54 protein-coding genes and 1 pseudogene (2 of these 55 only partly in view) are annotated in these 57,260 nt (G+C 71.5%); 41 read left to right on the top strand and 14 right to left on the bottom strand.

All coding sequences use genetic code 11. The features are described 5' to 3' along the window. From murF to QFZ82_RS29040, 12 genes are all read left to right on the top strand, one after another. On the top strand, positions 1-629 hold the final stretch of the coding sequence (gene murF / locus QFZ82_RS28985; RefSeq protein ID WP_307715950.1) for a UDP-N-acetylmuramoyl-tripeptide--D-alanyl-D-alanine ligase. Its footprint begins 799 nt before the window's first position; 629 of the gene's 1,428 nt are visible here — the last part of the coding sequence; its start codon lies beyond the left edge, outside the window; it ends in the stop codon at positions 627-629. Then, positions 626-1,696 carry a phospho-N-acetylmuramoyl-pentapeptide-transferase gene (gene mraY, locus QFZ82_RS28990; protein ID WP_307715951.1) on the top strand — a complete coding sequence of 357 codons (1,071 nt, stop codon included), beginning with the start codon at positions 626-628 and terminating at the stop codon, positions 1,694-1,696. Before murF ends, mraY begins: the two co-directional genes overlap by 4 nt. Continuing rightward, complete coding sequence (gene murD / locus QFZ82_RS28995) at positions 1,678-3,105, top strand: UDP-N-acetylmuramoyl-L-alanine--D-glutamate ligase (RefSeq protein WP_307715952.1); 1,428 nt, start codon at positions 1,678-1,680, stop codon at positions 3,103-3,105. The genes mraY and murD overlap by 19 nt, the downstream gene beginning before the upstream one ends. A 50-nt stretch (positions 3,106-3,155) precedes the next feature. After that, complete coding sequence (ftsW, locus tag QFZ82_RS29000; RefSeq protein WP_373429338.1) at positions 3,156-4,655, top strand: putative lipid II flippase FtsW; 1,500 nt, start codon at positions 3,156-3,158, stop codon at positions 4,653-4,655. Between the two features lie 6 nt (positions 4,656-4,661). After that, a complete protein-coding gene (murG, locus tag QFZ82_RS29005; protein WP_307715953.1) occupies positions 4,662-5,756 on the top strand; it encodes an undecaprenyldiphospho-muramoylpentapeptide beta-N-acetylglucosaminyltransferase in 1,095 nt (364 codons plus the stop codon). Positions 5,757-5,769: 13 nt separating this feature from the next. Next, positions 5,770-6,585: a cell division protein FtsQ/DivIB gene (locus tag QFZ82_RS29010; protein ID WP_307715954.1), complete on the top strand. Its 816-nt coding sequence runs from the start codon at positions 5,770-5,772 to the stop codon at positions 6,583-6,585. Between the two features lie 284 nt (positions 6,586-6,869). Beyond that, positions 6,870-8,072, top strand: coding sequence for a cell division protein FtsZ (gene ftsZ / locus QFZ82_RS29015; RefSeq protein ID WP_307715955.1), 1,203 nt, complete (start codon positions 6,870-6,872; stop codon positions 8,070-8,072). Further along, the gene (pgeF, locus tag QFZ82_RS29020; protein WP_307715956.1) at positions 8,069-8,833 is read left to right on the top strand and encodes a peptidoglycan editing factor PgeF; all 765 of its coding nucleotides are present in this window, start codon (positions 8,069-8,071) and stop codon (positions 8,831-8,833) included. Before ftsZ ends, pgeF begins: the two co-directional genes overlap by 4 nt. Continuing rightward, complete coding sequence (locus QFZ82_RS29025; RefSeq protein ID WP_307715957.1) at positions 8,830-9,549, top strand: YggS family pyridoxal phosphate-dependent enzyme; 720 nt, start codon at positions 8,830-8,832, stop codon at positions 9,547-9,549. The genes pgeF and QFZ82_RS29025 overlap by 4 nt, the downstream gene beginning before the upstream one ends. A gap of 123 nt (positions 9,550-9,672) precedes the next feature. Further along, positions 9,673-10,278, top strand: coding sequence for a cell division protein SepF (locus QFZ82_RS29030; RefSeq protein WP_307715958.1), 606 nt, complete (start codon positions 9,673-9,675; stop codon positions 10,276-10,278). Positions 10,279-10,347: 69 nt separating this feature from the next. Further along, positions 10,348-10,644: a YggT family protein gene (locus tag QFZ82_RS29035; RefSeq protein ID WP_177148724.1), complete on the top strand. Its 297-nt coding sequence runs from the start codon at positions 10,348-10,350 to the stop codon at positions 10,642-10,644. Between the two features lie 49 nt (positions 10,645-10,693). Continuing rightward, positions 10,694-11,776 (top strand): DivIVA domain-containing protein, encoded by a 1,083-nt coding sequence (locus QFZ82_RS29040; RefSeq protein ID WP_307715959.1) that lies wholly within the window; start codon positions 10,694-10,696, stop codon positions 11,774-11,776. 305 nt (positions 11,777-12,081) lie between these two features. Here QFZ82_RS29040 and ileS read toward each other — a convergent pair whose 3' ends face one another. After that, entirely contained in the window at positions 12,082-15,225 is a 3,144-nt protein-coding gene (gene ileS, locus QFZ82_RS29045; protein WP_307715960.1) for an isoleucine--tRNA ligase, read from the bottom strand. 551 nt (positions 15,226-15,776) lie between these two features. Between ileS and QFZ82_RS29050 the strand changes: the two genes are divergently transcribed. The 5 genes from QFZ82_RS29050 to QFZ82_RS29070 all read left to right on the top strand — a co-directional run bounded on the left by QFZ82_RS29050 (position 15,777) and on the right by QFZ82_RS29070 (position 21,300). Further along, positions 15,777-17,549, top strand: a complete 1,773-nt coding sequence (locus QFZ82_RS29050; RefSeq protein ID WP_307715961.1) for a TraR/DksA C4-type zinc finger protein — start codon at positions 15,777-15,779, stop codon at positions 17,547-17,549. 72 nt (positions 17,550-17,621) lie between these two features. Further along, the gene (gene lspA, locus QFZ82_RS29055) at positions 17,622-18,182 is read left to right on the top strand and encodes a signal peptidase II (RefSeq protein WP_307715962.1); all 561 of its coding nucleotides are present in this window, start codon (positions 17,622-17,624) and stop codon (positions 18,180-18,182) included. 17 nt (positions 18,183-18,199) lie between these two features. Then, positions 18,200-19,141, top strand: coding sequence for an RluA family pseudouridine synthase (locus QFZ82_RS29060; protein WP_307715963.1), 942 nt, complete (start codon positions 18,200-18,202; stop codon positions 19,139-19,141). Further along, positions 19,138-19,617 carry a GNAT family N-acetyltransferase gene (locus QFZ82_RS29065; protein ID WP_307715964.1) on the top strand — a complete coding sequence of 160 codons (480 nt, stop codon included), beginning with the start codon at positions 19,138-19,140 and terminating at the stop codon, positions 19,615-19,617. Before QFZ82_RS29060 ends, QFZ82_RS29065 begins: the two co-directional genes overlap by 4 nt. A gap of 96 nt (positions 19,618-19,713) precedes the next feature. Further along, positions 19,714-21,300: a Na+/H+ antiporter gene (locus QFZ82_RS29070; RefSeq protein WP_307715965.1), complete on the top strand. Its 1,587-nt coding sequence runs from the start codon at positions 19,714-19,716 to the stop codon at positions 21,298-21,300. Positions 21,301-21,336: 36 nt separating this feature from the next. Here QFZ82_RS29070 and QFZ82_RS29075 read toward each other — a convergent pair whose 3' ends face one another. Together QFZ82_RS29075 and QFZ82_RS29080 are read right to left on the bottom strand one after the other, a co-directional pair. After that, complete coding sequence (locus QFZ82_RS29075) at positions 21,337-21,855, bottom strand: cyclopropane-fatty-acyl-phospholipid synthase family protein (protein WP_307715966.1); 519 nt, start codon at positions 21,853-21,855, stop codon at positions 21,337-21,339. Positions 21,856-21,922: 67 nt separating this feature from the next. Beyond that, a complete protein-coding gene (locus QFZ82_RS29080) occupies positions 21,923-23,050 on the bottom strand; it encodes a mechanosensitive ion channel family protein (RefSeq protein WP_307715967.1) in 1,128 nt (375 codons plus the stop codon). A gap of 45 nt (positions 23,051-23,095) precedes the next feature. On the opposite strand from QFZ82_RS29080, the gene QFZ82_RS29085 reads away from it, so the two are divergent. Further along, positions 23,096-23,665 (top strand): dienelactone hydrolase family protein, encoded by a 570-nt coding sequence (locus QFZ82_RS29085; protein ID WP_307715968.1) that lies wholly within the window; start codon positions 23,096-23,098, stop codon positions 23,663-23,665. Between the two features lie 75 nt (positions 23,666-23,740). On the opposite strand, the gene QFZ82_RS29090 is transcribed toward QFZ82_RS29085, so the two are convergent. From QFZ82_RS29090 to QFZ82_RS29110, 5 genes and pseudogenes are all read right to left on the bottom strand, one after another. After that, a complete protein-coding gene (locus QFZ82_RS29090; RefSeq protein WP_307715969.1) occupies positions 23,741-24,748 on the bottom strand; it encodes a zinc metalloprotease in 1,008 nt (335 codons plus the stop codon). Positions 24,749-25,044: 296 nt separating this feature from the next. Then, positions 25,045-26,691 (bottom strand): alkaline phosphatase, encoded by a 1,647-nt coding sequence (locus QFZ82_RS29095; protein WP_307715970.1) that lies wholly within the window; start codon positions 26,689-26,691, stop codon positions 25,045-25,047. A gap of 102 nt (positions 26,692-26,793) precedes the next feature. After that, positions 26,794-27,609, bottom strand: a complete 816-nt coding sequence (locus tag QFZ82_RS29100; RefSeq protein ID WP_307715971.1) for a thioredoxin domain-containing protein — start codon at positions 27,607-27,609, stop codon at positions 26,794-26,796. A gap of 65 nt (positions 27,610-27,674) precedes the next feature. Beyond that, a pseudogene (locus QFZ82_RS29105) lies at positions 27,675-28,386 on the bottom strand (hypothetical protein). A gap of 37 nt (positions 28,387-28,423) precedes the next feature. Beyond that, positions 28,424-29,758: a DUF2252 domain-containing protein gene (locus QFZ82_RS29110; RefSeq protein WP_307715972.1), complete on the bottom strand. Its 1,335-nt coding sequence runs from the start codon at positions 29,756-29,758 to the stop codon at positions 28,424-28,426. Positions 29,759-29,936: 178 nt separating this feature from the next. Here QFZ82_RS29110 and dnaE point away from each other — a divergent pair, with 178 nt between their 5' ends. Beyond that, a complete protein-coding gene (gene dnaE / locus QFZ82_RS29115; RefSeq protein ID WP_307715973.1) occupies positions 29,937-33,476 on the top strand; it encodes a DNA polymerase III subunit alpha in 3,540 nt (1,179 codons plus the stop codon). 103 nt (positions 33,477-33,579) lie between these two features. Here the strand turns inward: dnaE and QFZ82_RS29120 are convergent, their stop codons facing one another. Beyond that, entirely contained in the window at positions 33,580-33,750 is a 171-nt protein-coding gene (locus QFZ82_RS29120) for a hypothetical protein (protein ID WP_307715974.1), read from the bottom strand. A gap of 304 nt (positions 33,751-34,054) precedes the next feature. On the opposite strand from QFZ82_RS29120, the gene QFZ82_RS29125 reads away from it, so the two are divergent. Genes QFZ82_RS29125 through QFZ82_RS29140 form a run of 4 tightly spaced genes read left to right on the top strand, consistent with a single transcriptional unit; the run spans position 34,055 to position 37,863 of the window. After that, on the top strand, positions 34,055-35,341 hold the full coding sequence (locus tag QFZ82_RS29125; protein WP_307715975.1) for an NYN domain-containing protein: 1,287 nt from the start codon (positions 34,055-34,057) through the stop codon (positions 35,339-35,341). Between the two features lie 20 nt (positions 35,342-35,361). Then, a complete protein-coding gene (locus QFZ82_RS29130) occupies positions 35,362-36,336 on the top strand; it encodes an ABC transporter ATP-binding protein (RefSeq protein ID WP_307717876.1) in 975 nt (324 codons plus the stop codon). Beyond that, a complete protein-coding gene (locus QFZ82_RS29135) occupies positions 36,333-37,151 on the top strand; it encodes an ABC transporter permease (RefSeq protein WP_373429339.1) in 819 nt (272 codons plus the stop codon). Before QFZ82_RS29130 ends, QFZ82_RS29135 begins: the two co-directional genes overlap by 4 nt. Positions 37,152-37,185: 34 nt before the next feature. Continuing rightward, a complete protein-coding gene (locus QFZ82_RS29140) occupies positions 37,186-37,863 on the top strand; it encodes an ABC transporter permease (RefSeq protein WP_307715976.1) in 678 nt (225 codons plus the stop codon). A gap of 352 nt (positions 37,864-38,215) precedes the next feature. Here QFZ82_RS29140 and ybaK read toward each other — a convergent pair whose 3' ends face one another. From ybaK to QFZ82_RS29160, 4 genes are all read right to left on the bottom strand, one after another. Then, on the bottom strand, positions 38,216-38,722 hold the full coding sequence (gene ybaK, locus QFZ82_RS29145; RefSeq protein ID WP_307715977.1) for a Cys-tRNA(Pro) deacylase: 507 nt from the start codon (positions 38,720-38,722) through the stop codon (positions 38,216-38,218). A gap of 17 nt (positions 38,723-38,739) precedes the next feature. Next, positions 38,740-39,480, bottom strand: a complete 741-nt coding sequence (locus QFZ82_RS29150) for an LON peptidase substrate-binding domain-containing protein (protein ID WP_307715978.1) — start codon at positions 39,478-39,480, stop codon at positions 38,740-38,742. Between the two features lie 5 nt (positions 39,481-39,485). Further along, positions 39,486-40,517, bottom strand: a complete 1,032-nt coding sequence (locus QFZ82_RS29155; protein ID WP_307715979.1) for a hypothetical protein — start codon at positions 40,515-40,517, stop codon at positions 39,486-39,488. A 112-nt stretch (positions 40,518-40,629) separates the two neighbouring features. Beyond that, positions 40,630-42,231, bottom strand: coding sequence for an oxidoreductase (locus tag QFZ82_RS29160; protein ID WP_307715980.1), 1,602 nt, complete (start codon positions 42,229-42,231; stop codon positions 40,630-40,632). A 202-nt stretch (positions 42,232-42,433) separates the two neighbouring features. Between QFZ82_RS29160 and hisD the strand changes: the two genes are divergently transcribed. From hisD to hisF, 8 genes are read left to right on the top strand one after another with little or no spacing between them, the layout of a single operon-like run. Next, positions 42,434-43,756, top strand: a complete 1,323-nt coding sequence (gene hisD, locus QFZ82_RS29165; protein WP_307715981.1) for a histidinol dehydrogenase — start codon at positions 42,434-42,436, stop codon at positions 43,754-43,756. A gap of 14 nt (positions 43,757-43,770) precedes the next feature. After that, the gene (locus QFZ82_RS29170) at positions 43,771-44,877 is read left to right on the top strand and encodes a histidinol-phosphate transaminase (RefSeq protein WP_307717878.1); all 1,107 of its coding nucleotides are present in this window, start codon (positions 43,771-43,773) and stop codon (positions 44,875-44,877) included. Beyond that, complete coding sequence (hisB, locus tag QFZ82_RS29175; RefSeq protein WP_177148749.1) at positions 44,874-45,467, top strand: imidazoleglycerol-phosphate dehydratase HisB; 594 nt, start codon at positions 44,874-44,876, stop codon at positions 45,465-45,467. The genes QFZ82_RS29170 and hisB overlap by 4 nt, the downstream gene beginning before the upstream one ends. Before the next feature lie 4 nt (positions 45,468-45,471). After that, the gene (locus tag QFZ82_RS29180) at positions 45,472-45,639 is read left to right on the top strand and encodes a hypothetical protein (RefSeq protein WP_177148750.1); all 168 of its coding nucleotides are present in this window, start codon (positions 45,472-45,474) and stop codon (positions 45,637-45,639) included. A gap of 4 nt (positions 45,640-45,643) precedes the next feature. Further along, a complete protein-coding gene (hisH, locus tag QFZ82_RS29185; RefSeq protein WP_307715982.1) occupies positions 45,644-46,285 on the top strand; it encodes an imidazole glycerol phosphate synthase subunit HisH in 642 nt (213 codons plus the stop codon). Beyond that, the gene (priA, locus tag QFZ82_RS29190) at positions 46,285-47,019 is read left to right on the top strand and encodes a bifunctional 1-(5-phosphoribosyl)-5-((5-phosphoribosylamino)methylideneamino)imidazole-4-carboxamide isomerase/phosphoribosylanthranilate isomerase PriA (protein ID WP_177148752.1); all 735 of its coding nucleotides are present in this window, start codon (positions 46,285-46,287) and stop codon (positions 47,017-47,019) included. Before hisH ends, priA begins: the two co-directional genes overlap by 1 nt. Further along, the gene (locus tag QFZ82_RS29195; RefSeq protein WP_307715983.1) at positions 47,016-47,429 is read left to right on the top strand and encodes a RidA family protein; all 414 of its coding nucleotides are present in this window, start codon (positions 47,016-47,018) and stop codon (positions 47,427-47,429) included. Before priA ends, QFZ82_RS29195 begins: the two co-directional genes overlap by 4 nt. After that, entirely contained in the window at positions 47,426-48,181 is a 756-nt protein-coding gene (hisF, locus tag QFZ82_RS29200; protein ID WP_177148754.1) for an imidazole glycerol phosphate synthase subunit HisF, read from the top strand. The genes QFZ82_RS29195 and hisF overlap by 4 nt, the downstream gene beginning before the upstream one ends. A 134-nt stretch (positions 48,182-48,315) precedes the next feature. On the opposite strand, the gene QFZ82_RS29205 is transcribed toward hisF, so the two are convergent. Next, on the bottom strand, positions 48,316-48,948 hold the full coding sequence (locus QFZ82_RS29205; RefSeq protein ID WP_307715984.1) for a TIGR03085 family metal-binding protein: 633 nt from the start codon (positions 48,946-48,948) through the stop codon (positions 48,316-48,318). An 83-nt stretch (positions 48,949-49,031) separates the two neighbouring features. Between QFZ82_RS29205 and hisI the strand changes: the two genes are divergently transcribed. From hisI to QFZ82_RS29255, 10 genes are all read left to right on the top strand, one after another. Continuing rightward, complete coding sequence (hisI, locus tag QFZ82_RS29210) at positions 49,032-49,397, top strand: phosphoribosyl-AMP cyclohydrolase (protein ID WP_307715985.1); 366 nt, start codon at positions 49,032-49,034, stop codon at positions 49,395-49,397. Between the two features lie 11 nt (positions 49,398-49,408). Beyond that, the gene (locus tag QFZ82_RS29215; protein WP_307715986.1) at positions 49,409-50,905 is read left to right on the top strand and encodes an anthranilate synthase component I; all 1,497 of its coding nucleotides are present in this window, start codon (positions 49,409-49,411) and stop codon (positions 50,903-50,905) included. A 14-nt stretch (positions 50,906-50,919) separates the two neighbouring features. Beyond that, positions 50,920-51,555 carry a TIGR02234 family membrane protein gene (locus tag QFZ82_RS29220; protein WP_307715987.1) on the top strand — a complete coding sequence of 212 codons (636 nt, stop codon included), beginning with the start codon at positions 50,920-50,922 and terminating at the stop codon, positions 51,553-51,555. A gap of 103 nt (positions 51,556-51,658) precedes the next feature. Further along, positions 51,659-51,913 (top strand): HGxxPAAW family protein, encoded by a 255-nt coding sequence (locus QFZ82_RS29225; RefSeq protein WP_307715988.1) that lies wholly within the window; start codon positions 51,659-51,661, stop codon positions 51,911-51,913. A 402-nt stretch (positions 51,914-52,315) separates the two neighbouring features. Beyond that, entirely contained in the window at positions 52,316-52,840 is a 525-nt protein-coding gene (locus tag QFZ82_RS29230) for a DUF2752 domain-containing protein (protein WP_373429340.1), read from the top strand. Between the two features lie 112 nt (positions 52,841-52,952). Next, complete coding sequence (trpC, locus tag QFZ82_RS29235; RefSeq protein ID WP_307715989.1) at positions 52,953-53,762, top strand: indole-3-glycerol phosphate synthase TrpC; 810 nt, start codon at positions 52,953-52,955, stop codon at positions 53,760-53,762. Positions 53,763-53,769: 7 nt separating this feature from the next. Continuing rightward, a complete protein-coding gene (trpM, locus tag QFZ82_RS29240; protein WP_307715990.1) occupies positions 53,770-54,036 on the top strand; it encodes a tryptophan biosynthesis modulator TrpM in 267 nt (88 codons plus the stop codon). A gap of 263 nt (positions 54,037-54,299) precedes the next feature. Continuing rightward, positions 54,300-55,592 carry a tryptophan synthase subunit beta gene (gene trpB, locus QFZ82_RS29245; RefSeq protein WP_307715991.1) on the top strand — a complete coding sequence of 431 codons (1,293 nt, stop codon included), beginning with the start codon at positions 54,300-54,302 and terminating at the stop codon, positions 55,590-55,592. Next, complete coding sequence (gene trpA, locus QFZ82_RS29250) at positions 55,589-56,404, top strand: tryptophan synthase subunit alpha (protein ID WP_177148762.1); 816 nt, start codon at positions 55,589-55,591, stop codon at positions 56,402-56,404. The genes trpB and trpA overlap by 4 nt, the downstream gene beginning before the upstream one ends. Before the next feature lie 63 nt (positions 56,405-56,467). Beyond that, on the top strand, positions 56,468-57,260 hold the 5' portion of the coding sequence (locus QFZ82_RS29255; protein ID WP_307715992.1) for a thioredoxin domain-containing protein. The gene runs 47 nt beyond the window's last position; the window shows 793 of its 840 coding nt (coding positions 1-793); its start codon is at positions 56,468-56,470; its stop codon lies off the right edge, out of view.

A 57,260-nucleotide genomic window follows, 5' to 3' on the forward strand; every position in this document is an offset into this window, starting at 1 on the left:
CACCCACCGGGTGCAGTGACGTGACCATGCGGCTGTACGGTGAGCACCACGTGTCGAACGCGCTCGCCGCGGCCGCCGTCGCCCATGAGCTGGGCATGCCTGTGGACGAGATCGCCCTCGCGCTCTCCGAGGCGGGCACCCTCTCCCGCTGGCGGATGGAGGTCACCGAGCGTCCGGACGGCGTGACGGTCGTCAACGACGCCTACAACGCGAACCCCGAGTCCATGCGTGCCGCGCTTCGGGCACTGGCCGCCATGGGCGAAGCCGCACGGGCAAAGGGAGGTCGCACGTGGGCGGTGCTCGGGCAGATGGCCGAGCTCGGGGACGAGGCGCTCGCCGAGCACGACGCGGTCGGACGGCTTGCCGTCCGGCTCAATGTCGGCAAGCTCGTCGCGGTCGGGGGCAGGGAAGCGTCCTGGTTGCAACTGGGCGCATACAACGAGGGTTCGTGGGGTGAGGAGTCGGTGCACGTGTCCGACGCGCAGGCGGCGGTCGACCTGTTGCGCAAAGAGTTGCGCCCGGGAGACGTCGTGCTGGTGAAGGCTTCCAGGTCGGTCGGTCTGGAGCGGATCGCACAGGCTCTGCTCGAGGGCTTCGACAGCTCCGAGGGTGAGGGTGCCGTCCGATGAGGCAGATCCTGTTCGCGGGAGCCATCGGTCTCTTCCTGACCCTGATCGGTACCCCGCTGCTGATCAAACTGCTGGCCCGCAAGGGATACGGGCAGTTCATCCGCGACGACGGCCCCCGTACGCACGGCAGCAAGAAGGGCACGCCCACCATGGGCGGCATCTCCTTCATCCTGGCGACGCTCATCGCGTACGCGCTCGCCAAGGTCATCACCGGTGAGGACCCGACCTTCTCGGGTGTCCTGGTCCTCTTCCTGATGGCCGGCATGGGCCTCGTCGGCTTCCTCGACGACTACATCAAGATCGTCAAGCAGCGGTCGCTCGGTCTGCGGGCCAAGGCGAAGATGGCGGGACAGCTGATCGTCGGCATCGCCTTCGCGGTGCTGTCCCTCCAGTTCGCCGACAAGCGCGGCAACACCCCGGCCTCCACCAAGCTGTCGTTCATCACCGACTTCGGGTGGTCCATCGGACCCGTGCTGTTCGTGGTCTGGGCGCTGTTCATGATCCTCGCGATGTCGAACGGCGTGAACCTGACCGACGGCCTCGACGGCCTCGCCACGGGCGCGTCGGTGATGGTCTTCGGCGCGTACACCTTCATCGGCCTGTGGCAGTTCCAGGAGTCCTGCGCCAATGCGGAGACCCTGACCAATCCCAATGCCTGTTTCGAGGTACGAGATCCGCTCGACCTCGCGGTCGTGGCCTCCGCCCTCATGGGAGCCTGCTTCGGCTTCCTGTGGTGGAACACCTCGCCCGCCAAGATCTTCATGGGCGACACCGGGTCGCTCGCGCTCGGCGGCGCGCTCGCGGGTCTGGCGATCTGCTCGCGCACCGAGTTCCTGCTCGCCCTCCTCGGCGGACTGTTCGTCCTCATCACCATGTCCGTGGTGATCCAGGTCGGTTCGTTCCGGATGACCGGCAAGCGGGTCTTCCGGATGGCGCCGCTGCAGCACCACTTCGAACTCAAGGGATGGTCCGAAGTCCTTGTGGTGGTCCGCTTCTGGATCATCCAGGGCATGTGCGTCATCGTGGGTCTGGGCCTCTTCTACGCCGGATGGGCAGCCGACAAGTGAGCGAGTGGCAGGGCAGGAACATCACCGTCGCCGGCCTCGGGGTGAGCGGCATCAGCGCCGCCCGCGCCCTGGCCGGCCTCGGCGCGGCCGTCACCGTCGTGGACGGCGGTGACAGCGACGCGCACCGGGCGCGCGCCGCGGAACTGGCCGAGCTGGGAATCACGGTGCGCCTCGGCGACGCGGAGACGCTGCCCGAGGGCACGGATCTGGTGGTCACCTCGCCCGGCTGGAAACCCTCCAGCCCTCTCTTCGAGGCGGCGGCCGAGGCGGGCGTCGACGTCGTCGGCGACGTCGAGATCGCCTGGCGGCTGCGCGGCCCCGACGCGCCGCCGTGGCTCGCCGTCACCGGCACCAACGGCAAGACGACCACGACGCGGATGCTCGCCTCCATCCTGTCGGCCGCCGGTCTGCGGACCGCCGCCATCGGGAACATCGGCACCCCGATCGTCGACGTCGTGACCGGCGACGAGCAGTACGACGTGCTCGCCGTCGAACTCTCCAGCTACCAGCTCCACTGGGCGCCCTCGCTGCGCGCCCACTCCGCCGCGGTCCTCAACCTCGCGCCGGACCACCTCGACTGGCACGGCTCCATGAAGGCGTACGCCGCCGACAAGGGCCGGATCTACGAGGGCAACACGGTCGCCTGCGTCTACAACGCCGCCGACCCGGCGACCGAGGACCTGGTGCGCGAGGCGGACGTGGAGGAGGGCTGCCGTGCCATCGGCTTCACGCTGGGCACGCCGGGGCCGTCCCAACTCGGCGTCGTCGACGGCATTCTGGTGGACCGCGCGTTCGTCGAGAACCGGCAGAAGCAGGCGCAGGAGCTCGCCGAGGTCTCCGACGTCAACCCGCCCGCGCCGCACAACATCGCCAACGCGCTGGCGGCCGCGGCACTCGCCCGCGCCTTCGGCGTGGCCCCGGCGGCCGTGCGCGACGGTCTGCGCGCCTTCCGCCCCGACGCGCACCGCATCGAGCACGTGGCGGACGTCGCGGGCGTCGCGTACGTCGACGACTCCAAGGCCACCAACACCCATGCCACGGAAGCGTCTTTGGCCGCCTACGAGCCGATCGTGTGGATCGCGGGGGGACTCGCGAAGGGCGCCACGTTCGACGAGCTGGTCGCCAGGTCGGCGGCTCGCCTCCGCGGTGTCGTGCTGATCGGCGCCGACCGTGCCCTGATCCGAGACGCCCTCGCGCGACACGCCCCACAGGTCCCGGTCGTCGACCTCGACCGGACCGACACTGGGGCGATGTCCGCGGCGGTGGCGGAGGCGGCCTCGCTCGCCCGGCCCGGCGACACGGTTCTGCTGGCCCCCGCCTGCGCCTCGATGGACATGTTCACCAACTACAACGAGCGAGGCGAGGCCTTCGCGGAAGCGGTCCGCGCACTCGCCGCCGAGCACGGCTGACAGCCGCCAGGTCCGGCTGCCGCCGGGCACGACTGGAGGGGACAGCGACGATGCCGCCCAGCACCACCGAGTCCGTACCCCCGCGGGGCAGCGCCCCGCGCCCTCCCGGCACCCGTCCCATGGCCGACGGCCGCGTCCGGACCGCGCCGCTGGACCAGGTCCGGCGGCGCATCGCGACGGCGTGGTGGCCGGGCCTCGCGGGGCCCGTCCCCGCCGTCGCCGGCATCGCGCTGCGCAGCCGGGCCGACGCTCCCCGGGCGGGACTGATCCGGCCGGGTGGGGGCTCCCGCATCCCCAAGGCGCCCGGCGGCGGACCCCGCGGTCCATGGCGGCTGTACGAGCAGGCGCGGCGGGCCTGGGACCGACCCCTGACCGCGTACTACCTCATCCTCGGCAGCAGCCTTCTGGTCACGGTGCTCGGCCTCGTCATGGTCTACTCCGCGTCCATGATCCAGGCGCTGGAGTACTCCCTCCCCGCCTCGTACTTCTTCCGCAAGCAGTTCGTCGCCGCCCTCATCGGCGCGGGCCTGCTGTTCCTCGCCTCCCGCATGCCCGTCAAACTGCACCGCGCCCTGTCGTACCCCCTGCTGCTGGCCGCCGTGTTCCTGATGATCCTCGTGCAGGTCCCCGGGATAGGGCATGCGGTCAACGGCAACCAGAACTGGATCTACCTCGGCGGCCCCTTCCAGCTCCAGCCCAGCGAGTTCGGCAAGCTCGCGCTCATCCTGTGGGGCGCCGACCTGCTCGCCCGCAAGCAGGAGAGGCGGCTGCTGACCCAGTGGAAGCACCTGCTCGTCCCGCTCGTCCCCGTCACGTTCCTGCTCCTCGGCCTGATCATGCTCGGTGGCGACATGGGCACGGCGATCATCCTGACCGCCATCCTGTTCGGCCTGCTGTGGCTCGCAGGGGCTCCCACGCGTCTGTTCACGGGCGTGCTCGGCATCGCCGTGTTCGTCGGTCTGCTGTTGATCAGGACCAACGAGAACCGCATGTCACGGCTCGAGTGCATGGGCGCGTCCGACCTCGGACCCAAAGGCGAGTGCTGGCAGGCCGTGCACGGCATCTATGCTCTTGCCTCCGGCGGATGGTTTGGTTCCGGTCTCGGTGCAAGTGTGGAAAAATGGGGCCAACTGCCCGAACCGCATACCGACTTCATCTTCGCCGTCGCCGGGGAGGAACTGGGCCTGGCGGGGACGCTGTCGGTGCTCGCGTTGTTCGCGGCTCTAGGCTATGCGGGTATCCGCGTTGCCGGACGCACGGAGGACCCCTTCGTGAGGTACGCAGCGGGAGGTGTGACCACCTGGATCACGGCCCAGGCCGTGGTCAACATCGGTGCGGTGCTCGGTCTGCTGCCGATCGCCGGCGTTCCGCTCCCGCTGTTCTCCTACGGCGGGTCGGCCCTGCTGCCGACGATGTTCGCCGTCGGGCTCCTGATCGCCTTCGCGCGACAGGATCCCGCCGCGAAAGCGGCCCTGGCCACGCGGAGGCCCGGGGTGAGATGGAAGTCGATGAGACGGCGCGTCAAGAAGCGTCCGTCCGGAGAGCGGTGAATTTCGGTGCATGTCGTACTCGCCGGCGGGGGGACCGCCGGCCACATCGAGCCCGCGCTCGCCCTCGCGGACGCCCTGCGCAGGCAGGACCCGACCGTGGGGATCACAGCCCTCGGCACGGAGCGCGGACTCGAGACCAGGCTCGTCCCCGAGCGGGGTTACGAGTTGGCGCTCATTCCCGCCGTTCCGCTGCCGCGCAAGCCCACCCCCGAGCTGATCACCGTCCCCGGACGGCTGCGCGGCACCATCAAGGCGGCCGAGCAGGTCCTGGAGCGCACCAAGGCCGACTGCGTCGTCGGCTTCGGCGGCTACGTCGCCCTGCCCGGCTACCTCGCGGCCAAGCGCCTCGGCGTGCCGATCGTCGTCCACGAGGCCAACGCCCGTCCCGGCCTCGCCAACAAGATCGGCTCGCGGTACGCCGCGGGGGTCGCCGTCGCGACGCCCGACAGCAAGCTGCGCAACTCCCGCTACATCGGCATCCCGCTGCGCCACTCCATCGCGACCCTCGACCGCGCCCGGGTGCGTCCCGAGGCCCGCGCGGCCTTCGGTCTCGACCCCAACCTGCCGACGCTGCTGGTGTCCGGCGGCTCGCAGGGCGCCCGGCGCCTCAACGAGGTCATCCAGCAGATCGCTCCGGTGCTCCAGCGCTCCGGCATCCAGATCCTCCACGCGGTCGGCCCCAAGAACGAACTGCCGCACGTGGACAACATGCCCGGGATGCCGCCCTATGTGCCGGTACCGTACGTGGACCGGATGGATCTCGCGTACGCCGCGGCCGACATGATGCTCTGCCGCGCGGGCGCGATGACCGTCGCCGAACTCTCCGCCGTGGGCCTGCCCGCCGCATACGTCCCGCTGCCGATCGGCAACGGCGAACAGCGGCTGAACGCCCAGCCGGTGGTGAAGGCGGGCGGTGGACTGCTGGTCGACGACGCCGAGCTGACCCCCGAGTGGGTCCAGGGCAACGTCCTCCCGGTGCTCGCCGATCCGCACCGGCTCTACGAGATGTCGCGCGCGGCCGCCGAGTTCGGCCGCCGGGACGCCGACGACCTCCTCGTCGGCATGGTGTACGAGGCGATTGCTGCACGCCGCCAGGCGTGAGAAGGCAGGGAGCGTGGCCGGACCGACCACCGCCGAACGCGGTGCACGAAACCCCCGTGACGGATCCGCCGGGTCCGAGGGACCGGTCCGCCCGCCCCGCCCGGACGACGGCGCCGGCCGGTCACGCAGGCCCGGCCCGCGCGCTCTCGCCGTCGCCGTCGCCGCCGTCCTCCTCGCCGGCGGGGCGATCTGGCTCCTGTACGGCTCGAAGTGGCTGCGCGCCGAACACGTGTCGACCACCGGTACCCGGGTGCTCACACCCCAGCAGGTGGAGGAGGCGGCGGCGGTGCCTCTCGGCGCCCCGCTGATCGCCGTCGACACGGACGCCATCGAGGCGCGGCTGCTGCGCGAACTGCCCCGCATCGGCGCGGTCGAGGTCGTGCGGTCGTGGCCGCACGGAATCGGTCTGCAGGTGACCGAGCGGCGACCGGTCCTGGTGCTCGAAAAGGGCGGAAAGTTTATCGAAGTGGACGCCGAGAGCGTCCGGTTCGCCACCGTCGAGACGGCCCCGAAGGGGGTCCCGCGACTGGAGTTGACGACGGCCGCATCCCCGAGCCTCAAGCGTTTCGGGGCCGACCGGCTGCTCGCGGAGGCCGTACGGGTCCGGGGCGATCTGCCCCACCGGGTCACCCGCGACCTGACCACCCTCACGGTGCGGTCATACGATCACATCTCCCTTGAGCTCAAGGGAGATCGGACCGTGGTGTGGGGGAGCGCCGAGGACGGCGAGGCGAAGGCTCGCACACTCGTGGCGCTGATGAAAGCAGCGCCCGCCGCACGCCACTTCGACGTGAGCGCCCCCACCGCCCCTGCGGTATCGGGGAGTTGACGCGCATATGTGCAGGCCAGCACCCTGGTTGGTCACGGCTGCGCGTGATCACATAGGGTGAAAAGAAAAACGGGAGGTTCGGCGTGTTCGTTGAACGTGCGCCACTTGTCGACTTAGTGTCCTGTTCGGAAGAGTCAAGGGAACAGACACACTGGTAACCCTAAACTTCACCGTTAGGGTTCGGGTCGGCAGCAAGCTGGTCGGGCCGTCCCCATTCGACATCAGTCGTCGCAGCGCAGCCCCGCGAGGCGGCGACACGTAAATCGAGGCGAGAGGCCTTCGACGTGGCAGCACCGCAGAACTACCTCGCAGTCATCAAGGTCATCGGTGTCGGCGGCGGTGGTGTCAATGCCATCAACCGAATGATCGAGGTCGGTCTCAAGGGCGTCGAGTTCATCGCGATCAATACGGACGCGCAAGCGCTGTTGATGAGCGACGCCGACGTCAAGCTCGACGTGGGCCGTGAACTCACCCGAGGCCTCGGCGCCGGAGCCAACCCGGCAGTCGGTCGCAAGGCGGCAGAGGACCACCGCGAAGAGATCGAGGAGGTCCTCAAGGGGGCCGACATGGTCTTCGTCACCGCGGGCGAGGGCGGCGGCACCGGCACCGGCGGCGCGCCCGTCGTCGCCAACATCGCCCGCTCGCTCGGCGCCCTGACCATCGGCGTCGTCACCCGCCCCTTCACCTTCGAGGGCCGCAGGCGCGCGAACCAGGCGGAGGACGGCATCGCCGAGCTCCGCGAAGAGGTCGACACCCTCATCGTCATCCCCAACGACCGGCTGCTGTCCATCTCGGACCGCCAGGTGAGCGTCCTCGACGCGTTCAAGTCCGCGGACCAGGTGCTGCTGTCGGGTGTCCAGGGCATCACCGACCTCATCACCACCCCGGGTCTGATCAACCTCGACTTCGCCGACGTCAAGTCCGTGATGTCGGAGGCCGGATCGGCGCTCATGGGCATCGGCTCGGCCCGCGGCGACGACCGCGCGGTGGCCGCGGCCGAGATGGCGATCTCCTCGCCGCTGCTGGAGGCGTCCATCGACGGCGCCCGCGGCGTGCTGCTGTCCATCTCCGGCGGCAGCGACCTCGGCCTCTTCGAGATCAACGAGGCCGCCCAGCTGGTGAGCGAGGCCGCCCACCCCGAGGCGAACATCATCTTCGGCGCCGTCATCGACGACGCCCTGGGCGACGAGGTCCGCGTGACCGTCATCGCGGCCGGCTTCGACGGCGGTCAGCCCCCGGCCCGCCGGGAGAACGTGATCGGCTCCGCGTCCGCCAAGCGCGAGGAGCCCGCCGCCCCGCAGCGCACCGAGAGCTCGCGCCCGGCGAGCGGCCTCGGCACCGTGCCCGTACGCGAGGAGCCCCAGGCCCCCGCCGAGCCGGCCCCCGTGGCGCAGGACCTCACGGCGCCGGCCTCGCCGCAGGTGCCCTCGGCCCGTCCGTACGACACCCAGGCCGAAGAGCTGGATGTTCCGGACTTCCTGAAGTGACAGTGCAGCACGACGCGATAGACGAGAGCGGCGCGCACTTCGCCTTCACCGACAGGTGGGGCGGGGTGAGCGCCGTTCCGTACGAGGAGCTCAACCTCGGCGGCGCGGTCGGCGACGACCCCGAGGCCGTGCGGACCAACCGCGCGATCGCCGCGAGGGCACTCGGACTCGACCCGGCCGGGGTCGTCTGGATGAACCAGGTCCACGGCAGGGACGTGGCCCGGGTCGACGCACCGTGGGGGGACGCGGAGATCCCGCCGGTTGACGGTGTGGTCACAGCCCGGCGCGGACTCGCCCTCGCGGTGCTCACCGCCGACTGCACGCCCGTTCTGCTCGCCGACCCGGTCGCGGGCGTCGTGGGCGCGGCGCACGCGGGCCGGCCCGGAACGGTCGCCGGCGTCGTGCCCGCGACCGTCGAGGCGATGGTCTCGCTCGGCGCCGAACCGGAACGGATCATCGCCCGCACCGGACCTGCCGTATGCGGTCGTTGCTACGAAGTACCCGAGCAGATGCGGGCAGAAGTGGCCGAAGCGGAACCCGCCGCCTGGTCCGAGACCAGCTGGGGCACCCCGGCCGTCGACGTCACCGCCGCGGTGCACGCCCAGTTGACCGCACTCGGAGTGAGGGACCTGCGCGGATCGCGGGTCTGCACCCTCGAGTCGCGCGACCACTACTCGTACCGCCGTGACCGGACCACCGGACGGCTCGCCGGATACGTCTGGCTCGAGGGCCGGGAAGAAGAGGACCGGGAACAGGCATGACCGACCGCAGAACCGAACTTGCCGCCAATCTCGCGAAGGTGGAGGAACGGATCGCCGCAGCCTGCGCGGCCGCCGGCCGCGAGCGGGAGGAGGTGACCCTCATCGTGGTCACCAAGACCTACCCGGCCAGTGATGTTCGCCTCCTCCATGAACTGGGGGTGCGTCATGTGGCGGAGAACCGTGACCAGGACGCGGCGCCGAAGGCCGCCGCCTGTGCGGATCTGAACCTGCACTGGCACTTCGTGGGTCAGTTGCAGACCAACAAAGTCCGTTCTGTCGCGAGTTATGCCGATGTCGTGCAGTCTGTCGACCGGCTCAAGCTCGTTTCCGCCCTGTCGGCGGCCGCCGAGCGCGCCGAGCGCGAACTCGGCTGCCTCGTGCAGGTGGCGCTGGACGCCGAGTCGGGGCAGCAGGGCGCCCGGGGCGGCGTCGCGCCGGACGGCGTCGAGGGGGTGGCGGCGGCGATCGCGGACTCACCAGGACTGCGGCTCGACGGACTGATGACCGTCGCGCCGCTCGCCGGACCGTACGCGGGACGGCAACAGGCGGCGTTCGAGCGGCTGATGGAATTGTCATCCGGCCTGCGCGTGGCCCATCCGGCTGCGAACATGGTGTCAGCAGGCATGAGTGCGGACCTTGAACAGGCCGTGGCGGCCGGAGCGACACATGTGCGCGTCGGTACGGCGGTACTCGGAGTCCGACCCAGGCTCGGGTAACGTCGCGAAGCAAGTCGGACCACAGTAGAAAATATGGTCATTTCGCCCATAGCGGACTGACCCAGTGGATCGCGGGCACTTGGTGACGCAAGCCGATCCACCACAGAGCGGAGGACTCAGAGAATGGCCGGCGCGATGCGCAAGATGGCGGTCTACCTCGGCCTCGTGGAGGACGATGGGTACGACGGCCGGGGCTTCGACCCCGATGACGACTTCGAACCCGAGCCGGAGCCGGAGCGGGAGCACCGGCGGCATCAGCCCCCGCACCAGGTCGAGCGGGAGGAACCGGTCCGGGTGACGGCGCCGCCCGCCCAGCGCGAGCCCGCCCCCCTGCCTGTCGAGAGCGGACGCCCGGCGCGTATCGCGCCCGTGGCATCCATCACACCCGAACGTCCGAACCTGGAGAAGAACGCACCGGTGATCATGCCCAAGGTCGTGTCCGAGCGGGAGCCCTACCGCATCACCACGTTGCACCCGCGGACCTACAACGAGGCCCGTACCATCGGGGAACACTTCCGCGAGGGCACGCCTGTGATCATGAATCTGACGGAGATGGACGACACCGACGCGAAGCGACTTGTCGACTTTGCCGCGGGTCTCGTCTTCGGTCTGCATGGCAGCATTGAGAGGGTGACGCAGAAGGTGTTCCTGTTGTCTCCTGCTAACGTCGATGTCACGGCGGAGGACAAGGCCCGCATCGCAGAGGGCGGATTCTTCAACCAGAGCTGAGAACGACACCGGGAACGACCCGGCCGAGAGGCCGGCTGAGATGGGATCCAGGGGAGAGGGAAGCGCGGGATGAGCGTCGCACTACAGGTGGTCTACATCGCGCTGATGTGCTTCCTCGTTGTCCTGATCTTCCGGCTTGTCATGGACTACGTCTTCCAGTTCGCCCGTTCATGGCAACCCGGTAAGGCGATGGTGGTCGTTCTGGAGGCCACCTACACTGTCACCGATCCACCGCTCAAGCTTCTGCGGCGGTTCATCCCGCCGTTGCGTCTCGGGGGCGTGGCACTCGACCTGTCCTTCTTCGTTCTGATGATCATCGTCTACATCCTGATCTCCATCGTTCGTGGAGTGGGGAACTCGATGTGAGCGATACGGTCCTGCCGACTGCCGACGACTACGTAGAGGTGAAGAAGAGATGCCGCTGACCCCCGAGGACGTGCGGAACAAGCAGTTCACGACCGTCCGCCTCCGAGAAGGCTATGACGAGGACGAGGTCGATGCCTTTCTCGACGAGGTCGAGGCCGAACTGACCCGCCTGCTCCGCGAGAACGAGGACCTGCGCGCCAAGCTGGCCGCGGCGACCCGTGCGGCGGCGCAGAACCAGCAGCAGGGGATGCGCAAGCCGCCGGAGCCGCAGGACGGCCGCGGTCCGGGCGCTCCCGTGCCCGCTGCCATATCCGGACCGCCGGTCCAGCAGCAGCCTCCGCAGATGGGTCCGCCCCAGCTGCCCGGTGGTGCTCCTCAGCTGCCGGCCGGTCCCAGCCACGGCGGCCCGCAGGGTCCCGGCGGCCCCATGGGCCCCGGTCCGATGCAGGGCGGTCCCATGGGTGGCCCGATGGGCGGCCCCATGGGCGGTCACGGCGGCCCGCAGGGCGGCCCGATGGGTCAGGGCCCCGGTGGCGACAGCGCCGCGCGCGTGCTCTCGCTGGCCCAGCAGACGGCCGACCAGGCGATCGCCGAGGCCCGTTCCGAGGCCAACAAGATCGTCGGAGAGGCGCGTTCGCGTGCCGAGGGTCTCGAGCGTGACGCCCGGGCCAAGGCCGACGCCCTCGAGCGGGACGCCCAGGAGAAGCACCGCGTCGCGATGGGCTCGCTGGAGTCCGCGCGCGCCACGCTGGAGCGCAAGGTCGAGGACCTGCGGGGCTTCGAGCGCGAGTACCGCACGCGTCTGAAGTCGTACCTGGAGAGCCAGCTGCGTCAGCTGGAGACCCAGGCCGACGACTCGCTGGCACCGCCGCGCACCCCGGCGACCGCGTCGCTGCCGCCGTCCCCGGCGCCCTCCATGGCTCCGGCCGGTGCGAGCGCGCCGTCCTACGGCAGCAACCAGACGATGGGCGGCCACGGCCCGTCGCCGTCGGGCCCGTCGTACGGCGGTCAGCAGCAGATGTCGCCGGCGATGACCCAGCCGATGGCACCGGTGCGGCCGCAGGCGCCGCAGCCGATGCAGCAGGCGCCGTCGCCGATGCGGGGCTTCCTGATCGACGAGGACGACAACTGACGGGGCTGCGCGCGCAGCGCGCGTAGCCGTCGGCAGACTGCGGGGCCGGGCCCGGAGTGCGTATGCGCTCCGGGCCCGGCCCTTTGCGTGTGCGCTGTGCAGCCCGTCCGGCAGGGAGGACACCGCGGAGCGCGGTACGAAGATGGGGGCACCACCCACGGCCGCCAGGCCGTAGGGGAGGGCGGGCAGGGGAAGCCCCGGGCTCCGACCTTGCCCCAGGCACGGAGCCGCCGGAAACGAAGGGGCCCGGCAGCTTGCGCGACGCTAGCGTCGCTTGCGCTGCCGGGCCCCTCGCGCGCCGCGCGCTACGCCTTCCGCAGGCGGAACGTCAGCGACAGGCCCTCGTCCTCGAAGGGCGAGCCGTACGACGTATCCGCCTCACCCTCCGCGAAGTCCGTCGCCAGCACCTCGTCCGCGATCAGCGACGCATGGTCCGCCAGCGCCGACGACACCTCGGCGTCCGTCGAGCTCCACCGCAGCGCGATCCGGTCCGCGACGTCCAGGCCGCTGTTCTTGCGCGCCTCCTGGATCAGGCGGATCGCGTCACGCGCCAGGCCCGCCCGGCGCAGCTCCGGCGTGATCTCCAGGTCGAGGGCGACCGTCGCGCCCGAGTCGGACGCCACCGACCAGCCCTCGCGGGGGGTCTCCGTGATGATGACCTCCTCCGGGGACAGGGTGATCGTCTCGCCGTCGACCTCCAGCGCGGCCTCGCCCGAGCGCAGTGCCAGGGACAGCGCCGCCGCGTCCGCCGCGGCGACCGCCTTGGCCACGTCCTGCACGCCCTTGCCGAAGCGCTTGCCGAGGGCGCGGAAGTTCGCCTTCGCCGTCGTGTCGACCAGCGAGCCGCCGACCTCCGACAGCGACGCCAGCGAGGAGACGTTCAGCTCCTCGGTGATCTGCGCGTGCAGGTCGGGGGAGAGGGACTCGAAACCGGCCGCCGCCACCAGGGCGCGGGACAGGGGCTGGCGGGTCTTCACACCGGACTCGGCCCGCGTCGCGCGGCCCAGCTCGACCAGCCGGCGCACCAGCGCCATCTGGGACGACAGCGTCGGGTCGATCGCGTCCAGGTCGGCGGCCGGCCACGAGGACAGGTGCACCGACTCGGGGGCGTCCGGCGTCACCGGGACGATCAGGTCCTGCCACACCCGCTCGGTGATGAACGGGGTCAGCGGCGCCATCAGCCGGGTGACGGTCTCGACCACGTCGTGCAGCGTGCGCAGCGCGGCCTTGTCGCCCTGCCAGAAGCGGCGGCGCGACCGGCGCACGTACCAGTTCGACAGGTCGTCGACGAACGCGGACAGCAGCTTGCCGGCGCGCTGGGTGTCGTACGCCTCCATGGCCTGTGTGACCTGGTCCACCAGCGCGTGCAGCTCGGACAGCAGCCAGCGGTCCAGGACCGTGCGCTCGGCCGGGGCCGGATCCGCCGCCGACGGCGCCCAGTTCGACGTACGGGCGTACAGGGCCTGGAAGGCGACCGTGTTCCAGTACGTGAGGAGGGTCTTCCGCACCACCTCCTGGATCGTGCCGTGGCCGACGCGGCGAGCCGCCCAGGGGGAGCCGCCGGCTGCCATGAACCAGCGGACCGCGTCTGCGCCGTGCTGGTCCATCAGCGGGATCGGCTGCAGGATGTTGCCCAGGTGCTTGGACATCTTGCGGCCGTCCTCGGCGAGGATGTGGCCGAGGCACACCACGTTCTCGTACGACGACTTGTCGAAGACCAGGGTGCCGACGGCCATCAGCGTGTAGAACCACCCACGCGTCTGGTCGATCGCCTCCGAGATGAACTGCGCCGGGTAGCGCTTCTCGAAGATCTCCTTGTTCTTGTAGGGGTAGCCCCACTGCGCGAACGGCATCGAGCCCGAGTCGTACCAGGCGTCGATCACCTCCGGCACGCGCGTCGCCGTCCGGCCGCAGCCGTCCTGCGGGCAGGCGAACGTCACCTCGTCGATGAACGGGCGGTGCGGGTCCAGCCCCGACTGGTCCGTGCCGGTCAGCTCGGACAGCTCCGCGAGCGAGCCGACGCAGGTGAGGTGGTCGTCCGCGCAGCGCCAGATGGGCAGCGGGGTGCCCCAGTAGCGGTTGCGGGAGAGCGCCCAGTCGATGTTGTTGTTGAGCCAGTCGCCGTACCGGCCCTGCTTGACGGAGTCCGGGAACCAGTTGGTCGCCTCGTTCTCCGCGAGCAGCCGGTCCTTGATCGCGGTGGTGCGGATGTACCAGGACGGCTGCGCGTAGTAGAGCAGGGCGGTGTGGCAGCGCCAGCAGTGCGGGTAGCTGTGCTCGTACGGGATGTGCCTGAAGAGCAGCTCCCGGGCCTGGAGGTCGGCCGTGAGCGCCTCGTCGGCCTTCTTGAAGAAGACGCCGCCGACCAGCGGGACGTCCTCCTCGAAGGTGCCGTCGGGGCGGACCGGGTTGACGACCGGCAGGCCGTAGGAGCGGCAGACCTTGAGGTCGTCCTCACCGAATGCGGGGGACTGGTGGACCAGACCCGTACCGTCCTCGGTCGTCACGTACTCGGCGTTGACGATGTAGTGCGCGGGCTCGGGGAACTCCACGAGCTCGAAGGGGCGCTGGTACGTCCAGCGCTCCATCTCCGCGCCCGTGAACGTCTGCCCGGTGGCCTCCCAGCCCTCGCCGAGCGCCTTCTCCAGCAGCGGCTCGGCGACGACCAGCTTCTCCTCGCCGTTCGTCGCGACGACGTACGTGACGGAGGGGTGGGCGGCGACGGCGGTGTTGGACACCAGCGTCCATGGGGTCGTCGTCCACACCAGCAGTGCGGCCTCGCCCGCGAGCGGGCCGGAGGTCAGCGGGAAGCGCACGAAGACGGACGGGTCGACGACCGTCTCGTAGCCCTGCGCCAGCTCGTGGTCCGACAGGCCCGTGCCGCAGCGCGGGCACCAGGGGGCGACACGGTGGTCCTGGACCAGCAGGCCCTTGCCGAAGATCTCCTTGAGCGACCACCACACGGACTGCACGTAGTCCGGGTCCATCGTGCGGTACGCGTCGTCGAGGTCGACCCAGTAGCCCATGCGGGTCGTGAGCTCCGCGAACGCGTCCGTGTGGCGGGTCACCGACTCGCGGCACTTGGCGTTGAACTCCGCGATGCCGTACGCCTCGATGTCCTTCTTGCCGGAGAAGCCGAGCTCCTTCTCGACGGCGAGCTCGACGGGCAGACCGTGGCAGTCCCAGCCGGCCTTGCGGGCGACGTGGTAGCCGCGCATGGTGCGGAAGCGGGGGAAGACGTCCTTGAAGACGCGGGCCTCGATGTGGTGGGCACCGGGCATGCCGTTGGCCGTGGGCGGGCCCTCGTAGAACACCCACTCGGGACGGCCCTCGGACTGCTCCAGGCTCTTCGCGAAGATCTTGCTCTCGCGCCAGAAGTCGAGCACGGCGTGCTCGAGCGCGGGCAGGTCTACCTGAGCGGGCACCTGGCGGTACTGCGGCGGTGTCATCGTCTCCTCCGGCGGACTGTTCGTCGTTCCGTCCGGAGGGACGAAAGCCGATGCTCGCGCGGCTTCCGCGGTACCACCCTCCTTGGCGGTGCACAGGTCACCGCCCCCTCATTGGGGTCGCGACGCCGGGTCTACTCGCCTGCTGGCTTTCTTCCGGCGGCTCCGGGGTGATGCTTCACGTCGCGCTCGCCCCCGGGCTCTCACCGTCCCCGGGTCGCTCATGGCTGCGTACGCCGCTACTCGTCCCCATCCACGCCTTTCGCTCCGCCCAGTGTACGGGCCGCGGCGAGGGGCGGCCGACCGCTTTTCGCAGCGCCGTGGCGTGGTGGTGCCGTTGACCCGAATGGCCATACGGACGGTTCCGCGGGCGGGGCGTGCCGCTGGAGCGGATTACGGGGCGGGGAGCTGGGCACAACGGATGCAGGCCCGGCTCCTCGCAGCCCGGGGCGGGGCCGAACCGGCGGCGTGCCCCGTTGCCGCAGGGCTGGTGTCGATTTATCGTCCCAGCACGATTCGCGAGCAAGATCACAATATGTGAAGGGGCCGCGGTGATGGTGGCGAAGAAGACCGCCGAGAAGACGGCGTCAGCGCGTTCCGTCGCCACGTCCCGGACGGCGCGCTCGGGGCGACGCATGCCCCGGAAGACCCCCGCGGAACGCGTCCCCGAGCCGGCGGGAGCCGTCGCGGATGAGGCCGCGCCTGCGAAGAAGCCGACCGCGGCCGGGTCGGCCGGCCGGACGACCCGGCGTGCCCAGGCCGCGCCGGAGGCAGGCGAGTCCCCGTCGCCCGGCACCAGGGCCGCGAAGCGGGCGGCCGGGTCGGCCGGGCCGGCCGGGAAGAAGGCAGCCACTGCCGCCGGAAAGGCACCGCGTACGCGGGACCCGGAGCCGGTGAAGCGCGCACGCGGCAAGGCCGCCGGCGGCGTGGATGCGGCCGAGCCGGCCGAGGCCGTCGGCAAGAAGGCGGCGCGGAAGGCCGCGCGCGCGAAGACCACCGCCGGTGGTGGGGCTGCCGAGCAGGCGGCCCCCGCCAAAAAGGCGGCGCGCAAGGCCACGACCGGAAAGGCCACGACCGGAAAGGCCACCGCCGGTGCGGCAGCGGAGGCCGGGTCGGCCGCGACCGGCCCGGCCGCCAAGAAGGCCGCCGCCGAGAAGAGTGCTGCCGGACAGTCGGCCGCGCGGGGCGGGCGAGCGCAGGCAGCTGCCGAGGCCAAGGCAACCACGTTCCGCTCGACCGCCGGGAAGGCGGCGGACACCGCGGACAGCAGGGCCGCCGAGGCCGCTGCGGCCGCCGGCGGCGGAGAGCCTGCGGTGTCGGGCGGCACGGCTGCGCGTCGCAAGGCCGCCGGGGTCGGTGCAGGCAAAGGCCGGCGTGCGCGGGCGGTCCCGGCGGGTGACGAGCCTGCGGCGGCGGGCGGCACGGCGGTGGCCGGTGAGGCCGCCGGTGCCGGACAGGCTCGTGCGGCCGCCGGCGGCGGAGAGCCTGCGGTGTCGGGCGGCACGGCTGCGCGGCGCAAGGCCGCCGGGGTCGGTGCAGGCAAGGGCCGGCGTGCGCAGGCGGTCGCCGGTGCCGGTAAGGCCCGTGCTGCCGCTCAAGGCGAAGAGCCCGCGGGGTCCGGCGGCACGGCCGCGCGGCGCAAGGCGACCGCCGGGCCCGGTGCCGGCAAGGGCAAAGCCCCGGCCGGCACGGGCGGCGAGGCAGGCGTCGGGGAGGAGCCCGGCGGGCGCGGGGACGTGTCGGGGAAGAAGGCCGCCGCCAAGAGGCCGGCGGCCAGGAAGGCCACGAAGAAAGCCGCATCCGCGGCCGAGGCCGCACAGCAGACAGGAGCCAGGACGGTGGCAGCGAAGAAGACCGCGGGCAGGGTGTCGGGCGGAGCCGGAAGCGCGGTGGCGGTGCCCACCGCCCGTGCGGCGGCCGCGACCCCGGCCGGTGAGCTGGCGGTACGGCCCGGCGAGGACCCCTGGACCCCCGAGGAGGTCGCCGAGGCGAGGGCGGAGCTCGCGGGCGAGGCGGCCCGCCTCACCGCCGAGATCACCTCGTCCGAGACCGCGCTCGTCGGGCTCATGCGGGACTCCGGCGACGGAGCGGGCGACGACGAGGCCGACACCGGCACGAAGAACATCACGCGCGAGCACGAGATGGCGCTCGCCGCCAACGCCCGGGAGATGCTGGAGCAGACCGAGCGGGCGCTGCAGCGGCTGGACGCGGGGACCTACGGTCTCTGCGAGAGCTGCGGCAAACCGATCGGCAAGGCCCGTATGCAGGCGTTCCCCCGCGCGACCCTGTGCGTCGAGTGCAAGCAGAAGCAGGAGCGGCGGAGCTGACACCGCACCCGTGTGGCGCACCCGTGTGCCGTACCCTCGTCCTCAGTCAGGCACCTAGGTTGAGGGACTCACGTGGCAGAGGCGGAGCGCATCATCGGTACGCCAGATGTTGACGACGAGGCGGCGGCACCTGCCGAGAAGCCCCAGGGCAGGCGCAGGGTCGTCGCGCTCTTCGCAGTGGCCCTCGTGGCCTATCTGCTGGACCTGGTCAGCAAGATCATCGTGGTGGAGAAGCTGGAGCACCACGCGCCGATCGAGATCATCGGCGATCTGCTGAAGTTCGAGGCGGTCCGCAACCCCGGCGCCGCCTTCGGCATGGGCGAGGCCTTCACCATCATCTTCACCTTCATCGCGGCGAGCGTGATCGTCGTGATCATCCGGCTGGCGCGCAAGCTGTACAGCCTGCCCTGGGCGATCGCGCTCGGCCTGCTGCTCGGCGGTGCGCTCGGCAACCTCACCGACCGGATCTTCCGCTCGCCCGGCGTCTTCGAGGGCGCGGTCGTCGACTTCATCGCGCCCGCGCACTTCGCCGTCTTCAACCTCGCCGACTCCGCGATCGTCTGCGGCGGTGTGCTCATCGTGCTGCTGTCGTTCCGGGGCCTGGACCCCGACGGGACCGTCCACAAGGACTGACAAGGCATACTCGACGGGTGAGTACCCTTCCCGAGATCCGCACCCTGCCCGTACCCGACGGCCTGGAGGGCGAGCGCGTCGACGCCGCCATCTCCCGTATGTTCGGGTTCTCCCGTACGAAGGCGGCCGAGCTCGCCGCAGCCGGGAAGGTGCAGGTCGACGGCTCGGTCGTCGGCAAGTCCGAGCGGGTGCGCGGCGGCGCCTGGCTCGAGGTGGAGATGCCCCAGGCGCCCGCGCCGGTGCAGATCGTGGCCGAGCCCGTCGAGGGCATGGAGATCGTGCACGACGACGACGACATCGTCGTGATCATGAAGCCGGTCGGCGTCGCCGCGCACCCGAGCCCCGGCTGGACCGGGACCACCGTGATCGGCGGACTCGCCGCGGCGGGCTACCGCATCTCCACCTCGGGAGCCGCCGAGCGCCAGGGCATCGTGCACCGTCTCGACGTCGGCACCTCCGGGCTGATGGTGGTCGCCAAGTCGGAGCGGGCGTACACGCTGCTCAAGCAGCAGTTCCGGGAGCGTACGGTCGACAAGCGCTACCACGCCCTCGTGCAGGGCCATCCCGACCCGCTGAGCGGCACCATCGACGCCCCCATCGGCCGGCACCCCAGCCTGGACTACAAGTGGGCGGTCACGGCGGAGGGCAAGCCGTCGGTGACGCACTACGACCTCATCGAGGCGTTCCGGGCGGCGTCGCTGCTGGACATCAAGCTGGAGACCGGCCGCACGCACCAGATCCGGGTGCACATGGCGGCGCACCGCCACCCCTGCGTCGGTGACCTGACGTACGGCGCCGACCCCACGATGGCCAAGCGCCTCCGCCTGACCCGGCAGTGGCTGCACGCGGTGCGGCTCGGGTTCGAGCACCCCTCGGACGGGCAGTGGGTCGAGTTCGCGAGCAAGTACCCGGACGACCTCCAGCAGGCCCTGGAGACGATCGCCGCGGAGAGTGCGTGACCGCGTACACCGTGCGGGTCGCGGCCGGCCCCGAAGACCGTGAGGCGTGCTTCGCCGTCCGCAAGGAGGTCTTCGTCGCCGAGCAGCGGGTGCCCGAGGACATCGAGTACGACGCCCACGACGCCGAGGACGCCGGCACCGTCCACGTCCTCGCGGTCCGCGCGGACGGTGTGCCGCTGGGCACCGGCCGCCTGCTGCACGGCGCGGCCGCCGCCGACCGGACCGGCGGCGACCTCACGGTCGGCTCGCTCGGTCGGCTCGCGGTGACCAGGGACGCGCGCGGGCTCGGCGTGGGCGTGGCGCTGGTGCGCGCCATCGAGGACGCGGCGCGCGACCGGGGCCTCGCGGCGGTCGACCTGCATGCGCAGACCCACGCGCTGGGCTTCTACGAGCGGCTCGGCTACGAGGCGTACGGCGCCGAGTTCCTCGACGCCGGGATACCGCACCGGTCCATGCGGCGCGACCTGCGTTCCTGAGCACCCCGGCGGGCTAGCCGTGTAAGCGGCCCGGCCGGTCCCCGTGTCAGGGTTGAGACCTTGATCCTCAAGGTTCCAGGCCGGCGGAGGACCATCGTGGACCAATTGGCCCTTTTGTTCGCCCTGTTGTTCGGCGCCGTGGTGACCGTGCCGCTGGGACAGCGGCTCGGGCTGCCCGCGCCGGTGCTGATGACGCTCGCCGGGATCGTGCTGGCCCTGCTGCCGTTCGTACCGAACGTCGACGTGCCGCCCGATCTCATCCTCCCGCTGCTGCTGCCGCCGTTGCTGTACGCGGCCGTCCAGCGCACCTCCTGGCGGCAGTTCACCGCGAACGCCCGGCCCATCCTGCTGCTCGCCGTCGCGCTCGTGTTCGTCACGACCGCGGCGGTCGCGGCCGTCGCCCATGCCGTGGTCCCCGGCCTGCCGATCGCCGCGGCGGTCGTGCTCGGCGCGCTGGTCGCGCCTCCCGACCCCGTGGCGGCCACGGCCGTCGCGGGCTCGCTGGGGCTGCCGCGCCGACTGGTGTCGATCATGGAGGGGGAGGGGCTGTTCAACGACGTCACGGCCATCGTGCTCTACCACGTGGCGATCGCGGCGGCCGTGAGCGGCGAGTTCTCCTGGGGGGTCGCCGCGGGGGAGCTGGTGCTGTCGGCCGTGGTCGCCGTGGCGGTGGGGCTCGTGCTCGGCTGGCTCTCGGACAAGCTGATGGGGCTGCTCGGCGACGCGACCCTGCAGGTCGGCCTCTCGCTGATGGTGCCGTTCGTCAGCTATGTGCTGGCGGAGGAGCTGATGGGCTCCGGGGTCCTCGCCGTCCTGACCACCGCGCTGTTCCTCGCCGAGCGCACCGCGGACCCGGACGACGTGATGGGCCGGCTGGCCGGGAGCACGTTCTGGCAGATCGTCGACACCCTCGTCACCGGGGTCGCCTTCGGGCTCATCGGCCTCGAACTGCACAACGTCTTCGGTACCGCCGACGGGCGGCTCGGGCGGCTGCTCGGCTGGAGCGCCGTGGTCGTCGCGGTCGTCGTCGGCGTACGGCTGCTGTGGCTGCTGCCCGCGGCCTGGCTCGCCAAACGGATGCACCACCTGCGCGACTACGACGAGGACGTGCCCACCAGCTGGCGGGAGACCGTCGTCCTGTGCTGGGCGGGGATGCGGGGCGTGGCATCGGTCGCCCTCGCCCTCGCGATCCCGCTGGAGACGGACCACGGCACGGGGTTCCCGATGCGCGAGGTGATCATCTTCATCGCGTTCGCCGTCATCATGGCGACCCTGGTCTGCCAGGGCCTGACCCTGCCGTGGCTGGTCCGGCGGCTCGGGGTGCGCGCGGACACCGGCGCCGAGCGTGAGCTGGAGCGCAGCCTCGCCGTCCGGGCGGCGCGGGCGGCGAGGGCCCGGCTCAAGGAGATCGAGGCCGAGGAGGACCTGCCCGAGGATGTCAGCGAGCGGCTCCATCGTGGCGCCGTCGAGATGGGCGCACGGATCAGCCCGGACATCGTGGACGACGAGCGGCGCGACTGGTTCGCGAAGCGGACCGAGCGGATGGCGACGGTGCGGCGCATCCAGCGGGAGATGATGTCGGCCGCGCGCCACGCGGTGCTCTCGGCGCGCAACGAACCGGGCGCGGACCCGGAGATCGTGGACCGGGTGCTGCGGCACCTGGACGTGCACAGTCTGCGGTGAGCCTCCGCCGCTCCGGGCCGGGCCGCAGTGACCTCGTCAGACCACGGTGACCTGGACGCCGAGCAGCGTGGATCCCTCCGTCCGGCCCGTCGAGATCACCGTGGTCGCACCCGGCCAGGTGAGCTTGGGCAGGAGGATGCCCTCCAGCTCGCGCGCCCTGCCGTGCTCCGGGGGCTCGTAGAACAGCGACAGCGTGCCGCCCGGGGCCAGCAGGCCGCGCAACAGGGCCACTTCGCGCTCGGCGGCGCACGTCCAGAAGACGTTGACGTTCACCGCGAAGATCTTGTCGAACCGGTCCCCGCCGGGCGGCAGTTCGGCGAGGGCGACCTGCCGCACCTCGGCGCGGCCGTCCGTGATGTGCGCGCGGTTGCGCCGGCGGGCCGCGTCGACGGCGTGCGCCGAGCGGTCGATCGCGGTGACGGTGCCGGTGGTCAGCCGCCCGGCAACCAGATCGAGCGCGACGCCGGGGCCGCAGCCGATCTCGAGCACACGGTCGTCCGGCCGTACGTCCAGCTGTTCGACCGCCCAGACGAGGCGCCGCGGCACAGAGGTCACGCGCCCAGGGTAGGGACGTCCCTGCCGTGGGGACAGCCGCCGCGCCACGGACGCAGCGGCCGGGGCGTCAGCCGCGGCCCGTGCGCGGGGAGTCGTCCTGTACGGGGACGGGGCCGGGCACCGGTGCGGAGGAGTGCGCGGGCCACTGGTCCGACGGCGGCAGCGAGGCCGCCGACGTCGCGATGCGCGGCAGCGCGTACGGGTGCTTCTCGCACAGCCAGGCCACCATCTGCTCACGCACCGTGCACCGGGCCGTCCAGACGTCGTCGGCGTCCTTCGCCGTCACCACGGCCCGCACCTGGATCGTGCTGGGCGTGGTGTCCGTGACGGCGAGGCTCCAGTCGCGGCGGTCCCAGGCGGGGCAGTCCTCCAGGATCTCCAGCAGCTTCTCCCGCATCAGCGCCACCGGCGCCGAGTGGTCCAGGTGGAAGAAGACGGTGCCCGTCATCTGCGCGCCGCCGCGGGACCAGTTCTCGAACGGCTTGCTGGTGAAGTACGACACGGGCATCGTGATCCGCCGCTCGTCCCAGGTCCGCACGGCCAGGAAGGTGAGCGTCACCTCCTCGACCATCCCCCACTCGCCGTCGACCACCACGGTGTCGCCGATGCGCACCATGTCGCCGAACGCGATCTGGAAGCCGGCGAACAGGTTGCCGAGCGTCGACTGCGCGGCCACGCCCGCGACGATGCCGATGATGCCCGCCGAGGCCAGCATCGAGGTGCCCACCTTCTCCATGCCGGGGAAGGTCAGGAGCATCGCGGCGACGGCCACGACGGCCACGACCGCGGTGACGATGCGCATGATCAGCGTGACCTGCGTGCGCACCCGGCGGACGCGTGCCGGGTCCCTCGTCGAGGACGCGTAGCGGGCGTACGTCGACTCCACGGCGGCCGACACGATCCGGGTCACCAGCCACGCGCTGGCCCCGATCAGCACCAGGGACAGGATGTGCCCGATGCCCGCGCTGCGGTCCCGTACGAGCGGCTGGTGGATCTCGCCGTACGACGCGCGCAGCAGTCCTCCGAGGAGCACGACCTGCAACGGCAGGCGGCAGCGGCGCAGCATGCCCCACAGCGGGGTCTCGGGGTGGCGGTCGTCCACGCGGCGCAGCAGCCGGTCGACGGCCCAGCCGACGAGCAGCGTCAGCACCACCGATCCGCCGACGACGGTCAACGGGCGCAGTACGTTCTCCATGTCTCCTGACTCCGTGAGGCGAAGGCCGGCTGGGAGGATGGCCGGATGAACATCATCCTTTTCCATTCGACCTTCGGTCTGCGCGCGGCGGTGCACGCGGCCGCCGACCGGCTGCGTGCGGCCGGGCACGAGGTTCGCGTGCCCGACCTGTTCGACGGGCAAACCGCCGAGACCGTGGAGGAGGGCAGGGAGCTCAGGGAGAGGATCGGCACGGACGAGCTGCTGCGGCGGGCGATCCACGCCGCCGCTCCCCATTCCGACCAGGGGCTGGTGTACGCCGGCTTCTCACTCGGCGGCGCGATCGCGCAGAACCTCGCGCTGGGCGACGAGAAGGCGCGCGGGCTGCTGTTGCTCCACGGCACCTCCGACATCGCGGAGGGCGCGTCGGCGGACGGCCTGCCCGTCCAACTGCACGTCGCGGACCCCGATCCCTTCGAGCCCGACGACTGGCTGAACACCTGGTACCTGCAGATGCGGCGGTCGGGCGCGGAGGTGGAGATCCACCGCTACGCGGGCGCGGGCCACTTGTACACGGACCCCGATCTGCCCGACTACGACGAGGAAGCCGCAGAGCGGACCTGGCGGACCGCCCTCGGCTTCCTCGACACACTCTGATGACCTGACCTGACCTGACCCGGCGTCGGGCACGGTGCCGCGGACCTGCCGCACCGTGCCCGTGCGGGAGACGTGTCAGCCGGCGCGGTACGCCGTCCAGTGGTCCTTCATGCGCTGCACCTGGCCCGAGGTGAACTGGTACATGCACGCGTCGTACGTGTAGTCCATGAAGTTGTGGATCGGGTCCACACCGGGCTTGCTGGCGCAGGTGTCACGGCCGGTCGGGCACTGGTACGCGGCGCTCTTCTCGGCCGGGGTGTCGCTCACGTAGTCGCCGTTGCCATTGCAACCGCCCTGGAAGGTGTGGTAGAGGCCCATCCAGTGGCCGACCTCGTGGGTGGCGGTGTCGCCCTCGTCGTAGTTGGCGGCGGTGCCGCCGGGCAGCGAGGCGTCGAGGACGACCACACCGTCCATCGACGGGTTGGAGCTGTACGAGGTCGGGAAGGTCGCCCAGCCGAGCAGGCCGCCGCTGAGGTTGGCGGTGTAGAAGTTGAGCGCGCCGGCGCCGCCCTGGCGGAGGGTGGACTTCATCTCCTTCTCGGCGGTGGAGCCGGAGGCCAGGTTGTACCAGGCCGGGTTGTTCGAGTAATCGGTGCCGGCCAGCGTGAACTGGAAGCCCGAGTCGACGTTTCCGGTGCCATGCCCGGCGAACGCCGAGTTGAGGACCGCCATCTGGCTGCTGATCTGGGCGCTCGTCAGCTTGCCCTTGTCGCCGTCGTGGATGACGTGGAAGTAGACCGGGATGTTCACCGCGGCGGCGGTGGACAGGCCGCGGGCGTTCGTGCGCGCCGCTTCCAGTCTCTTCTTCAGGTCCGCGTCCATGGCCTTCGCCTTGGCCTCGGTGACCTCGTTGGGCTCGTTGACGTGGCCGGCACCGGGACGCGTCTCGCGGGCCGTGGCGCTCTCGTGCTCGTGGGTGCCCTCGACGCACTCCTCGGCGGAAGTGGCGGCGGTGACGGCGGACTTAGGGGCGGCGACGCTGCCGGGGGCGGAGAGCGGCGCGATGGCCAGGGTTCCGGCCATGATCGCCGTACCGACTGCGCGGTGGCGCAGACGGGGGGATATACGGGCAAGAGCACGCATGACGTCTCCTCGCGGGGGGTTGTAGAGGGGGCCTTTCCTGGCCACCGCGGGGAGATTACGGGTGCATGTCAGATCTTGATGAGGATCGATCAAGCCCAATCAATCGTTGGGTCATTGCGGACATCGGGGAGAAAGGTTTCGGCCACGTCCGGCCCGTGAGATCGGCGCGTAACGAAGTGCGTGACGACGACGGGTGGTGTGTCCGCATTCATGGGTGCGGAACTCACCACCCGTCGTAGTGATGTGATCTTCTGTTAACAGTGTGACGAGTGACTGAAAACAGCCCCTCGTCTACGTCAGCGCACCGGCTGATTCACGCGCTCGACCTTCTGTGTTCCGCTGAGGGTGCGGTAGGAGCGCGACCACGACGACGTTGCGTCACGGTTCGTCCGGTCCGAGATGGTGTAGTAGTCCATCTGCGTCCGCTCGGCGGTCACATCCAGGACCCCGTAGCCGTGCGCGTCCATGTCCACCCACTTCACATGGCGGTTGGCCGCCCGGATCGCGGCCTGCGCGACCAGCGAGACCGTGCCCGGCGCCACATGGAGGATGTCGTCCAGGTTGTCGGAGGTCACCGACGTCACCACGAACTCGGTCGCCGCGGACGCGGACAACGGGTACGTGGCGGCCCTGACCGGCACGTCGTTGGCCCAGGCCATGTGGATGTCGCCCGTGAGGAACACGGTGTTCCGGATACTGTGCTGCGTCAGGTGGGCCAGCAGTTCCTTGCGGTCGTCCGTGTAGCCGTCCCACTGGTCGACGTTGACCGCCAGCCCTTCCTGCGGCAGCCCCAGCAGCTCGGCGAGCGGCCCGAGCAGATGCGCCGGCAGGGAGCCGAAGGCGACCGGCGAGATCATCACCGAGGTGCCGACCAGCTTCCAGGAGGCGTCGGAGGACGCCAGGCCCGCCTTCAGCCAGTCCAGCTGTGCCCGGCCGGTGATCGTGCGGTCCGGGTCGTCCACGTCGCCGTTGCCGATGCCCGACTGCTGTGAGCGGAACGAGCGCAGGTCCAGCAGGTGCAGATCGGCCAGCTTGCCGAAACGCAGCCTGCGGTACACGGTGCCCTCGGTGGACGCGCGCACCGGCATCCACTCGAAATAGGCCTGCTTGGCCGCCGCCACCCGCTCCGCCCACGCGCCCTCGGCGCCCGGCGTGTGGTTCTCCGCACCGCCCGACCAGGTGTCGTTGGCGAACTCGTGGTCGTCCCATATCGCGATCACCGGATGCGCGGCGTGCAGCGCCTGCAGATCGGCGTCCGTCTTGTAGGTGGCGTGCCGCAGGCGGTAGTCGGCGAGGCCGGTGATCTCGTGTCCCGGCTCGTGCCGCCGCACGACGTACTCCTCGGCCGGGTAGCCGCCCGTGGCGTACTCGTAGATGTAGTCGCCGAGATGCAGGACCGCGTCGAGGTCCGGGCGGGCGGCGAGATGGCGGTACGCGGAGAACCAGCCGGCCTCCCAGTTGGCGCACGAGACCACGCCGAAGCGCACACCGGCCGCGGCGGCGCCGGCGGCCGGAGCCGTACGCGTGCGGCCGACCGGGGAGACGGCGGAACCGGCCCTGAACCGGAACCAGTAGGTGCTCGCCGGACGCAGACCCCGGACGTCCGCCTTGACGGTGTGGTCCGAGGCGGCCCGGGAGGTGTCGCTGCCCCGGGCGACGACCCGCCCGAAGTCCCTGTCCTCCGCGACCTCCCAGTCCACCCGCGTGTCCGCGCCCCTGCCGGAGCCGGGCACGGCGTCCGCGCTCGGCGTGACCCGCGTCCACAGCAGGACGCCGTCGGGCAGCGGGTCGCCGGAGGCGACGCCGTGGAGGAAGGAGGGGGTCTGGTCCGCCGCGGTGGCGGGGGCCGCTGCGACCGCGAGTGCGGGAGCGGCGACAGCGGTGGCGGCAACGGCCTTGACGACCGTGCGGCGACTGGGAGTTGAGGTGATTCGACTGGTCACGGCCGATCAGACTACTGATCGGTACGCCGAACGGGCGGGCGAACTCGGAAAGTTCGCCCGCCCGTTCGGAAACGGTCAACCGCGGCCCCGCCGCGGGTGTGCTCAGCCCTTGAGGGCCTTGTCGATCGCCGTGGTGTACTGCTCCACCGTCATGGGCGCGTTGTCGCTGCCCTCGGCGGTGATCTTCTTGCCGTCCATCCTCAGCGTCGGCGTGCCGCCCACGCCGCTGTCGTCGAACGTCTTCGACATCTTCATCGCCCAGGCGTCGAAGGTCCCGTTCTCGACGTTCTTCCTGAACTCGCTGTTGTTCTTCAGCGCGGGCACCGAGTCGGCGACCTCGAGCAGGTACGCGTCCTTGGCGAACTTGTCGTCGCTCTCCTCGGGGTGGAACTTCTCCGAGTACAGCGCCGACTTGTACGCCATGAAGGCGTCGGGGCTCACGTCGAGAGCGGCGCCGAGCGCGCTCAGCGCGTTCTTCGATCCCTCGCCGTTGTCGGTCTTGTCGATGAACGTGGCGCCGATGTACTTGATCTTGTACTTCCCGGCCTCGACGTCCTTGTCGACCGTCTCGCCCACGGCCTGCTCGAACACCGCACAGACCGGGCAGCGGGAGTCCTCGTACAGCTCCAGCGTCTTCTTGGCGTCCGCCTTGCCGATGACGACACTCGTGCCGTCCTTGCCCTCGGTGTTCTTCGGGGCGGTGACGCTGGTCGCGTCGGCGGCCGCCTCCCAGTGGGACGGCTTGTTGGCCTGCATGATGCCGAAGCCGACACCGCCGGCGATCGCCAGGACCAGCACGCCGGTGCCGGCGACGATCAGCTGCCGGCGCAGCTTGTCCTTCTTGGCCTGGCGCTCGCGCTCCAGACGCAGCCGCTCACGGGCCGCCGCCTTGTTGGCCTGGCTGTTGCGCTTGCTCATGATCATTCACTCCATGGGGACGGGGGTGGCACAGGGGACTTCCGGCCGGGCGCGCAGAGCGCGGTTCACGCGCAGAGCGCGACCGGACGCGGGGGTCCCCTCCGTCCGACGGAGTGCACCAGCAGGCGCGCACGGGAGGAGCGGGGCTCGCGGTGCCCCCGGCGGCCCGTCGTGCGCGGAGCGCCCTCGCTGCCGCACAGCGCGGCGGCCGCGAGCAGCAGCGGACGGAAGGCGAAGGTCCCCACCGAACGCAGCAGGGCGGCGAGCGCCGCCTCGCCCCGCCGCAGCCAGGCCGCGGCGAGCAGCCCCACCGAGACATGGGCGGCGAGCAGCAGCCAGGGCACGGCGGGGTCGGGCGAGTCCAGCACGCCGCCGAGGCCGCCTGCCTCCGCGCCCGGCGCGACGCCCGGCAGCCGGGCGCCGACGCTGCCGCCGCACAGCACGTCGAGGCCGACCGAGCGCAGCGACCCGGTGACCGGGCCGCCGGCAGCTCCGTAACACGCGTGCTGGCCCGCGGTGAAGACCGTGTCGGCGGCCAGCTCCAGCGGGATCAGCAGAGCGGCGATCCGCCCGAAACCGCGCTCCTCGCCCGACAGCGCGTAGGCGACGGCGAAGACGGCGGCCGCGAGCACGGCGACGGTGGCCAGCGGCAGCGGGGCCTGCGAGAGCAGCACATGGGAACGAGAGCAGCACATGGGAAGCGGCGGACAGCGTCACGACCAGTGCCGTGAAGACCGCCGCCCGCAGCGCTCTGAGCCGCGTCCCTGATATGTCCATCGCCGGTGAGTGTGCCACGCGCCGCTGTAAGAGATCCCTAAAGAGCCCGCAGGCCAGGAATCCTGCCGTTGCGGAACAGGTCCACGAAGATCTGGTGGTCGGCGCGTGCCCGGGCGCCGTAGTCGTGCGCGAAGGAGACCAGCAGGTCGCCGAAGCCGTCCTCGTCCGCCGCGATCGCCGCGTCGATGGCGCGCTCGGTGGAGAACGGCACCAACGAGTGCCCGCTCTCGTCGTCCGCCGCCGCGTGCATCGTCGCCGTCGCCCGGCCGAGATCGGCGACGACGGCGGCGATCTCCGCCGGGTCGTCGATGTCCGACCAGTCCAGGTCCACCGCGTACGGAGAGACCTCGGCGACCAGCTGGCCGGAGCCGTCCAGCTCCGTCCAGCCCAGCCACGGGTCGGCGTGGTCCTGGAGCGCGCGCTGCGAGATCACCGTGCGGTGGCCCTCGTGCTGGAAGTAGCCGCGGACGGCGGGGTCGGTGATGTGCCGGGAGACGGCCGGCGTCTGCGCCTGCTTCATGTAGATCACGACATCGTTCTCCAGGGCGTCGCTGTTGCCCTCCAGGAGGATGTTGTACGACGGGAGGCCGGCCGAGCCGATGCCGATGCCGCGCCGGCCCACCACGTCCTTGACCCGGTAGGAGTCGGGCCGGGTCAGGCTCGACTCCGGCAGCGTCTCCAGGTAGCCGTCGAAGGCGGCGAGCACCTTGTACCTCATGGCCGCGTCCAGCTCGATCGAGCCGCCGCCCGCGGCGAACCGGCGCTCGAAGTCGCGGATCTCCGTCATCGAGTCCAGCAGCGAGAAGCGGGTGAGCGAGCGCGCCGTGCGCAGCGCCCCGAGCAGGGGGCCGTCGGCGGTGTCGAGGGTGAAGGGCGGGACCTCTTCGTTCTTCGCGCCGGTCGCGAGGGCGTGGATGCGCTCGCGGTAGGCGGCGGCACAGATCCGCACCAGGTCGGTGATCTGCTCGTCGCCGAGCGCCTTGGTGTAGCCGATCAGGGCGAGCGAGGCGGCCAGGCGCTTGAGGTCCCAGGTGAAGGGGCCGACATAGGCCTCGTCGAAGTCGTTGACGTTGAAGATCAGGCGGCCGTTGGCGTCCATGTAGGTGCCGAAGTTCTCCGCGTGGAGATCGCCGTGGATCCACACCCGGCCGGTGCGCTCGTCCAGGAAGGGCCCGCCGTGCCGCTCGCTCTGGAGGTCGCTGTAGAACAGGCAGGCCGTGCCCCGGTAGAACGCGAAGGCGGAGGCCGCCATCTTGCGGAACTTGACCTTGAAGGCGGCCGGGTCGGCGGCCAGGAGCTCGCCGAAAGCGGTGTCGAAGACGGCGAGGATCTCCTCGCCGCGCTGCTCGGCGGTGGGCTGCGGGACCGGCATCGCGGAGTGCCTCCTGGTGCATGACAAACGGGACAGCTTTTCCGCCCCGTCCAACGCATGACGGTACGCAGGAGTGCCCGCGAAGTGTCAGTCCCGCGACGTAGACTTCCACGCTGTCCCCCAAAGCGGGGGTCTGGGGGTCGCCCCCCAGAAGACTGCAGCCCGGAGGCCCGCCACCGTGACCAAGCCGCCCTTCACGCACCTCCACGTCCACACCCAGTACTCGCTGCTGGACGGTGCCGCGCGGCTCAAGGACATGTTCAATGCCTGCAACGAGATGGGCATGACGCACATCGCCATGTCCGACCACGGCAACCTCCACGGGGCGTACGACTTCTTCCACTCGGCGAAGAAGGCGGGGGTCACCCCCATCATCGGCATCGAGGCGTACGTCGCTCCCGAGTCGCGCCGCAACAAGCGCAAGATCCAGTGGGGCCAGCCGCACCAGAAGCGGGACGACGTCTCCGGTTCGGGTGGTTACACCCACAAGACGATCTGGGCCGCGAACGCGACCGGCCTGCACAACCTCTTCCGCCTCTCCTCCGACGCGTACGCGGAGGGCTGGCTGCAGAAGTGGCCGCGTATGGACAAGGAGACCATCTCCCAGTGGTCCGAGGGCCTGATCGCCTCCACCGGCTGCCCCTCCGGAGAGCTCCAGACCCGGCTGCGCCTCGGCCAGTTCGACGAGGCCCTCAAGTCCGCCTCCGAGTACCAGGACATCTTCGGCAAGGACCGGTACTTCCTGGAGCTGATGGACCACGGCATCGAGATCGAGCGCCGCGTCCGCGACGGACTGCTGGAGATCGGCAAGAAGCTCGGCATCCCGCCGCTGGTCACCAACGACTCGCACTACACGTACGCCCACGAGGCCGGCGCCCATGACGCGCTGCTGTGCATCCAGACCGGCAAGAACCTCTCGGATCCCGACCGCTTCAAGTTCGACGGCACCGGCTACTACCTGAAGTCGACCGACGAGATGTACGCGATCGACTCCTCGGACGCCTGGCAGGAGGGCTGCCGCAACACCCTCCTGGTGGCCGAGCAGGTCGACACCACCGGCATGTTCGAGAAGCGCGACCTCATGCCGAAGTTCGACATCCCCGAGGGCCACACCGAGGTCACCTGGTTCAAGGAGGAAGTCCAGCGCGGCATGCACCGCCGTTTCCCGGACGGCATCCCCGAGGACCGCCAGCGCCAGGCGGAGTACGAGATGGACGTCATCATCCAGATGGGGTTCCCGGGGTACTTCCTCGTCGTCGCCGACTTCATCATGTGGGCCAAGAACCAGGGCATCGCGGTGGGCCCTGGCCGAGGATCCGCAGCCGGTTCGATCGTCGCGTACGCCATGGGCATCACCGACCTCGACCCCATCCCGCACGGTCTGATCTTCGAGCGCTTCCTCAACCCCGAGCGCGTCTCCATGCCCGATGTCGACATCGACTTCGACGAGCGCAGGCGCGTCGAGGTGATCAGGTACGTGACCGAGAAGTACGGCGCCGACAAGGTCGCCATGATCGGCACGTACGGCAAGATCAAGGCGAAGAACGCGATCAAGGACTCCGCCCGCGTGCTGGGCTACCCGTACGCGATGGGCGACCGGCTCACCAAGGCCATGCCCGCCGACGTCCTGGGCAAGGGCATCGACCTCAACGGCATCACCGACCCCTCGCACCCCCGCTACAGCGAGGCCGGCGAGATCCGCGGGATGTACGAGAACGAGCCGGACGTGAAGAAGGTCATCGACACCGCCAAGGGCGTCGAGGGCCTGGTCCGGCAGATGGGCGTGCACGCCGCCGGCGTGATCATGTCCAGCGAGACCATCACCGAGCACGTCCCTGTGTGGGTCAGGCACACCGACGGCGTCACCATCACCCAGTGGGACTACCCGAGCTGCGAGTCGCTCGGCCTGCTGAAGATGGACTTCCTCGGCCTGCGGAACCTGACGATCATGGACGACGCCGTCAAGATGGTGAAGTCCAACAAGGGCATCGACATCGACCTGCTCGCCCTGCCGCTCGACGACCCGAAGACCTTCGAGCTGCTCCAGCGCGGTGACACCCTCGGCGTCTTCCAGTTCGACGGCGGCCCCATGCGGTCCCTGCTGCGGCTGATGAAGCCCGACAACTTCGAAGACATCTCCGCCGTGTCCGCGCTCTACCGCCCGGGCCCGATGGGCATGAACTCGCACACCAACTACGCCCTGCGCAAGAACAAGCAGCAGGAGATCACGCCGATCCACAAGGAGCTGGAGGAGCCGCTCCGGGAGGTCCTGGACGTCACCTACGGCCTGATCGTCTACCAGGAGCAGGTCCAGAAGGCCGCCCAGATCATCGCCGGTTACTCGCTCGGCGAGGCCGACATCCTCCGCCGCGTCATGGGCAAGAAGAAGCCCGACGAGCTGGCGAAGAACTTCACCATCTTCCAGGCCGGCGCCCGGAAGAACGGCTACAGCGACGAGGCCATCCAGGCCCTGTGGGACGTGCTGGTCCCCTTCGCCGGATACGCCTTCAACAAGGCCCACTCCGCCGCGTACGGACTCGTCTCCTACTGGACGGCGTTCCTCAAGGCCAACCACCCCGCCGAGTACATGGCGGCGCTGCTCACCTCGGTCAAGGACGACAAGGACAAGTCGGCCGTCTATCTGAACGAGTGCCGGCGCATGGGCATCAAGGTCCTGCCGCCCAACGTCAACGAGTCCATGTCCAACTTCGCCGCCCAGGGCGACGACGTGATCCTCTTCGGCCTCACCGCCGTGCGCAACGTCGGCCAGAACGTGGTGGAGTCGATCATCAAGACCCGTAAGGCCAAGGGGAAGTACAGCTCCTTCCCCGACTTCCTCGACAAGGTCGAGGCCGTCGTCTGCAACAAGCGCACCATCGAGTCGCTCATCAAGGCCGGCGCCTTCGACACCATGGGCCACACCCGCAAGGGCCTGGTCGCGCACCACGAGCCGATGATCGACAACGTGGTGGCGGTCAAGCGCAAGGAGGCCGAGGGGCAGTTCGACCTCTTCGGCGGCATGGGCGAGGAGGAGAGCAGCGAGCCCGGCTTCGGACTCGACGTCGAGTTCTCCGACGTCGAGTGGGAGAAGTCCTACCTGCTCGCGCAGGAGCGGGAGATGCTCGGCCTCTACGTCTCCGACCACCCGCTGTTCGGCATCGAGCACGTCCTCAGCGACAAGACGGACGCGGCGATCTCCCAGCTGACCGGCGGCGAGCACGCGGACGGCGCGGTCGTCACCATCGGCGGCATCATCTCCGGCCTGCAGCGCAAGATGACCAAGCAGGGCAACGCCTGGGCGATCGCCACCGTCGAGGACCTCGCCGGCTCCATCGAGTGCATGTTCTTCCCGGCGACGTACCAGCTCGTGTCCACGCAGCTCGTCGAGGACACCGTGGTCTTCGTCAAGGGGCGGCTCGACAAGCGGGAGGACGTCCCGCGGCTCGTCGCCATGGAGCTGATGGTCCCCGACCTGTCGTCGGCCGGGACCAACGCGCCGGTCGTCGTGACCATCCCGACCGTCAAGGTCACCCCGCCCATGGTCAGCCGCCTCGGCGAGATCCTCAGCCACCACAAGGGCAACACCGAGGTGCGGATCAAGCTCCAGGGTCCGCGCAAGACCACGGTGCTCCGGCTCGACCGGCACCGGGTCCAGCCCGATCCCGCTCTGTTCGGTGACCTCAAGGTGCTGCTCGGCCCGTCCTGCCTGGCCGGCTAGGGGGTGTCCGGCCCCTAGCCGGGCACCCGCCTCAGCCGCCTCCCGGCACGCAGAAGGGGCGCGCCCGTCGTCACGGGCGCGCCCCTTCTGCCCATCAAGTCCGTCAGTTGTGGCCGAAGCGCTTCTGCCGGCCCTTGTGGGCGACATCGGACGGCGTGACCTGCGCCGCGCGCTGCTCGGCCTGCGCCTCCATGGACGACTTGGTGGCCTCCTGGTGGCCGCGCTCCGCCGGCGAGGACTTCTGACTGCGCTCACGGTTCTTGTTCTTGGCCATGGTGGGTGCCTCCTGTGGGTTCTAGGGGCCAGGGCCGCTGTCAGGCTCACATAGCCGAACAACCCGCGCATTTTGGATCATTGCGGACCGTAATCGCCCGCCGGAGTCCTGGACCCGCCCGATCCGCCACGCCGATGATCGAGTTCCGGACGTCAACCCTGCGGCAGTCGGGCAGACTCGAAGGAAACCCGGAACAATCCCTGATCCGGACCTTTCTCGACCTCCGAGTTCCCGACGGCCACCGGAAATGCGGTGATTGCGGAAGGGCTCCCGGGAACGTCGCCGAAAGAGTCCCCGAAAGAGGGTGGAACGCGTGGACCGCTGCGTCGTCCTGGTGGACGCCGGATATCTGCTGGGCGCCGCCGCGAGCCTTCTCGCGGGAGAACCGGCGCGGTCGCGGATCACCGTCGATCATTCCGCCCTCATCCAAGGCCTGCGCGACCTCGCCGAGGCCGACACCGAACGCCCGCTGCTCCGCATCTACTGGTTCGACGGCGCCCCCGACCGGGTGCCCCAGCCCGAGCACCGCAGGCTGCGCGTGATGCCGCGCGTCACCGTCCGGCTGGGTGCCCTGACCCGCAGCGACGGCCGCTGGGCGCAGAAGGGCGTCGACGCGGCCATGCACGCCGAACTCACCGAACTGGCCAGGAACCGCGCCTGCTCCGACGTGGTGCTCGTCACCGGCGACGGCGACCTCCTGCCCGGTCTGATGTCCGCGAAGGAACACGGCGTCGCCGTCCACCTGTGGGCCGTCCAGGCCGCCGACGGCGACTACAACCAGTCCGAGGACCTCGTCGCCGAGGCCGACGAACGCCGCGTGCTCGACCGGGCCTGGATCACCCGCGCCGTACGGGCCAAGGAGCTGAGCGGCATCTGCGCCCCGGCCCCCGTGCCCCGCCCCGAGATCGCCGCCATCCTGTCCGCGCCGCTGCCCGAGTCGGCGCTCGCCGCCTCCGACGAGCGCGCGGCGGACACCACCCCACGCAACGGCACACCGACCGCGTCCGCCGACGCCGCGACCGGCACCGCATCCGCACCCGCCCCCTCCAAGGGCGTGCCCACGCCCAAGGACCTCGCCGGACTGCGCGCCCCCGGCCTGCACCACGCGCCGGCCACCCCCGCGAACGCCACCCTGCGCTGGTCCTCCGACAAGGGCTGGATCGACCGCTCCGGCCAGGGAGCCCTCGGCGAACCGCCCGAGAGCGCGTCCCTGCCCACTCTCGCCCAGCTCACCAGTGCCGAGCAGCGCTGGGCCGACCGAGAGGAGGACATCACCACCGTCGGCGGCGACCCTTTCGAAGTGGGCCAGGTCTTCGCGCGCCGCTGGATGGAGCGGCTGCCCGAGGCGGGCCACGTGCAGAACCTGTCCAGCATGTACCCGCGCATCCCGCACCGCATCGACGGTGAACTGCTGCGCTATGCGGCGCGTTTCGGACTTCTCGCCCACAAGGACGACCAGATCGACGAGCACGACCGCTATGCCATCCGCGCGGGATTCTGGCGCGAGATCGACGTGAGAACGGCCGCCGAGCACGCCCCGACGGGGGAGCAGTCGGGGCCCGAGGGCATCCGGGGCGGCCGGACCCCGTAGTCTCGTACCTCGTGAGTACGGTGTGCGTGGTGCGGGATCTGGTCAAGACGTACCCCGCCGCGCGCGGCAGGAGGGGCACGCCCGGGACACCCGAGGTGCGGGCCACCGACGGGATCAGTCTCGACGTCCGGCGCGGCGAGATCTTCGGCCTGCTCGGACCCAACGGCGCCGGCAAGTCCACCCTCGTCCGCCAGCTCACCGGGCTCATGCGCCCCGACTCCGGCAGCGTCGAGCTCCTCGGCCACGACCTGGTGCGCCATCCCGAGCGGGCGGCCCGGCTCGTCGGCTACCTCGGCCAGGAGTCCACCGCCCTCGACGAACTCACCGTCGCCCTCGCCGCCGAGACCACCGGGCGGCTGCGCGGGCTGACCGTACGGCAGGCACGCGACGAACGCGACGCCGTCCTGGACGAGCTCGGACTCACCGCCCTCGCCGCGCGCCCCCTCAAGAAGCTGTCCGGCGGCCAGCGGCGCCTCGCCTGTTTCGCGGCGACCCTTGTCGGCGAGCGGCCCGTCCTCGTCCTGGACGAGCCGACGACCGGCATGGACCCCGTCGCCCGGCGTGCCGTGTGGGCGGCCGTCGACCGCCGTCGCGCCGAACACGGCGCGACCGTGCTCCTCGTCACCCACAACGTCATCGAGGCCGAGACCGTCCTCGACCGCGTCGCCGTTCTCGACCAGGGCCGCGTCATCGCCTGCGACACTCCCTCCGGGCTCAAGGAGCGGGTAGCGGGGGAGGTCCGCGTCGAGCTGGTGTGGCGCGAGCGGGCGCCGCTCGATGTCCCCGAGGTCGCCGCGCTGCAGGACTTCGCACAGGAGTCGGGCCGCCGCTGGGTGCTGCGCCTCGCGCCGGAGGAGGCGCGGGCCGCGGTCGCCGCGGTGACGGGCGGCGCGGCGTTCGCGGCGCTCGACGACTTCACCCTGGCCACCCCGAGTCTGGAGGACGTGTACTTGGCACTCGGCGGGAACGCGACGAAGGGGCTGGTCAAGGCGTGAGCATCATCTCCGCCGCATCGGCGAGGACCGTGCGCGGGGCTGCCCCCGTCCCGGAGGACGCCGCACCGCTCGCGCCACGGGCGCGACTGCTGCCGGCGCTCGCCGCGGTGTACCGCGCGCAGCTGTCCCGGGCGCGGGTCGCCCGGATCCCGCTGCTGTTCGTCGCGACCTTCCAGTCCGTCGGGATCATGGTCCTGATGCGCGGGGTCGTCGACGGCGGCACCGAGGCGAAAGCGGTCGTCGCCGGCGCGAGCGTGCTCGTCGTCGCCTTCGTCGCGCTGAACCTGCTCGCGCAGTACTTCGGGCAGCTGCGTGCCGGGGGCGGCCTCGACCACTACGCCACACTGCCGGTGCCGCCCGCGGCGGTGGTGCTCGGGGCGGCCGGGGCGTACGCCTCCTTCACCGTGCCGGGCACCGTCGTGACGGCCGTCGCGGGCAGCGTGCTCTTCCAGCTGCCGCTGACGCACCTGTGGGTGCTGGCCGCGGTGATCCCGCTGTCCGGCGCGGCACTCGCCGGCCTGGGCGCGGCCCTCGGCCTGCTCGCGCCGCGCCAGGAGCTGGCCACGCTGCTCGGCCAGCTGGGCATGTCGGCGGCACTGCTGCTCGGGGTGCTCCCGGCCGACCGGCTGCCGGGACCGATCTCGTACGCGCGCGACCTGCTGCCCTCCACGTACGGCGTCGAGGCGCTCGCCCGTACCTTCGACGCGCGTCCCGACTGGGCGGCGGTCGGCCTCGACCTGGCGGTCTGCGCGGCCGTCGGCGTGGTGTCGCTGGCGGTGGCGACGTGGGCGTACCGGCGGGCGGCAGTCCGGTGAGGCGTCACTCGTGTGGGCCTGGCACGATGGCGGTGTGACCGCACCGCTGACTCCTCCTCACCGGCCGAACCGGCAGCCCTCGGGCGACAACCCCTGGCAGGCGCCGCCCACCGGCCCTGTCCCCGCGGGTGCGACCTGGACGGGCGACGGGCCGGCCCCGAAGGACGGGCCGGACACGGACGACCTGAGGAAGGACCTCAAGGACGGCGCCGTGGTGTTGGTGGCCGTGACGGTGCTCGGTGTGGTGCTCGGTCTGCTGTGGCTGTGGCTGGCGCCGCGGGTGCCGCTGGTCTCCAACGACAGCGGCGTCTTCCTCAAGGACACGGAGGGAGAGGAGGCCATCGGCGCGGACGGAACGTTTGTGCTGCTGGCGGCCGGGCTGGGCGCGCTGAGCGCGGCGGCCGTCTTCCTGTATCGCCGCCGCGGCGGAATCGTCCTGGTGCTGGCCCTCGCGCTCGGCGGCCTGCTGGCCTCGCTGCTCGGCTGGGGCGTGGGCGTCTGGTTCGGCCCGACGCAGGACGTGGTGGAACACGCGCGCCAGGCGGGCGAGGGCGTGACGTTCGACGCGTATCTGGAATTGGGCGCGAAGAACGCGCTGCTGGCGTGGCCGTTGGCGGCGATGGCGGTGCACCTGGGGCTGACGAGCCTCTTCGCGCCGCATGACCCGGAGCCGGAGCTCGACCCGCACGGGCCGTGGCCGGGCTCGTCCTGAGTTCCCCACCCCGCCCCTTCCCGCAACTGGGGCTCCGCCCCCCGGATCCCTGTCGTCCTGCGCCCAGGCGGGCGGGGGCTGGGCTTCGGCCCGGATCGGGGGTCCTGCGCCCCGGTGGGCGTTGTGCTCAGGGGCTTCGCCCCCGGACCCCGCGGGCCTGGCCCGAGCCGCCCCTGTCCGCCGGGTCTGGCGGCGTGGGTGGGGGCGTCCGGAAGGAAGCCAGGAAGTGCCGTGTCCCGCACGGGGCTGATCCGCGCGGCGAGACCGCCCCGCCGACGACAGGGGCTCGGGGCCGGGAACTCGGCCTCGCCGACGTGTGAGGCGCGGGGTTCGGGGCCGAGCCCCGAGAAAGCTAGGCGCGCCCGATCGGGGCCACTGTCGCCGACGTCAGGTCGGCCAGCGCCTCCGGGGACAGCTCGACCTCCAGCCCGCGGCGGCCCGCCGAGATGCAGATCGTCTCGTGGGACGACGCCGACGCGTCCAGGACCGTCGGGAGGCGCTTGCGCTGGCCCAGAGGAGAGATGCCGCCGCGCACGTAGCCCGTCGTGCGTTCCGCCGCCGCCGGGTCCGCCATCGTCGCGCGCTTGCCGCCCACCGCCGCCGCCAGGGCCTTCAGGTCGAGCTGGCCCGCGACCGGGACCACCGCCACCGTCAGGGCGCCGTCCACGTCCGCGACGAGGGTCTTGAAGACGCGGTCGGCCGGGACACCGAGCGCCTGTGCCGCCTCCTCGCCGTACGACGGCGTCGACGGGTCGTGGTCGTACGCGTGGAGCGTGAACGGCGTGCCCGCGGCCGTCAGGGCAACCGTCGCCGGAGTGCCACCCGTGCCGCCCGACTGCTTCTTCTGCTTCTTCGCCACCTGAGTGGTCCCTCCCGTCAGTTGGGGCTCGTCGGCTGCCTCGTGAGGTCCACCATCGGCAACGACGGAAGGTGCCGCAGCACCGCCGTCTCCCCCCGCAGCAGCTTCAGTTCCTCGCGCAGCCGCGTAGCCGTGTCCGGCGCCTGGAGCAGCCGCTGCTTCGTGGGGGTGTCCAGCACCGCCGCCGCGGCGACCAGGTACGACACCACCGAGGGCTCGTCCGGCAGCTCCGCCCCCGTCGAGAGCGTCCGCTCACGCGCACCCGCCAGCCGCTGCTGGTAGTTGCGGAAGGCCCGCAGCACGCCCTCAGCGAGTGCGCCCGCGCCGTCACCCGGCTCCTCCGGGAGCTCCTCCAGCTCCGCCGTCAGGAACGGACCGCTCGCGTCCACCGACAGCAGCCGCACCCGGGTCGTACCGGTCGCCAGGACCTCGAAGCTGCCGTCCTCCCGCTCCCGGATCGTCGCCGCGTCCGCGATGCAGCCCACCCGGTGGAACGCCTGGATCGGGTCGGACCCGAAACCGGCGGCGGGTCCGCGCTCGACGAGCGTCGTGGGGTCGGGCATGCCGGGCGCGGTCGGCGCGACCTCCCGCCCGTCCCGGATGGCGACGACGGCGAAGCGCCTCGGCTCCTCCTCGTCCGTCTTCAGCAGTTCGCGCATCATGGCGCGATAACGCTCCTCGAAGACGTTCAGGGGCAGCACGAGGCCAGGGAACAGCACCGAGTTCAGCGGGAAGAGGGGGAGGCGAGCGGTGGTCACAGCGGTCAAGAGTAATGGGCGCGGGTGCGGGCCCCGCGCCCGCGCCCGCGCAGTGGCATCGTGGACGCGACCTCGATCCGCACCCCGTCCCGCGCCCGCAGGAACTGACCCAGCGGATCGTCCGTCACCGACGTCCAGGGAAGGGAGGTCGCGTAGGGGCCGATCAGCCGGAACTGCGCCAGCGCGTCCGCCCACCGCCCCCGCGCCACGAGCACGTACGTGAGCAGGTTGCGGACCTCGGCCGGCCAGGGGTCCCCGGCCGCGTAGTCCGCGGACAGCACGATGGCGAGATCCGCCGCCGCGTCGATCCGGTCCTCCTGGACCGACGTGGTCGGCTCGCCGGTCAGCAGCTGGGCGAACGCCGCTCGGACCGGCAGCGCCTGGACCAGCGAACCCGGCAGCGCGTCGGCCGCCGCCTCCTCGGCGAAGTCGAAGCACTCGCGGTGGGACCCGTACCACTGGGCGGACAGGTACTTCAGCGCCGCCACATGGCAGCCGTAGTGGTGCGACGACCGGCGGATGGCCCGTTCCCACAGGGACTCGAACGCCGTGTGCGTCGCGTGCGTCCCGCGGGCGTGGTCCAGCGCGATGCGCCACGGCACGGGGTCGTTCGGTTCGGCGTCCGCCGCCGCGTCGATCAGCGGGCCGACCTCGCGCAGCCGCTCGGCGCGCGCCGGCGACTCCCATGCCCGCGCGACCGCGAGCTGTGCCTTCACGAGCAGGGCGTCCGCGTCGCGGGGTGACGCGCCCAGCCAGCTGCCGAGCCATTCGTCCCGGTTCCTGGCGAAGGCGGCGAGCCGCGACACGTACCGGTCGCGGTTCTCCCATTCGGCTGATTCCCGTGTGGTCGCGAGCAGCTTCGCGGCCCCTTCGTACTCGCCCTCGGCGGCCGCGACGAGCGCGGGACCGAGCCGCTCGTCGGGGGCGTCGAGCAGCACCGCGTCGTCGGGCACGAGGCCGTCGGACAGCCCGGGCGTATGACGGATCATGCGCGCGGCACGGGTCAGGGCGCGAAGGAAAGACATGGTGCGGACCATTGAAAACCGCAGGTGAGCGCGGCGCCAGAGCCCACCTGTGAATCTTTGGTAGCGGCGGAAAGGTTGCTCGGGGGCCGGTCAAGACACGGTAAAAGAAACGCCGCTCCGCGCCTTATCCGCGCCGCAGCAGACGGGAGGCTCCCGCCGCCACCGTGGTCGCCAGAATCCACCCGAGAAGCACCAGCGCCGCCGAAGCCCATTGCCAGTGCTCGTCAAGTCTCCAATAGCCGTCCTGGCCGAGATTGATCACCGGAATGAGCAGATCCAGCGCGTACAGAGCCGGATTCCATTCCGGGTGCTCCTCCTTCTTGATCGGATCCGGGGCCACCTGCGCGAAGGCGATGGTGCCCGCCGCCCACAGCACCGCCATCCACAGCGCCGCCCGTCCGGGCCGGTAGCCGTACGCCACGGTCCAGTCCTGCAAGTAGCCCCACAGCTTCGCGGCCAGCGGCAGCGTCTCCCGCCGCCGGCGCTGCTTGGCCAGCAGCACCTCGCGGGCGTCCGCGTCCTCGCCGCTGTTGCGCAGCACGGTCGCGAGCCGTTCGTACGGCTCCGGGGAGTACTCCGGCGTCGCCGAGGTCACCCACTCCAGCCGGCGCGACAACGGGAACTCCTCGTACGGGACGAGGTTTTCGTAGACGAAGCCGCCCATCGCCAGACCGCCCGGCCCCGGCCAGCTCGCCGCCAGGTCGATCAGCGTCACCACCTTGGCGCCGTTCAGCACGACCCGGCCCTCCTCGGGACGCTCCGCGTTGAACCGCAGCTCCGGTGTCGTGATCCGGCGCAGCGACAGCTCCTCGTGCGGGCTCAGCACGAACCGCGCGCGGTTCAGGTCGACCGCGTCGCCGAACCGCCCGTCGTCCAGGCGCACCCCGCCGTAGCACTCGAAGGGCTGCAGCCGCGAGCCGCGCACCGCTGCGCCCGCGGTGTTGATCCCGAACGGGGGAGTGGCGCCCTGGTTGCCGGTGGCGACGCTCACCCAGGCGCCTGTCATGTACAGCGTGCGCTCCACGCTCAGCTGCGGGGCGTTCAGCGCGCGGCGCTCGGCGGCTGCCCGCAGCCGGCTGCCGCGCAGACTGAGCGAGACGCCGATCTTCGCGCCGCGCAGGCTGAACTCCCCGTACGTCTCGATCAGTTCGGCCTGTAAGTCCTGGGCGACCGACAGGCCGTCCGCGGTGATGGCACGCCCGCGGCGGTCCGGGCGCACATGGATCTGGTTGATCAGAAGGTCCGTGCCGATCTGCGCGTCGGTGAGCCGGATGCCGTGCTCCACCCGGCAGCGCGGCATGTGCAGATCGCCCTCCGTGCGCAGCCGGGCCGCCTCGATGCGCGGAATCGCGCAGCCGACCAGGCGCACGGTGGTGAAGTGCGCCTCGGGCATCAGCAGCTCGTTCTCGAAGCGGCAGCCGTTGAGCTCGACGTAGGGGCCGATGCTGCCTCCGGCGAGCTTGAGCGTGCCGGTGATCTGGACGCCGCGCAGCTTGAGCGCGGCGACCCGCCCCGGCCGGGCGGACGGCCCGCTCAGCAGCAGCCGCGCCACGATGGACGCGCGGACGCTGCGCTCGGGGCCCCAGGGGCGCGGGGAGAACGGGTCGTTCAGCAGGGGATCGGTGTCGCTGAGGTCGTGCGTGCTTCCGTTTCTGAAGGCGTTCCACATGTTCTGCTCGGCCGGGCTCAGTCCCTCCGGGGGCCCGTCGTCAAGCGGCTCGGTCACTGCCGCTCCTCCGCTCGTTGGCTCGTACAGCTGTTCTTCCCGCTGAGTGACGGCCTGAACGCTAGTGGTGATGGTCGGCCGGAGATGACTGGGGTGGCTGTTTTTGGCCTCCGGGAGCGGTGGGGGCCGGGTTACGGCCATGCCCGTATCAGTGACTGATACGGAAAACAACCGCCGGATCCGGTCTGAGAGAATTGGTTCCGTGATCTCTCGAATCGATCTGCGCGGCGACGCCCTCCCGGAGGGCGGCGCTCTGCGCGACCTGCTGCCCCGTGCCGATTTCGACGTGGAAGCCGCCCTGGAGAAGGTGCGGCCGATCTGCGAGGACGTGCATCATCGTGGCGACGCGGCGCTGATCGAGTACGCGGAGACGTTCGACGGGGTCGTCCTCGACCAGGTGCGCGTGCCCGCCGCCGCTCTCACCCGGGCGCTGGACGAGCTCGACGCCGAGGTCAGGGCCGCCCTGGAGGAGTCGATCCGGCGCGCCAGGATCGTCCACCGCGCCCAGCGCCGCAAGGACCACACCACGCAGGTCGTCCCCGGAGGCACCGTCACCGAGAAGTGGGTCCCCGTCGACCGCGTCGGGCTCTACGCACCCGGCGGCCGGTCCGTCTACCCCTCCTCCGTGATCATGAACGTGGTGCCCGCGCAGGAGGCCGGCGTCCCGTCCCTCGCGCTGGCGTCCCCCGCGCAGAAGGAGTTCGGCGGCCTTCCGCACCCCACCATCCTCGCGGCCTGCGCGCTGCTCGGCGTCGACGAGGTGTACGCGGTGGGCGGCGCCACCGCCGTCGCGATGTTCGCGTACGGCACCGAGTCCTGCCCCCCGGTCAACATGGTCACCGGCCCCGGCAACATCTGGGTCGCCGCGGCCAAGCGGTACTTCACCGGCCGCATCGGCATCGACGCCGAGGCCGGCCCCACCGAGATCGCGATCCTCGCCGACTCGACCGCCGACCCGGTGCACGTCGCCGCCGACCTGATCAGCCAGGCCGAGCACGACCCGCTGGCCGCGGCCGTGCTCGTCACCGACTCCGAGGAGCTCGCCGCCGCGGTCGAGCGCGAGCTGGAGCCGCAGGTCGCGGCCACCAAGCACGTCGAGGACCGGATCAGGCCCGCGCTGGCCGGCAGGCAGTCCGCGATCGTCCTGGTCTCCTCGGTCGAGGACGGTCTCAAGGTCGTCGACGCCTACGGCGCCGAGCACCTGGAGATCCAGACCGCCGACGCCGGCGACATCGCGGCCCGTGTCCGCAACGCGGGCGCGATCTTCGTCGGTCCGTGGGCGCCCGTGTCGCTCGGCGACTACGCCGCCGGCTCCAACCACGTCCTGCCCACCGGTGGCTGCGCCTGCCACTCCTCGGGCCTGTCCGTGCAGTCGTTCCTGCGCGGCATCCACATCGTGGACTACACGCGCGACGCGCTCGCCGAGGTCGCCCACCACGTCGTGACGCTGGCCGAGGCGGAGGACCTGCCCGCGCACGGGGCCGCCCTGAAGGCCCGTTTCGGGTGGAAGGTGCCGGGACAGTGAGCGAGAACATCGGCATGGACGACCTGCCGATCCGGGACGAGCTGCGCGGCAAGTCCCCCTACGGCGCGCCCCAGCTCGACGTCCCCGTCCGGCTGAACACCAACGAGAACCCCTATCCGCTGCCCGAGCCGCTCGTCGAGCGGATCGCCGAGCGCGTGCGCGACGCCGCGCGCGGGCTGAACCGGTACCCCGACCGGGACGCGGTCGAGCTGCGCACCGAGCTGGCGCGCTACCTCACCCGCACGACCGGCCACGAGGTCGCGCTCGCCAACGTCTGGGCCGCCAACGGCTCCAACGAGGTCATCCAGCAGCTGCTGCAGACCTTCGCCGGCCCGGGGCGGGTCGCCATCGGCTTCGAGCCGTCCTACTCCATGCACGGGCTGATCTCCCGGGGCACCGGCACGGGCTGGATCTCCGGCCCCCGTGGCGACGACTTCACGATCGACGTCGGCAAGGCGCGGGCCGCCATCGCCGAGCACCGACCGGACGTCGTCTTCGTCACCACGCCCAACAACCCCACCGGCACCGCGGTCGACGCCGACACCGTCCTCGCGCTGTACGAGGCCGCGCAGGCGGCCAAGCCGTCCCTCGTCGTGGTGGACGAGGCGTACGTGGAGTTCAGCCACCACCCCTCCCTGCTGCCGCTCATCGAGGGCCGGCCGAACCTGGTGATCTCCCGCACGATGTCGAAGGCGTTCGGCGCGGCCGGGCTGCGCCTCGGCTACCTCGCCGCGCACCCCGCTGTGGTCGACGCCGTCCAGCTGGTGCGTCTGCCGTACCACCTGTCGGCCGTCACCCAGGCCACCGCGCTGGCCGCCCTGGAGCACACCGATACGCTCCTCGGGTACGTCGAGCAGCTGAAGACCGAGCGGGACCGGCTGGTCGCGGAGCTGCGCGCCATCGGCTACGAAGTCACCGACTCCGACGCCAATTTCGTGCAGTTCGGGCGCTTCGACGGCGAGGGCGGCGCGCAGGCGATGTGGCAGAAGATCCTCGACCACGGCGTGCTGGTCCGTGACAACGGCGTACCGGGCCGGCTGCGGGTCACCGCCGGTACGCCCGAAGAGAACGACGCGTTCCTCGATGCGGTTCGCGCACTGAAGAAGGAGCAGAGCTCATGAGCCGCACTGGACGGGTCGAGCGCACCACCAAGGAGACCTCGGTCGTCGTCGAGATAGACCTCGACGGCACCGGCAAGGTCGACGTCGCCACCGGCGTCGGTTTCTTCGACCACATGCTGGACCAGCTCGGCAGGCACGGCCTGTTCGACCTGACCGTCAAGACCGACGGCGACCTGCACATCGACACCCACCACACCATCGAGGACACCGCCCTCGCGCTCGGCGCCGCCTTCAAGCAGGCCCTCGGCGACAAGGTCGGCATCTACCGCTTCGGCAACTGCACCGTGCCGCTGGACGAGTCCCTCGCCCAGGTCACCGTCGACCTCTCGGGCCGCCCGTACCTGGTGCACACCGAGCCGGAGAACATGGCGCCGATGATCGGCACCTACGACACGACGATGACCCGGCACATCCTGGAGTCCTTCGTCGCCCAGGCGCAGATCGCCCTGCACGTCCACGTCCCGTACGGGCGCAACGCGCACCACATCGTCGAGTGCCAGTTCAAGGCCCTCGCCCGCGCCCTGCGCTACGCCTCGGAGCGCGACCCGCGCGCCGCCGGCATTCTTCCCTCCACGAAGGGCGCGCTCTAAGACGATGACAGGCCTGTCCACCATCCTCATCGTCGTCGGGCTGTTCCTCGCCGGCGGTGTCTACTCCTTCTCCAGACAGAAGATGCCCAAGGGGCCCATCGTGCTGCTGACCGCGGCCTCCGCGATGTGCCTGGTCGCCGGCGTCCTGCGGATTCAGGGAATCTGGGAGTAGCAGCATGAGCGCACAGAAGAAAGTCGTCGTCTTCGACTACGGCTTCGGCAACGTCCGTTCCGCCGAGCGCGCCCTCGCGCGCGTCGGCGCGGACGTCGAGATCACCCGTGACTACGACAAGGCCATGAACGCCGACGGGCTGCTCGTCCCCGGCGTCGGCGCCTTCGCCGCCTGCATGGAGGGCCTGACCCAGGCCCGCGGCAACTGGATCGTCGACCGAAGGCTCTCCGGCGGCCGGCCCGTCATGGGCATCTGCGTCGGCATGCAGATCCTGTTCGCGCGTGGCATCGAGCACGGCGTCGAGACCGACGGCCTCGACGAATGGCCCGGCACCGTCGGGCCGCTGAAGGCCCCGGTCGTGCCCCACATGGGCTGGAACACCGTCGAGGCGCCCGCGGACAGCGAGCTCTTCGCCGGAGTCGACGACGACGCGCGGTTCTACTTCGTGCACTCCTACGCGGTGCACGAGTGGAACTTCGAGGCCACCAACGCCGCCATGCGCGCGCCCAAGGTCACCTGGGCCACGCACGGCGAGTCCTTCGTCGCCGCCGTCGAGAACGGCGCGCTGTGGGCCACCCAGTTCCACCCCGAGAAGTCCGGCGACGCCGGCGCCCAGCTGCTGACCAATTGGATCGAGACGCTCTGATGCCGAAGCTTGAACTCCTCCCCGCAGTCGACGTCCGCGACGGCCAGGCCGTCCGCCTCGTCCATGGCGAGTCCGGTACGGAGACCTCCTACGGCTCCCCGCTGGAGGCCGCCCTCGCCTGGCAGCGTGCGGGCGCCGAGTGGCTGCACCTCGTCGACCTGGACGCCGCCTTCGGCACCGGCGACAACCGCGACCTGATCGCCGAGGTCGCAGGGAGCCTGTCGGGTCACGGCATCAAGGTCGAACTGTCCGGCGGCATCCGTGACGACGCCTCCCTCGCGGCCGCGCTCGCCACCGGCTGCCGGCGCGTCAACCTGGGCACCGCCGCGCTGGAGACCCCCGAGTGGGTCGCCAAGGTCATCGCCGAGTACGGCGACAGGATCGCCGTCGGCCTCGACGTGCGGGGCACCACGCTGCGCGGCCGCGGCTGGACCCGCGACGGCGGCGACCTGTACGAGACCCTGGCCCGCCTCGACTCCGAGGGCTGCGCACGGTACGTGGTCACCGACATCGCCAAGGACGGCACGCTCCAGGGCCCCAACCTGGAGCTGCTGCGGAACGTCTGCGCCGCGACCGACAAGCCCGTCGTCGCCTCCGGCGGCGTCTCCTCCCTCGACGACCTGCGCGCCCTCGCGTCCCTGGTGCCCGAGGGCGTCGAGGGCGCGATCGTCGGAAAGGCGCTGTACGCCAAGGCGTTCACCCTGGAAGAGGCCCTGGCGGCGGTGTCCGCATGACGGAAGCCGTACGCCGGATCGGCTCGGGCGGTCCGTGGGAGGAGTCCTTCGGCTACTCCCGCGCCGTCCAGCTGCCCAACGGCCTGGTCCTCGTCTCCGGCTGCACCTCCGTCGTCGGCGGCGAGATCTCCGCGGGCGGACCGTTCGAGCAGACGATGACCGCGTTCGGGGTGGCGATCGACGCCCTGAAGGAACTCGGCCTCGGCGCCGAGGACGTCGTGCGCACCCGTATGTACATCACCCATGCCCGGGACGTGGACGAAGTGGGCCGCGCGCACAAGGAGTTGTTCGGCACGGTCCGTCCGGCCGCGTCGATGCTCATCGTCTCCGGCTTCGTCGACCCCTCGCTGGTCGTCGAGGTCGAGGTCGAGGCGTACCGGCCCACCGCAACCGAAGGAGGTGCCGCATGACCCTCGCGGTCCGCGTGATCCCCTGCCTGGACGTCGACGCCGGCCGGGTCGTCAAGGGCGTCAACTTCCAGAACCTGCGCGACGCGGGCGACCCCGTCGAGATGGCCAAGCTGTACGACGCCGAAGGCGCCGACGAGCTCACCTTCCTCGACATCACCGCCTCGTCCGGAAACCGGGAGACCACCTACGACGTGGTGCGCCGCACCGCCGAACAGGTCTTCATCCCGCTCACCGTGGGCGGCGGCGTGCGCAGCGCCGAGGACGTCGACAAGCTGCTGCGCGCGGGCGCCGACAAGGTCGGTGTCAACACCGCGGCGATCGCCCGCCCCGAGCTGATCCGCGAGATCGCCGAGCGGTTCGGCCGCCAGGTGCTGGTGCTGTCCGTCGACGCACGGCGGACCGCGGCGGGGTCGTTCGAGGTCACCACGCACGGCGGCCGCAAGGGCACCGGCATCGACGCCGTCGAATGGGCGCACCGGGCGGCCGAGCTGGGCGCCGGCGAGATCCTGCTCAACTCGATGGACGCCGACGGCACCAAGGACGGCTACGACACCGAGATGATCGCGGCCGTGCGGAAGCACGTGACGATCCCGGTGATCGCGTCCGGCGGCGCCGGCAAGCTGGCCGACTTCCCGCCGGCCGTGGACGCGGGCGCGGACGCGGTGCTCGCCGCCTCCGTGTTCCACTTCGGCGACCTGCGGATCTCCCAGGTCAAGGACGCCCTGCGGGCGGCGGGCCACCCGGTCCGCTGAGCCCGAACCGAAGGGGTCCCGGGAGAACGTCCCGGGACCCCTTCGGCACGTCCGCACGTCCCGCGCCCCCATGCGGGTGTGCCCCCGCACCGGGCCGGACACGTGCGGGACCCTCTCGCAGGTGCGCCGGGCTCCTACACCCCGAGCTGCGCCTCACGGACCCGCGCGATCGCGTCCATGTCGCCCTCCAGGTCCACCCGCGTCGCGTCCTGGCGGCCGAAGGCGAACAGCAGCAGCTCGCCGGGCTCGCCGGTCACGGTCACCACGGGCGTACCGCGATGCGCCACCGCCGTCCGCCCGTCCGGCCGGCGCAGCACCAGACCCACCGGCGACCTGCGCCCGAGCAGCCGCGCGCCCTTCTCCAGGCGCGACCACAGCACGTTCTCGAAGACCTTGTCCAGATCACGCGGCGCCCAGTCCGGCTGTGCCCGCCGCACGTCCTCGGCATGGACGAAGAACTCGACCGTGTTCGCCGCCTCGTCGACCTGTTTGATGGCGTACGGGGACATCCGCGGCGGCCCTGTACGGATCATCAGGACCAGCTCGTCGTACGGCTTCGCCGCGAACTCCGCCTGGATCCGCTCCGCACGGTCCCTGAGCGCCTTGATCAGGATCCCGCCCGCGGCGTCCGGCCTGCGCTCGCGCATCACCACGTGCGCCGCCAGCTCCCGGGTCGTCCAGCCGTGGCACAGGGTCGCGGCCTCCGGCCCCGCCGCCTCCAACACATCGGCGAGCAGAAGTCGTTCGCGCTTCGCATGGGTCGACATGCCCGCCAGCGTACGGCGGCTCCGCCGGGTCCGCCCAGTGGACGCACCGTCCCGGCCGTCCCACGGCACGGCACAATGGGCGCATGACCAGCAGTGTCCCCGCCAGTGGCCTCGACCCCGCCATCGCCGCCCGCCTCAAGCGCAGCGCCGACGGCCTTCTCCCCGCCATCGCCCAGCAGTACGACACCGGTGAGGTGCTGATGCTCGGCTGGGTGGACGACGAGGCACTGCACCGCACCCTGACCACCGGCCGCTGCACCTACTGGTCCCGCAGCCGCCAGGAGTACTGGGTCAAGGGCGACACCTCCGGCCACGTCCAGCACGTGAAGTCCGTCGCCCTGGACTGCGACGCCGACACCGTGCTCGTCAAGGTCGACCAGGTCGGCGCCGCCTGCCACACCGGCGCCCGGACCTGCTTCGACGCCGATGTCCTGCCCCTCGGCGAGTAGGGTCTGCCGCCATGGATCTCGAGACCTTCCGCAAGCTGGCCGCCGACCGCCGTGTCATCCCCGTCAGCCGTCGCCTGCTCGCGGACGGCGACACGCCCGTCGGGCTCTACCGCAAGCTCGCCGCCGAGCGCCCCGGCACGTTCCTCCTGGAGTCCGCGGAGAACGGCCGCTCCTGGTCGCGCTACTCGTTCATCGGCGTACGCTCCGACGCCACGCTCACCGTACGCGACGGCCGGGCTCACTGGCTCGGCGTCCCGCCCGTCGGCGTCCCCACGGACGGCGACCCGCTCACCGCACTGCGCGAGACCGTGCAGACCCTCCATACGCCACGCGACCTCGCGTCGGGCATGCCGCCCTTCACCGGCGGCATGGTCGGCTACCTCGGCTACGACATCGTGCGCAGGCTCGAGAAGATCGGTCCCGGTGAGCGCGACGACCTGAAGCTGCCCGAGCTGACCATGCTGCTCACCTCGGACCTCGCGGTCATGGACCACTGGGACGGCAGCGTCCTGCTGATCGCCAACGCCATCAACCACAACTGCCTCGCCACCGGGGTCGACGAGGCGTACGCGGGCGCCGTCGCCCGCCTCGACGCCATGGAGGCCGACCTCGCCCGGCCGCTCGCCTCCGCGCCCGCCGCCCTGCCGCCCTCGGAGCTGCCCGAGTTCTCGGCGCTGTGGGGAGGGCGGGACTACCAGGACGCCGTCGAGGACATCAAGGAGCGCATCCGGGCCGGCGAGGCGTTCCAGGTCGTGCCCTCCCAGCGGTTCGAGACGCCGTGCGCCGCGAGCGCGCTGGACGTCTACCGGGTCCTGCGGGCCACCAACCCGTCGCCGTACATGTACCTCTTCCGCTTCGAGGGGTTCGACGTCGTCGGCTCCAGTCCGGAGGCGCTGGTCAAGGTCGAGGACGGGCACGCCATGCTCCACCCGATCGCCGGCACCCGCCCGCGCGGCGCCACCCCGCAGGAGGACCACGACCTCGCGGAGGAACTGCTCGCCGACCCCAAGGAGCGCGCCGAGCACCTGATGCTCGTCGACCTCGGCCGCAACGACCTGGGCCGCGTCTGCGAGCCCGGCAGCGTCGAGGTCGTCGACTTCATGTCGATCGAGCGGTACTCCCACGTCATGCACATCGTCTCCACCGTGACCGGCAAGGTCGCCGAGGGCCGTACCGCCTTCGACGTCCTCACCGCCTGCTTCCCCGCGGGCACCCTGTCGGGGGCGCCCAAGCCCCGCGCGATGCAGATCATCGACGAGCTGGAGCCCTCGCGGCGCGGGCTGTACGGCGGTGCCGTCGGCTACCTCGACTTCGCGGGCGACTCCGACACCGCCATCGCCATCAGGACCGCGCTGCTGCGCGACGGCACGGCGTACGTCCAGGCCGGAGCGGGTGTCGTCGCCGACTCCGACCCGGTCGCCGAGGACACCGAGTGCCGCAACAAGGCGGCGGCGGTGCTGCGCGCCGTCCACACCGCCAACCGGCTGAACGGCGCGGCCGGGCGGTAAGGGATAGTGGACGCGTGAGTGCCGTACCCGTACCCCAGCCCCGCGCCGCCGCGGCGGCCCCGAGCGGCAGCCGCCGCAGCCTCGCCGCGGCCCTGTTCCTCGGCGCCGTCGGCGCGACCGTCGTCCTGCTCGCCGCCGGACAGATCTGGGCCGAGGGCCACGCCTCGGTCGGCGGCGGAACCGTTTCGCTCGACGCCGACGGCGGGGACGTCACGGGCGTGCCCACCGCCCTCGCGATCGTCGGACTCGCCGCCCTCGTCGCCGTGTTCGCCGTCCGCAGCGCAGGCCGCGTCGTCGTCTCCGGGCTCCTCGCGCTCAGCGGCGCGGGTGCGGCGCTGGCGGCGTTGCTGGGCGCCTCCGACAGCGACGCGCTCGACGAGAAGGCGGCGCGGACCACGGGCGACGCCGCCGCGACGGCCGACGCGCTCACCCACACGGCCTGGCCCTATGTGACCGCGGCCGGCGGCCTGCTGATCCTGCTCGCGGGTGTCCTGGCGCTGCGGTACGGCAGGCAGTGGCCCGCCATGTCCGGCCGCTACGAGCGCGACGGCACACCGCGTCCCCGCAAGGCGGCCGTGGTGGACCCCGACCGGCCCGAGGACCTCTGGAAGGCCCTGGACCGCGGCGAGGACCCGACGCGCGAAGGGTGACCCCAGCTCACCGCGCGTGTTGTCGTACGGGACAATGACTGCGAGCGTCCGGCTCAGCACGAGCACCAGCTCACGACAGCGCATCACACACGAGGAGCAACTCATGGCGGGCAGCAGCCACGGACACACCCCGGCCGCCTGGACCGGTGTCACCATCTCCTTCATCGGCTTCTGCGTCGCAGGCGTCTTCATGGTGGCGAACAGCCCGGTCGGCTTCTGGGCCGGTTCGGCCCTCATCGCGCTCGGCGCGATCGCGGGCGGCGCCATGAAGAGGGCCGGCCTCGGCACGCCGAAGGAGCCGGAAGAGGTGGTCCAGGCCCGTAACCGCGCCGCCGCGCAGGAGCGGGCGACCGCCTGACGCGGTGACGATCCGACACGAAACGGCGCAGCACGGCACGACCGGGCTGCGCCGTTCTGCTGGAACGGCGAGAATCACGAAATGACCCCGACGCCCCCGGTCCCCGGCCCCCCGCCCCGACCGGCCCCCCAGGCGCCGACGGACGACGCGTCCGCGGCCGGCAGCACTTCGCCGGCCGGCACCGGGCCGGACGCGCCGGGGCGCTCTGCGCCCGGGCGCGCGGTCGCCGCGGACGGGCGGATGTCAGGGCCGGATGGGTCGGGGCTCGGGGGCCGGCCGTCGGTGCCGGCACACGGCGGGCACCCCCGTTCCGGAGCGGACGCACCGCCTGCGGGCGCCGGAGTCCTTCCGGCGCCCAGCCACGGGGCGGACGAACGCGGCGCCCTGTCGGACCCGGCGTCCGTGGGCGTCGGGGGTCATGCCGCGCGTGGGTACGCGACGGCGGCCGGCACCTGGCCCGAGCGCGCCGAGGCCGGTGCGACGCGGTGGGGACCGGGCGCGGTGCCCGCGGGCGGCCGTCCCGCGCCGCAGGGGACGGCACGGCGCGTGGCCGCGCCCCTCGCCGTCCTCACCGGCGTCGCCGCCGCCTTCGCCTACGTCGGCACCGTCGACCCCAACGAGCCCGGTCACTACCCCGTCTGCCCCCTCCTCCGCTTCACCGGCGTCTACTGCCCCGGCTGCGGCGGCCTGCGCAGCGCCCACGCCTTCATCCACGGCGATCTGGGCACCGCCCTCGGCGCCAACGCGGCCGCCGTCGTCGGCTACGCCGTCTTCGCCGCCGTGTGGGTCCTGTGGCTGGTTCGCGCCGTTCAGGGCAGGCCGCTGCGGATCGGTCTCGCCCCCGGTTGGTGGTGGGTCATGGGCGCGGTCCTGCTGATCTTCAGCGTGGTGCGGAACCTCCCGTTCGGATCGGCGCTCGCCCCATGAAGTCCCAGGTAGTGGGACAGCGGCCGACCGGATGAGGACCCCGGGCGCTCCTGCGGATACCATCGAGTTGGCTGATCCTCAACCATCACCGTCCCGGAAGGGGGCCGCTCGCGTGAGTGTGCTCGACGAGATCATCGAAGGTGTGCGCGCCGACATGGCCGAGCGGCAGGCGCGTGTCAGCCTCGAGGAGCTCAAGGAGCGCGCCGCCAAGGCTCCGGCGGCCAAGGACGGCGTGGCCGCCCTGCGTGGTGAGGGCGTCAAGGTGATCTGCGAGGTCAAGCGCTCCAGCCCCTCCAAGGGCGCGCTCGCCGCGATCGCCGACCCGGCGGGACTCGCCGCGGACTACGAGGCGGGCGGCGCGGCCGTCATCTCCGTGCTCACCGAGCAGCGCCGCTTCGGCGGATCGCTCGCCGACCTGGAGGCCGTACGGGCCAGGGTCGACATCCCGGTGCTGCGCAAGGACTTCATCGTCACCGCGTACCAGCTGTGGGAGGCGCGCGCGTACGGCGCCGACCTGGCGCTGCTGATCGTCGCCGCGCTGGAGCAGGAGGCGCTGGTCTCCCTGATCGAGCGTGCCGAGTCCATCGGCCTCACCCCGCTGGTCGAGGTGCACGACGAGGACGAGGTCGAGCGCGCCGTGGACGCCGGGGCGAAGATCATCGGCGTCAACGCCCGTGACCTGAAGACGCTGAAGGTCGACCGCTCCACGTTCGAGCGGGTCGCCCCCGAGATCCCGGCGCACATCGTCAAGATCGCCGAGTCCGGCGTGCGCGGTCCGCACGACCTGATCGCCTACGCCAACGCGGGCGCGGACGCCGTGCTCGTCGGCGAGTCCCTGGTGACCGGTCGCGACCCCAAGTCGGCCGTCGCCGACCTGGTGGCGGCGGGTGCCCACCCCGCGCTGCGGCACGGGCGGGACTGAGCCCGAGATGACCGCCGTCCGCCGCCGCCGTGCCACCACGGGCTCGCGTCCGGGCGCCGTCGGCGTGCCCGCGGCGACGGTGACCCCGGCGCACGGCCCGTACGCGCGCCTGGCCCGCGGCTGCCGGCCGCGCGGCTGCCGGGCGCCGGCGCGGCGGGTGCACGGGCGACGGGTGCGGTACGTCATCGGCGACGAGCCGGGTCAGGTCAACGGGATGCGATGGCGCGGGGCGCGTCGGCGGGGTTTCCTTCCCCACCCGGCCCCTTCCCGCTGACCTGGGGCGCTGCCCCCGGTTCCCCCCCCCCGCGCCTCAATCGCCGGCGGGGCTGACTTTGTCAGCCCGTCTGGGGGTCCCTCCCACGGCCGCCAGGCCGTAGAGGGAGATCGAGGACACCGCGCGAAGCGCGGTACGGGGGCAGAGCCCCCGGTTCCGGGAAGGGCGGGGTGGGGGACAGGGCCCGCCGCAGGCGCACAGCAGCCGCATCCCACCCGACACGTCCCGGGGCCACGCGCCCCGAAACAAGGAGCAGCGTCGCCATGTCCAGCGACTACTTCATCCCCGACCCCGAGGGTCACGTCCCCAGCCCCGCCGGCTACTTCGGCGACTTCGGCGGGAAGTTCATCCCCGAAGCCCTCGTCGCCGCCGTCGACGAGGTCGCGGTCGAGTACGAGAAGGCCAAGTCCGACCCCGCCTTCGCCGCCGAGCTCGGCGAACTCATGGTCAACTACACCGGCCGCCCCAGCGCCCTGACCGAGGTGCCGCGCTTCGCCGAGCACGCCGGCGGCGCGCGGGTCTTCCTCAAGCGCGAGGACCTCAACCACACCGGCTCGCACAAGATCAACAACGTGCTCGGTCAGGCCCTGCTCACCCGGCGCATGGGCAAGACCCGCGTCATCGCCGAGACCGGCGCCGGTCAGCACGGTGTGGCCACGGCCACCGCGTGTGCGCTGTTCGGGCTCGAATGCACCATCTACATGGGCGAGATCGACACCCGGCGGCAGGCGCTCAACGTCGCCCGCATGCGGATGCTCGGCGCCGAGGTCGTCGCCGTGAAGTCCGGCAGCCGCACCCTCAAGGACGCCATCAACGAGGCGTTCCGCGACTGGGTCGCCAACGTCGACCACACCCACTACCTCTTCGGCACCGTCGCCGGCCCGCACCCCTTCCCGGCGATGGTGCGCGACTTCCACCGGGTCATCGGCGTCGAGACCCGGCGCCAGATCCTGGAGCGCGCCGGCCGCCTCCCGGACGCCGCTGTCGCCTGCGTCGGCGGCGGGTCGAACGCCATCGGCCTCTTCCACGCCTTCATCCCGGACACGGGCGTCCGCCTGATCGGCTGCGAGCCCGCCGGGCACGGCATCGAGAGCGGGGAGCACGCGGCCACTCTCACCGCGGGCGAGCCCGGCATCCTGCACGGCTCCCGTTCCTACGTCCTCCAGGACGACGAGGGCCAGATCACCGAGCCGTACTCGATCTCGGCCGGGCTCGACTACCCGGGCATCGGCCCCGAGCACTCGTACCTCAAGGACACCGGCCGCGGCGAGTACCGCGCGGTCACGGACGACGCCGCCATGCAGGCGCTGCGGCTGCTGTCCCGTACCGAGGGCATCATCCCGGCCATCGAGTCGGCGCACGCGCTGGCCGGTGCCCTCGAGGTCGGCCGCGAGCTCGGCAAGGACGGACTGATCGTGGTCAACCTGTCCGGCCGCGGCGACAAGGACATGGACACCGCCGCCCGTTACTTCGGGCTGTACGACACCGACGCCCAGGTCGAGGCCGACGCCTCCGCCGACAACGGCGCCGCCGAGATCCAGGGGGACGCGAAGTGAGCGGCAACATCCGGCTTCTGAGCGACACGCTCGCGGCGGCGAGGAACGAGGACCGGGCGGCGCTCATCGCGTACCTGCCCGCCGGCTTCCCGACCGTCGAGATCGGCATCGAGGCGGTCAAGGCCGCGTTCGACGGCGGCGCCGACGTCGTCGAGGTCGGTCTGCCGCACAGCGACCCGGTCCTCGACGGGCCGGTCATCCAGACCGCCGACGACATCGCCCTGCGCGGCGGGGTCCGGATCGCCGACGTGATGCGCACGGTCCGCGAGGCCCACGCCGCCACGGGCAAGCCGGTGCTCGTGATGACGTACTGGAACCCGATCGACCGGTACGGCGTGGAGCGCTTCACCGCCGAGCTCGCCGAGGCGGGCGGTGCCGGGTGCATCCTGCCCGACCTGCCGTTCGAGGAGGCGGGCCTGTGGAGGGAGCACGCGGAGAAGCACGGCCTCGCCACCGTCTTCGTCGTCGCTCCGAGCAGCAAGGACGAGCGCCTCGCCAAGATCACGGCGGCCGGTTCCGGCTTCGTGTACGCGGCCTCCCTGATGGGCGTCACAGGCACCCGTGAGTCGGTCGGCGCCCAGGCCCAGGACCTGGTGGCACGCACCCGTGCCACCACGGACCTGCCCGTCTGCGTCGGACTCGGCGTCTCCAACCCGCAGCAGGCCGCCGAGGTCGCCTCCTTCGCCGACGGCGTGATCGTCGGCTCCGCCTTCGTCAAGCGCATGCTCGACGCGCCGGACGAGACGGCGGCCGTCGACGCCGTACGGGAACTGGCGGGCGATCTCGCCCGTGGAGTGCGCGGCAGCGCGTAGCTCGTACGGGTGGATGTGGGACCGGGGAGGCGAGCCGACGCCTCCCCGGTTCGTTTGCGGTTTGTGAGCGAGAACCAAGAACGTAAGCGGACCGCACGCGAGCGGCTCCAGCAGGAACGGGCACAGGACCGGGCGCGCGAGAAGCGCAGGCGGACCTTGATCGTGGCCGCGGCCGTGGTCGGCGTCCTCGGCCTGGCCGCCGTCGTCGGCCTGATCGCGGCGAACAGCGGCAAGGACGAGGACGGCCCGGCTGAGGCCGGTCCGCTCTCGGCACCGAGCGGTGCGCAGGGAGAGGAGCAGCTCGCGATCCCGGTCGGCGCGAGCGACGCGCCCTCCACACTGACGGTGTGGGAGGACTTCCGCTGCCCGGCCTGCGCCCAGTTCGAGAACGCCCTGCGGGACACGATCCACGAGCTGGAGCAGGCCGGCGAGATCAGGATCGAGTACCGCCTCGCCACCCTCATCGACGGCAACATGGGCGGCAGCGGCTCGCTGCGCGCGGCGAACGCGGCGGCCTGCGCCCAGGACGCCGGAAGGTTCACCGCCTACCACGACGTGCTGTTCGTCAACCAGCCGCCGGAGCCGGACGACGCCTTCGCGGAGAACGACAGGCTCATCGAGCTCGCCGGCAAGGTCGAGGGCCTGGACACGCCCGCCTTCCGCAGCTGCGTCGAGGACGGCAAGCACGACAGCTGGGTCCGGAAGTCCGACGAGGCCTTCCAGAAGGGCGGCTTCTCGGGCACGCCGACCGTGCAGCTCAACGGGGAGTCGATCTTCCCGCAGAAGGGCAAGGAGCAGATCTCCGTGGCCAACTTCAAGAAGTGGGTCGAGGAGGCCAACAAGGGCAAGAAGCCCG

It is taken from the genome of Streptomyces sp. V4I23 (assembly GCF_030817975.1).
Classification (GTDB): Bacteria; Actinomycetota; Actinomycetes; order Streptomycetales; family Streptomycetaceae; genus Streptomyces.

Coding starts and splice junctions, on each gene's coding strand:
- ileS (WP_307715960.1), bottom strand. CDS start 15,225: ATGACACCGCCGCAGTACCGCCAGGTGCCCGCTCAGGTAGACCTGCCC.
- QFZ82_RS29170 (WP_307717878.1), top strand. CDS start 43,771: ATGGACGACCTGCCGATCCGGGACGAGCTGCGCGGCAAGTCCCCCTAC.
- QFZ82_RS29030 (WP_307715958.1), top strand. CDS start 9,673: ATGGCCGGCGCGATGCGCAAGATGGCGGTCTACCTCGGCCTCGTGGAG.
- QFZ82_RS29155 (WP_307715979.1), bottom strand. CDS start 40,517: ATGGTCCGCACCATGTCTTTCCTTCGCGCCCTGACCCGTGCCGCGCGC.
- hisI (WP_307715985.1), top strand. CDS start 49,032: ATGACCAGCAGTGTCCCCGCCAGTGGCCTCGACCCCGCCATCGCCGCC.
- QFZ82_RS29040 (WP_307715959.1), top strand. CDS start 10,694: ATGCCGCTGACCCCCGAGGACGTGCGGAACAAGCAGTTCACGACCGTC.
- QFZ82_RS29180 (WP_177148750.1), top strand. CDS start 45,472: ATGACAGGCCTGTCCACCATCCTCATCGTCGTCGGGCTGTTCCTCGCC.
- hisB (WP_177148749.1), top strand. CDS start 44,874: ATGAGCCGCACTGGACGGGTCGAGCGCACCACCAAGGAGACCTCGGTC.
- QFZ82_RS29080 (WP_307715967.1), bottom strand. CDS start 23,050: ATGGAGAACGTACTGCGCCCGTTGACCGTCGTCGGCGGATCGGTGGTG.
- QFZ82_RS29120 (WP_307715974.1), bottom strand. CDS start 33,750: ATGGCCAAGAACAAGAACCGTGAGCGCAGTCAGAAGTCCTCGCCGGCG.
- ftsW (WP_373429338.1), top strand. CDS start 3,156: ATGCCGCCCAGCACCACCGAGTCCGTACCCCCGCGGGGCAGCGCCCCG.
- QFZ82_RS29090 (WP_307715969.1), bottom strand. CDS start 24,748: ATGCGTGCTCTTGCCCGTATATCCCCCCGTCTGCGCCACCGCGCAGTC.
- hisF (WP_177148754.1), top strand. CDS start 47,426: ATGACCCTCGCGGTCCGCGTGATCCCCTGCCTGGACGTCGACGCCGGC.
- QFZ82_RS29050 (WP_307715961.1), top strand. CDS start 15,777: ATGGTGGCGAAGAAGACCGCCGAGAAGACGGCGTCAGCGCGTTCCGTC.
- QFZ82_RS29215 (WP_307715986.1), top strand. CDS start 49,409: ATGGATCTCGAGACCTTCCGCAAGCTGGCCGCCGACCGCCGTGTCATC.
- murD (WP_307715952.1), top strand. CDS start 1,678: ATGGGCAGCCGACAAGTGAGCGAGTGGCAGGGCAGGAACATCACCGTC.
- mraY (WP_307715951.1), top strand. CDS start 626: ATGAGGCAGATCCTGTTCGCGGGAGCCATCGGTCTCTTCCTGACCCTG.
- QFZ82_RS29225 (WP_307715988.1), top strand. CDS start 51,659: ATGGCGGGCAGCAGCCACGGACACACCCCGGCCGCCTGGACCGGTGTC.
- QFZ82_RS29110 (WP_307715972.1), bottom strand. CDS start 29,758: ATGCCGGTCCCGCAGCCCACCGCCGAGCAGCGCGGCGAGGAGATCCTC.
- QFZ82_RS29025 (WP_307715957.1), top strand. CDS start 8,830: ATGACCGACCGCAGAACCGAACTTGCCGCCAATCTCGCGAAGGTGGAG.
- QFZ82_RS29100 (WP_307715971.1), bottom strand. CDS start 27,609: ATGAGCAAGCGCAACAGCCAGGCCAACAAGGCGGCGGCCCGTGAGCGG.
- hisH (WP_307715982.1), top strand. CDS start 45,644: ATGAGCGCACAGAAGAAAGTCGTCGTCTTCGACTACGGCTTCGGCAAC.
- trpM (WP_307715990.1), top strand. CDS start 53,770: ATGACCGCCGTCCGCCGCCGCCGTGCCACCACGGGCTCGCGTCCGGGC.
- QFZ82_RS29205 (WP_307715984.1), bottom strand. CDS start 48,948: ATGTCGACCCATGCGAAGCGCGAACGACTTCTGCTCGCCGATGTGTTG.
- QFZ82_RS29035 (WP_177148724.1), top strand. CDS start 10,348: ATGAGCGTCGCACTACAGGTGGTCTACATCGCGCTGATGTGCTTCCTC.
- priA (WP_177148752.1), top strand. CDS start 46,285: ATGCCGAAGCTTGAACTCCTCCCCGCAGTCGACGTCCGCGACGGCCAG.
- QFZ82_RS29195 (WP_307715983.1), top strand. CDS start 47,016: ATGACGGAAGCCGTACGCCGGATCGGCTCGGGCGGTCCGTGGGAGGAG.
- QFZ82_RS29085 (WP_307715968.1), top strand. CDS start 23,096: ATGAACATCATCCTTTTCCATTCGACCTTCGGTCTGCGCGCGGCGGTG.
- trpB (WP_307715991.1), top strand. CDS start 54,300: ATGTCCAGCGACTACTTCATCCCCGACCCCGAGGGTCACGTCCCCAGC.